This window comes from Paenibacillus sp. Marseille-Q9583 (genome assembly GCF_976954365.1).
The window spans coordinates 1-57671 of sequence record NZ_CDRJTB010000005.1 but is presented as its reverse complement, the minus strand read 5'-3'; the positions used below and the strand labels follow the sequence as shown (position 1 = coordinate 57671).

Annotated in this window: 44 protein-coding genes (1 of these 44 running past the window's edge); 30 read left to right on the top strand and 14 right to left on the bottom strand. The window is 41.8% G+C overall.

Features of this window, described 5'->3' with window-relative positions; translation table 11 throughout:
• On the top strand, positions 1-851 hold the 3' portion of the coding sequence (locus tag ACWNM1_RS04140; protein WP_449600011.1) for an MFS transporter. 463 nt of this gene lie to the left of the window's left edge; 851 of the gene's 1314 nt are visible here — the last part of the coding sequence; its start codon lies beyond the left edge, outside the window; it ends in the stop codon at positions 849-851.
• Between the two features lie 36 nt (positions 852-887).
• The gene (locus ACWNM1_RS04135; protein ID WP_449600010.1) at positions 888-3161 is read left to right on the top strand and encodes a glycoside hydrolase family 3 N-terminal domain-containing protein; all 2274 of its coding nucleotides are present in this window, start codon (positions 888-890) and stop codon (positions 3159-3161) included.
• Positions 3162-3393: 232 nt separating this feature from the next.
• Here the strand turns inward: ACWNM1_RS04135 and ACWNM1_RS04130 are convergent, their stop codons facing one another.
• Positions 3394-4530 (bottom strand): glycosyltransferase family 61 protein, encoded by a 1137-nt coding sequence (locus ACWNM1_RS04130; RefSeq protein ID WP_449600009.1) that lies wholly within the window; start codon positions 4528-4530, stop codon positions 3394-3396.
• Positions 4531-4751: 221 nt separating this feature from the next.
• On the opposite strand from ACWNM1_RS04130, the gene ACWNM1_RS04125 reads away from it, so the two are divergent.
• Both ACWNM1_RS04125 and ACWNM1_RS04120 read left to right on the top strand, forming a co-directional pair.
• Entirely contained in the window at positions 4752-5732 is a 981-nt protein-coding gene (locus ACWNM1_RS04125; RefSeq protein WP_449600008.1) for an aldo/keto reductase, read from the top strand.
• A 27-nt stretch (positions 5733-5759) separates the two neighbouring features.
• On the top strand, positions 5760-6107 hold the full coding sequence (locus tag ACWNM1_RS04120; RefSeq protein ID WP_449600007.1) for a MerR family transcriptional regulator: 348 nt from the start codon (positions 5760-5762) through the stop codon (positions 6105-6107).
• Between the two features lie 41 nt (positions 6108-6148).
• Here the strand turns inward: ACWNM1_RS04120 and ACWNM1_RS04115 are convergent, their stop codons facing one another.
• A complete protein-coding gene (locus ACWNM1_RS04115; protein ID WP_449600006.1) occupies positions 6149-7012 on the bottom strand; it encodes a helix-turn-helix domain-containing protein in 864 nt (287 codons plus the stop codon).
• Between the two features lie 139 nt (positions 7013-7151).
• Here ACWNM1_RS04115 and ACWNM1_RS04110 point away from each other — a divergent pair, with 139 nt between their 5' ends.
• Complete coding sequence (locus ACWNM1_RS04110; protein ID WP_449600005.1) at positions 7152-8648, top strand: glycoside hydrolase family 43 protein; 1497 nt, start codon at positions 7152-7154, stop codon at positions 8646-8648.
• An 82-nt stretch (positions 8649-8730) separates the two neighbouring features.
• Here the strand turns inward: ACWNM1_RS04110 and ACWNM1_RS04105 are convergent, their stop codons facing one another.
• Entirely contained in the window at positions 8731-9273 is a 543-nt protein-coding gene (locus ACWNM1_RS04105) for an RICIN domain-containing protein (RefSeq protein ID WP_449600004.1), read from the bottom strand.
• 473 nt (positions 9274-9746) lie between these two features.
• On the opposite strand from ACWNM1_RS04105, the gene ACWNM1_RS04100 reads away from it, so the two are divergent.
• Positions 9747-10640 (top strand): hypothetical protein, encoded by an 894-nt coding sequence (locus ACWNM1_RS04100; RefSeq protein ID WP_449600003.1) that lies wholly within the window; start codon positions 9747-9749, stop codon positions 10638-10640.
• A gap of 103 nt (positions 10641-10743) precedes the next feature.
• Here ACWNM1_RS04100 and ACWNM1_RS04095 read toward each other — a convergent pair whose 3' ends face one another.
• Entirely contained in the window at positions 10744-10965 is a 222-nt protein-coding gene (locus ACWNM1_RS04095) for a DUF3955 domain-containing protein (protein WP_449600002.1), read from the bottom strand.
• A gap of 389 nt (positions 10966-11354) precedes the next feature.
• Between ACWNM1_RS04095 and ACWNM1_RS04090 the strand changes: the two genes are divergently transcribed.
• The 7 genes from ACWNM1_RS04090 (at position 11355) to ACWNM1_RS04060 (ending at position 28366) form a co-directional block, all read left to right on the top strand.
• Entirely contained in the window at positions 11355-12911 is a 1557-nt protein-coding gene (locus ACWNM1_RS04090) for a response regulator transcription factor (RefSeq protein WP_449600001.1), read from the top strand.
• The gene (locus ACWNM1_RS04085) at positions 12908-14686 is read left to right on the top strand and encodes a sensor histidine kinase (RefSeq protein ID WP_449600000.1); all 1779 of its coding nucleotides are present in this window, start codon (positions 12908-12910) and stop codon (positions 14684-14686) included. Before ACWNM1_RS04090 ends, ACWNM1_RS04085 begins: the two co-directional genes overlap by 4 nt.
• Positions 14687-14871: 185 nt before the next feature.
• Positions 14872-16182, top strand: coding sequence for an ABC transporter substrate-binding protein (locus ACWNM1_RS04080; RefSeq protein ID WP_449599999.1), 1311 nt, complete (start codon positions 14872-14874; stop codon positions 16180-16182).
• Between the two features lie 228 nt (positions 16183-16410).
• Entirely contained in the window at positions 16411-17223 is an 813-nt protein-coding gene (locus tag ACWNM1_RS04075) for a carbohydrate ABC transporter permease (RefSeq protein WP_449600078.1), read from the top strand.
• Positions 17223-18044 carry a carbohydrate ABC transporter permease gene (locus tag ACWNM1_RS04070; RefSeq protein ID WP_449599998.1) on the top strand — a complete coding sequence of 274 codons (822 nt, stop codon included), beginning with the start codon at positions 17223-17225 and terminating at the stop codon, positions 18042-18044. The genes ACWNM1_RS04075 and ACWNM1_RS04070 overlap by 1 nt, the downstream gene beginning before the upstream one ends.
• Positions 18045-18080: 36 nt before the next feature.
• Positions 18081-21149, top strand: coding sequence for a glycoside hydrolase family 2 TIM barrel-domain containing protein (locus ACWNM1_RS04065; RefSeq protein ID WP_449599997.1), 3069 nt, complete (start codon positions 18081-18083; stop codon positions 21147-21149).
• Between the two features lie 209 nt (positions 21150-21358).
• Positions 21359-28366, top strand: a complete 7008-nt coding sequence (locus ACWNM1_RS04060) for a discoidin domain-containing protein (RefSeq protein ID WP_449599996.1) — start codon at positions 21359-21361, stop codon at positions 28364-28366.
• A gap of 75 nt (positions 28367-28441) precedes the next feature.
• On the opposite strand, the gene ACWNM1_RS04055 is transcribed toward ACWNM1_RS04060, so the two are convergent.
• From ACWNM1_RS04055 to ACWNM1_RS04040, 4 genes are all read right to left on the bottom strand, one after another.
• Complete coding sequence (locus ACWNM1_RS04055; protein ID WP_449599995.1) at positions 28442-29695, bottom strand: ATP-binding protein; 1254 nt, start codon at positions 29693-29695, stop codon at positions 28442-28444.
• Between the two features lie 247 nt (positions 29696-29942).
• Positions 29943-31088, bottom strand: a complete 1146-nt coding sequence (locus ACWNM1_RS04050) for a Ger(x)C family spore germination protein (protein ID WP_449599994.1) — start codon at positions 31086-31088, stop codon at positions 29943-29945.
• Positions 31085-32542, bottom strand: a complete 1458-nt coding sequence (locus tag ACWNM1_RS04045; protein ID WP_449599993.1) for a spore germination protein — start codon at positions 32540-32542, stop codon at positions 31085-31087. Before ACWNM1_RS04045 ends, ACWNM1_RS04050 begins: the two co-directional genes overlap by 4 nt.
• Positions 32539-33633, bottom strand: coding sequence for a GerAB/ArcD/ProY family transporter (locus ACWNM1_RS04040; RefSeq protein ID WP_449599992.1), 1095 nt, complete (start codon positions 33631-33633; stop codon positions 32539-32541). The genes ACWNM1_RS04045 and ACWNM1_RS04040 overlap by 4 nt, the downstream gene beginning before the upstream one ends.
• Before the next feature lie 574 nt (positions 33634-34207).
• Between ACWNM1_RS04040 and ACWNM1_RS04035 the strand changes: the two genes are divergently transcribed.
• Together ACWNM1_RS04035 and ACWNM1_RS04030 are read left to right on the top strand one after the other, a co-directional pair.
• Positions 34208-34843, top strand: coding sequence for a glycoside hydrolase family 11 protein (locus ACWNM1_RS04035; protein WP_449599991.1), 636 nt, complete (start codon positions 34208-34210; stop codon positions 34841-34843).
• A gap of 169 nt (positions 34844-35012) precedes the next feature.
• Positions 35013-35846 carry a formylglycine-generating enzyme family protein gene (locus ACWNM1_RS04030; RefSeq protein ID WP_449599990.1) on the top strand — a complete coding sequence of 278 codons (834 nt, stop codon included), beginning with the start codon at positions 35013-35015 and terminating at the stop codon, positions 35844-35846.
• Between the two features lie 239 nt (positions 35847-36085).
• Here the strand turns inward: ACWNM1_RS04030 and ACWNM1_RS04025 are convergent, their stop codons facing one another.
• A complete protein-coding gene (locus ACWNM1_RS04025) occupies positions 36086-37168 on the bottom strand; it encodes a substrate-binding domain-containing protein (RefSeq protein WP_449599989.1) in 1083 nt (360 codons plus the stop codon).
• A 262-nt stretch (positions 37169-37430) separates the two neighbouring features.
• Here ACWNM1_RS04025 and ACWNM1_RS04020 point away from each other — a divergent pair, with 262 nt between their 5' ends.
• The 3 genes from ACWNM1_RS04020 to araA are packed head-to-tail and all read left to right on the top strand — an operon-like array spanning position 37431 to position 41207.
• Positions 37431-39038, top strand: coding sequence for a xylulokinase (locus ACWNM1_RS04020; RefSeq protein WP_449599988.1), 1608 nt, complete (start codon positions 37431-37433; stop codon positions 39036-39038).
• Between the two features lie 16 nt (positions 39039-39054).
• Positions 39055-39750, top strand: a complete 696-nt coding sequence (locus tag ACWNM1_RS04015; protein WP_042188210.1) for an L-ribulose-5-phosphate 4-epimerase — start codon at positions 39055-39057, stop codon at positions 39748-39750.
• Between the two features lie 32 nt (positions 39751-39782).
• The gene (araA, locus tag ACWNM1_RS04010) at positions 39783-41207 is read left to right on the top strand and encodes an L-arabinose isomerase (RefSeq protein ID WP_449599987.1); all 1425 of its coding nucleotides are present in this window, start codon (positions 39783-39785) and stop codon (positions 41205-41207) included.
• Between the two features lie 141 nt (positions 41208-41348).
• On the opposite strand, the gene ACWNM1_RS04005 is transcribed toward araA, so the two are convergent.
• From ACWNM1_RS04005 to ACWNM1_RS03995, 3 genes are all read right to left on the bottom strand, one after another.
• A complete protein-coding gene (locus tag ACWNM1_RS04005; protein WP_449599986.1) occupies positions 41349-42491 on the bottom strand; it encodes a glycosyl hydrolase family 8 in 1143 nt (380 codons plus the stop codon).
• Between the two features lie 49 nt (positions 42492-42540).
• Positions 42541-43515: a glycoside hydrolase family 43 protein gene (locus ACWNM1_RS04000; protein ID WP_449599985.1), complete on the bottom strand. Its 975-nt coding sequence runs from the start codon at positions 43513-43515 to the stop codon at positions 42541-42543.
• A gap of 244 nt (positions 43516-43759) precedes the next feature.
• Positions 43760-43888, bottom strand: coding sequence for a hypothetical protein (locus ACWNM1_RS03995; protein WP_449599984.1), 129 nt, complete (start codon positions 43886-43888; stop codon positions 43760-43762).
• Positions 43889-44039: 151 nt separating this feature from the next.
• Between ACWNM1_RS03995 and ACWNM1_RS03990 the strand changes: the two genes are divergently transcribed.
• From ACWNM1_RS03990 to ACWNM1_RS03970, 5 genes are all read left to right on the top strand, one after another.
• Positions 44040-44489: an OsmC family protein gene (locus ACWNM1_RS03990; RefSeq protein ID WP_449599983.1), complete on the top strand. Its 450-nt coding sequence runs from the start codon at positions 44040-44042 to the stop codon at positions 44487-44489.
• 52 nt (positions 44490-44541) lie between these two features.
• Complete coding sequence (locus ACWNM1_RS03985) at positions 44542-44904, top strand: hypothetical protein (protein WP_449599982.1); 363 nt, start codon at positions 44542-44544, stop codon at positions 44902-44904.
• The gene (locus ACWNM1_RS03980) at positions 44885-45835 is read left to right on the top strand and encodes an LLM class flavin-dependent oxidoreductase (RefSeq protein ID WP_449599981.1); all 951 of its coding nucleotides are present in this window, start codon (positions 44885-44887) and stop codon (positions 45833-45835) included. Before ACWNM1_RS03985 ends, ACWNM1_RS03980 begins: the two co-directional genes overlap by 20 nt.
• 40 nt (positions 45836-45875) lie before the next feature.
• Positions 45876-46904, top strand: a complete 1029-nt coding sequence (locus tag ACWNM1_RS03975) for a helix-turn-helix domain-containing protein (RefSeq protein ID WP_449599980.1) — start codon at positions 45876-45878, stop codon at positions 46902-46904.
• Between the two features lie 92 nt (positions 46905-46996).
• A complete protein-coding gene (locus tag ACWNM1_RS03970; RefSeq protein ID WP_449599979.1) occupies positions 46997-47791 on the top strand; it encodes an SDR family NAD(P)-dependent oxidoreductase in 795 nt (264 codons plus the stop codon).
• A gap of 58 nt (positions 47792-47849) precedes the next feature.
• On the opposite strand, the gene ACWNM1_RS03965 is transcribed toward ACWNM1_RS03970, so the two are convergent.
• Complete coding sequence (locus ACWNM1_RS03965; RefSeq protein WP_449599978.1) at positions 47850-50960, bottom strand: ATP-binding protein; 3111 nt, start codon at positions 50958-50960, stop codon at positions 47850-47852.
• 219 nt (positions 50961-51179) lie between these two features.
• Between ACWNM1_RS03965 and ACWNM1_RS03960 the strand changes: the two genes are divergently transcribed.
• The 7 genes from ACWNM1_RS03960 to ACWNM1_RS03930 all read left to right on the top strand — a co-directional run bounded on the left by ACWNM1_RS03960 (position 51180) and on the right by ACWNM1_RS03930 (position 56541).
• Positions 51180-51980, top strand: a complete 801-nt coding sequence (locus tag ACWNM1_RS03960; protein WP_449599977.1) for a phosphotransferase — start codon at positions 51180-51182, stop codon at positions 51978-51980.
• 76 nt (positions 51981-52056) lie between these two features.
• The gene (locus ACWNM1_RS03955; RefSeq protein WP_449599976.1) at positions 52057-52410 is read left to right on the top strand and encodes a VOC family protein; all 354 of its coding nucleotides are present in this window, start codon (positions 52057-52059) and stop codon (positions 52408-52410) included.
• Positions 52411-52667: 257 nt separating this feature from the next.
• Positions 52668-53249: a TetR/AcrR family transcriptional regulator gene (locus ACWNM1_RS03950; RefSeq protein ID WP_379424296.1), complete on the top strand. Its 582-nt coding sequence runs from the start codon at positions 52668-52670 to the stop codon at positions 53247-53249.
• 23 nt (positions 53250-53272) lie between these two features.
• Positions 53273-53908 carry an HXXEE domain-containing protein gene (locus tag ACWNM1_RS03945; RefSeq protein WP_449599975.1) on the top strand — a complete coding sequence of 212 codons (636 nt, stop codon included), beginning with the start codon at positions 53273-53275 and terminating at the stop codon, positions 53906-53908.
• 226 nt (positions 53909-54134) lie between these two features.
• The gene (locus ACWNM1_RS03940) at positions 54135-54464 is read left to right on the top strand and encodes an HIT domain-containing protein (protein WP_042128707.1); all 330 of its coding nucleotides are present in this window, start codon (positions 54135-54137) and stop codon (positions 54462-54464) included.
• A 236-nt stretch (positions 54465-54700) separates the two neighbouring features.
• Positions 54701-55579, top strand: a complete 879-nt coding sequence (locus ACWNM1_RS03935; protein WP_449599974.1) for a PhzF family phenazine biosynthesis protein — start codon at positions 54701-54703, stop codon at positions 55577-55579.
• Between the two features lie 449 nt (positions 55580-56028).
• On the top strand, positions 56029-56541 hold the full coding sequence (locus ACWNM1_RS03930; protein ID WP_449599973.1) for an SRPBCC family protein: 513 nt from the start codon (positions 56029-56031) through the stop codon (positions 56539-56541).
• A gap of 419 nt (positions 56542-56960) precedes the next feature.
• On the opposite strand, the gene ACWNM1_RS03925 is transcribed toward ACWNM1_RS03930, so the two are convergent.
• Positions 56961-57668, bottom strand: a complete 708-nt coding sequence (locus ACWNM1_RS03925; protein ID WP_449600077.1) for a MerR family DNA-binding transcriptional regulator — start codon at positions 57666-57668, stop codon at positions 56961-56963.
• Between the last annotated feature and the right edge of the window lie 3 nt (positions 57669-57671).

The window sequence follows — 57671 nt, the reverse complement described above, 5'->3', positions numbered from 1 at the left end:
TCACTATTCCAATCGCTATGACGGTAGGGATGATCATGATGACAGTGATGACCTCAGTTTCTTCAGAAATTAAGTGGCTTTTGCTAGGTGTAATCGGTATCATAGGTCCACTTCTCAGTACGTTGATTATTAAAGAAGGTAAAGTAGAACTTGTTCCCAAGACACATAATCAAATATCGCTGGGTAAGAAGCTGAGTACGATTTTTCCTAGTCCACGTAAGTTCCCGGAATTCTCTTGGGCTTTCGTATCCAAGTTCCTGATCATGATGGGATATTGTAGCACTTTATACCTCACAGTCATGCTGGTAAACCGGATGGGACTTACGGAAGAGCTGGCCACCGCAAAGGTTGCTACGATTAATATCGTTATGTTAGTAGGTGTTGCAATTACAAGTATCTTCGGTGGGGTGTTGTCAGATAAATTTGGTAAGCAAAAACCATTCCTGATTGTTTCAGGGTTCATCATTGCTATTGGGGTTCTGTTGTTTGCCTTTGTGCCAAGTTATCCGGCCTACATTGCCGGAGCTGCAGTGATCGGATTGGGCTTTGGCTGCTTCTCAGCCGTAGATATGGCACTCGTTGCACGCATTCTTCCAAGTAAAGAGGATTCAGCCAAAGACTTCGGGATTATGAACGTAGCTAATGCCTTGCCACAGTCCATTGTTCCAGCAATCGCTCCTGTGCTGTTAGGCATCGGCAGCTGGACCTTCTTTTACATCTTCCTTGCCGTCTGCACTATACTCGGTATGCTGGCAGTGAAGCTACTTCCAGAAGTGGGAACAGAGAAAAGAGCTAAAACTGCTGAACTAACAGCTGTCGAAGCGCAATCACAAAAAGCCAATCTGGTCTAAGAAAAAACAAACAAGAAAACAGTGGAGGGAAACCATATGAATCAGAGAGAGACTATCAACACTAAAAGCCTTCATACCATTTCTTACGTAAGCAATAAGGGGGGGCCAACCTTGGGTTATTCCCCTGAATCAGGCGTGCAGATTCTCGAACAGGACGGACTGTTCTTCAAAGATCTGAATCGTAATGGCAAGCTGGATAAATATGAGGACTGGCGATTGACGCCACAAGAGCGGGCTGTAGATCTAGCTTCACAAATGAGTATTGAACAAATTGCTGGACTCATGCTGTATAGTCGTCATCAATCCATCCCAGCACTTAGTAGCAGCTGGTTCTCAGGAACATATAACGGTAAATCCTATGAGGAGAGCGGAGCTAAGCCATGGGAGCTTACCGATGAACAATTAGCATTTCTGGCACAGGACCATCTGAGACATATTCTGGTGACCACCGTGGAGAGTCCAGAAATAGCTGCTCTGTGGAACAATCAGGTGCAGGCATTTGCAGAAGGAACAGGCCTTGGGATTCCAGCCAACAACAGCTCCGACCCACGCCATGGCTCAGATTCTAGTTCAGAGTTTAATGCTGGAGCTGGTGGGCAAATCTCCATGTGGCCGGAGACGCTGGGCCTTGCGGCAACCTTCGATCCGAAGATCACCTATCGTTTTGGGCAAGTTGCCTCATGTGAGTATCGTGCACTTGGTCTAGGGACGGCGCTATCGCCGCAAATCGATATTGCTACAGATCCACGATGGTTTCGTTTTAACGGCACTTTTGGCGAGGATTCGAAGTTATCTGCTGACATGGCAAAGGCTTATGTCGACGGCTTCCAGAGCTCGGAAGATGAGCGGGAGGTTAACGAAGGCTGGGGATATGACAGCGTGAACGCTATGGTAAAACACTGGCCTGGCGGTGGTTCCGGGGAAGGCGGAAGGGATGCACATTATGCTTGCGGCAAATATGCTGTCTATCCGGGCGGTAACTTTGATGAACATCTTATTCCTTTTACAGAAGGAGCTTTTAAGCTGGATGGCCCAACCAAGCAGGCTTCAGCGGTCATGCCATACTACACAATTTCTACAGATCAAGATCAGTTGAACGGGGAGAATGTCGGAAATTCTTATAGTTCCTATCTTATTACCGATCTGCTTCGGGGAAAATACGGTTACGATGGCGTTGTGTGCACAGATTGGCTCATTACAGCAGACGAATCAGATAGTAAGGATTCCTTTCTCAGTGGTAAACCTTGGGGCGTAGAGGGGATGTCCGTCGCAGAACGGCATTACAAGCTCTTGATGGCAGGCGTTGACCAATTTGGCGGCAATAATGAGATGGAGCCCGTCCTTGAAGCATACCGAATGGGAGTAGCTGAGCATGGAGAGGAACGGATGCGGAATCGCTTTGAGCGGTCAGCTGTTCGGCTTCTACTTAATATTTTCCGTCTGGGTCTCTTCGAGAACCCGTATTTGAAGCCTGAGGAGAGCGCTCAGATTGTTGGGAATCCTGAGTTTATGCAATCAGGCTATGAAGCACAGCTGAAGTCGATCGTGCTGCTGAAGAACAAAAATCGGGTATTGCCGCTGGCAGCGAAACAAACCGTATATATTCCGAAGCGTTATACTCCAGCAGGAAAGGATTGGTTTGGCAACCCAACGCCGGAAAAGACAGAATATCCGGTAAACCTGGATGTTGTGTCTAAATATTATCATGTGACAGATCAACCGGAAAAAGCAGACTTCGCTCTTGTCTTCATAAGCAGTCCTAAATCAGGAGTAGGCTTTAGTCAGGTAGATTCTGAGCAAGGCGGTAACGGCTATGTGCCCATTAGCTTGCAATATAGACCGTACACTGCGGAAAATGCTCGGGAGCAGAGCTTAGCTGGAGATGCGCGAGATAACGATGTATTTAACCGTTCTTATAAAGGGAAAACCGTTGTTACGCATAATGAGAGCGATCTGGATCGTGTCCTGGAAGCTCGCAAGCTGATGAAAGACAAACCGGTAATTGTGTCGATGTTACTGTCCAATCCTTCGGTTGTTGCCGAATTTGAGGGAGAGGCTGATGCTATACTTGTTAACTTTGGGTTACAGGATCAAGCACTTATGGAGGTGTTAACGGGTGCCGAGGAGCCTTCGGGATTGCTCCCAGTACAAATACCATCAGGTATGCAAACGGTAGAAGAGCAGCTGGAAGATGTGGCACATGACATGGAATGTCATGCAGATTCAGAAGGGAATGTATATGATTTTGCTTTTGGAATGAATTGGAATGGTGTTATAGAGGATGAAAGAACGAAGAATTACCGGAAATAAGGGGCGTCTTTGCTCGCCAGCATCATTGAGAAAAAAGAATAATGATTATCGAAGTATTCCGTCCACTTCAACATGGCCTCGATGAAATCTAATTCTGCTGCCGATTCGCAAAGTACTCTAAGAACTTCTATACGTTACTAAACTTACATTTGCCTTGTCGGAGAGATCCTGTAACAGCCATCTCAGAAAAAAGCGTGATGCGAAAAATGCATCACGCTTTTTTAACTAAATACTAAGTATTTAATCCTGCCAAATGCAAAATCTGCTTCAGACGATCTATATCCACATAGATATCTTCAAATCCCGGAAAACGAATAGCAGGATCTGGCCAGCCTTGACCATACATCATGTAATAATCAAGAGCGTTATGGTTGCTGATCATCCAATACGTTGGAACGACATGCTGTTCATGAACAATTTCAATAACTTGTGTTCCAGATTGACAAAAAGCCAGATTGGCCAGTCCAGCGCCATGTGCTCCCATGATTACCTTTGCCGAAGCGAATAACTGGATTTGCTGGGCAACTGTCCAATCCTCAAGATAAATAGGTTGAATTCTATATTCTTCAAGGCAGCGTATAACTTCCTCTTCATTGACCAAGCGCCTGGTGCTTGCTTTGTTTCGAGAAATATAAATACGCTCAGGTGTAGCGAGTGTTGATTCCCTGTGAGGCAGTAATAATTTACGTAACGTATCCGTGATCCACGGGGGATAGTGGGAGTTCATCATCAAAGAAGGGACAAGTAGCTGATCAGCTTCAATGTAAGTTTCAGGATTTGTCCGGATTACTGAAGACTCTGATATACCAAGCATAGCCCAGGTTTGTTTCACAAATGGTCCATATGGATTTGGATTCATGATGATAGAGGTATAAGGAATTCCACTCGTTATGAGCATCGCCAATCTAGGGAGCACATCATACAACCAGTGGAAATAGTTATGGCTTCCGCAAAACGTCAACACAGCCACGGTTCCTTCTAAATATTGAAGTTTTGGATCATTCCACCGGTGGAACACAGGGTGTTCCTCTGCTTCTAGCATTCTATTTTGAACGGCGTCATATTCCTGTGACAGATCAAAGATCAGCTTTCCCTCCGGAGATAGAACAGCACCAGATTCTCCCCATACCCTTCCACTCGGGATGGTGGCTACGTATCCGCCAAACGGCTGTAAACAATAAGGCGTCAGTGTAGGATGAATACTCGATTCAATGCTTTTAGGAACGGTGTACTCGGCCACCTGACCGAAATCAAACGGAATAACCTGTCCAGCTTCATGGATAGTTCTTTTTTGTCCCCATTCTGTTTCAAGTTCCAAGATGCTCCGGTAATAACCAGAGGGCGCTTCCACGTTCACAGAAAATCTCATCGTTTCACCTCTTTTGACCAAGTAGAACTCCAGAAACATCATTAAGCTATTCTATGGAACAAAGAACCTAACGACACAATTTCTTCTGAAAAGGGCGAGTGAACAGAGTTTGAAGCAGTCAATTTTATAAATAGCTTGACTTGGAGTGAACTCCAAGTGAAATAATAACAGTTATCAGCAAGTGAACCTTACCATCTATTGAAAGAGAGGAATCATTATAAATGGACTATGTGAAACTTGGCAATACTGGGTTAGATGTATCCAGGTTGTGTCTAGGCTGTATGAGTTTTGGGGTAGCAGAACGTTGGATCCATCAGTGGGTACTTGATGAGGAGCAGAGTCGGCTGATCATAAAAAAAGCTCTAGAGCTCGGAATTAATTTTTTTGATACAGCTAATGTGTATTCTGACGGAACGAGTGAGGAGATTCTTGGACGAGCACTCAAGGATTATGCTAATCGAGATGAAATTGTCCTCGCCACTAAAGTCTATAATCGTATGCATGAAGGACCCAATGGTGCTGGGCTTTCCCGAAAAGCAATTATGAGTGAAATTGATAAAAGTCTTAAAAGATTGGGTACGGATTATGTGGATTTGTACCAGATCCATCGCTGGGATTATCACACACCTATCGAAGAAACTATGGAAGCTCTTCATGATGTGGTTAAGGCGGGTAAAGCAAGATATATTGGTGCTTCTGCTATGTATGCTTGGCAATTTCAGAAAGCTTTATATGTAGCGGAGAAAAATGGCTGGATCCGATTTGTATCCATGCAGAATCACCTCAACCTCATTTACCGTGAAGAAGAGCGTGAGATGTTGCCACTTTGTAAGGAAGAAAAAATCGGTGTTATCCCGTATAGTCCGTTGGCTTCTGGTAGATTAACTCGCGACTGGGCAGTATCAACCCATCGTTCTGAGACTGATCAAATCCAAAAATCCAAATATGATGGAACTTCAGCTGCAGATCAATTAGTTGTGGAAAGGGTAGCAGCGATCGCCGAAAAATATGGTGTTCCGCGGATTCATATCGCCCTTGCATGGCTGCTTCAGAAAGAACCAGTTACTGCTCCAATTATTGGTGCTACGAAAATGTCACATATCGAAGATGCTGTAGGAGCATTATCCATTACGTTAACACCTCAAGAAATTACGTTCTTGGAAGAACCCTATACACCGCACCCAATCATTGGTTTTAATTAATACCGAGCACCGGAGGATAACGAAATTATGACCATTACAGAAGTAAGTGAAAAATTTAATCTTACGCCGGATACGCTCCGCTATTATGAACGCATCGGTATTATTCCACGTGTAAATCGCAATAAAAGCGGTAATCGTGACTATTCGGAAGAAGACTGCAGGTGGATTGAACATATCAAATGTATGCGAGGCATTGGTCTTCCAGTTGAAATCTTGATTAAGTATGTTGAGTTGTACAGGCATGGGGAGGAGGCTAATCATGATAGGGTAGAGCTCCTAATTGACCAGCGGAAGCAACTTGTATCTAGATTGGAAGAGATGAATAGAGTATTGGAACGGATGGATGAAAAAATTGAACGAATGTGTAAACAATAAGTCCTCTTTTGAGGACTTATTGTTGTATTAAGGATGTTTTTTTATGATTTTTTCCGATAAGCCTTAGGAGACATACCGTAGGTTTTGGTGAATTGTCGTGTAAAGTAATTGCTATCACTAAACCCGCTTTCATGTGAGATCTGAGTAATACTGAAGTTAGAATGCTTCAACAAGCTGCAAGCCCCTTCCAGACGCAATCGATGGAGATAGGAGATAGGAGTCGTCTGATAGTAAGAGCGAAAGATCCGGTTTAAGTGTCTAACAGATATCCCTGAGTGTGCGGCGATTTGATCCAGCGACAACGCTTCAAGATAACGGTCTTCCATAAAAGAGAGCGACTTCGACAAATGTATTAGATGATTATCCTGGCTGCCTTTATCCTGTTTTTCATAATGCCTTGATAAATAGACAACCAGTTCCATAAACCGTGAGACGAGCAACGTCTGATATCCTTGAAGCTTGTGGCTATATTCTTCAATCATACCTGCAATGAGTGCAGTTACAAACTCCAACATGGGAATTGGCAAGCTTAGTTTACTTGTGTAGGCATGTTTATGACGATACAACGGTTCCAATACAAACAGCGCCTGAAAGCCGTTCGAAGTTCGCAGATCCGATCCAGCCGTCGACAGCATTTCAGGCTTGTACATAATATTACAGATCTTAAAATCCTGAGGATCTTTAAAAGCATGCGGGGTTGAACCGTTAATCACAAAAACATTCCCCTTCTTGATGAATGATTCTTCGGTATTCACAATATGAGTAGCAGTACCACTCAAGACGATTACGAGCTCTGAAAAGTCCACATGTCTATGAAGGTCAGTATCATTGTCGTGAAAGCCGTATTGAATAAAGAATGGGAATTTCTGATCTGATGTAAACCAATTCAAATAAAATTCGCTCAATTCGTAACCCTCCAAAAGCATGTCTAGATGAATGTCTATATCATGCTATTTTACGACTGGATAATCAAGGTTTATCGTTTAGCTAGTGAAGTATAATCCTTGACATAGATGCAATTGTTCAACAAAAGGAGAATGCTTCATGAAATATAACAATCCTATATTACCAGGTTTTTATCCAGATCCAAGCATTTGCAGAGTAGGCGAGGATTACTTTTTGGTAAACAGTTCATTTGCTTACTCTCCGGGAATACCCATTTGGCATAGTAAAGATTTAGTCCATTGGAAGCAGCTCGGGTATTGCTTAACACGTGATTCCCAGCTTCAATTTGATAACTCGGTCGTGTCTGGAGGGGTATGGGCACCAACCATTCGTCATCATAATGGTCGATTCTACATGGTGACGACAAATCAGGATAGCGGTGGACATTTCTATGTTTGGACGGTGGATCCAGCAGGTGAGTGGTCGGATCCTATTTATGTGGATCAGGAAGGGATTGATCCATCCCTGTTTTTTGACAATGGAAAAGTATATTTTACAAGCACTGGCACCAAGGATGGTATGGGAATCTACCAATGTGAGATTGATATTGAAACGGGCCATAAGCTGTGCGATTCTCGTTTGATATGGACAGGCAGTGGCGGTAAATTTCCTGAAGGACCACATCTTTATAAAATAAATGGCTACTATTATTTAATGTGTGCTGAAGGCGGGACAGAATATGGACACATGGAAACCATAGCAAGAAGTAAATCACCCTATGGACCCTATGAATCCTCACCCCGGAATCCCATCTTGACTCACCGGAGCTCGGATTACCCTATACAAGCTACGGGACATGGCGATCTGGTAGAAGCACAGGATGGCAGCTGGTGGGCGGTATTTCTAGGGATTAGACCAGTAGGTTATCCATATCGACATCATCTTGGCAGAGAGACATTTATTGCTCCGGTCCATTGGAGTGAAGATGGATGGCCGATGATTGGAGATCACGGTGTTGTTGGATTAGAAATGGAAGCTGACACTCTACCACCAGTGCTATGGGAAGACGAGTCTGAGACCGATGATTTTAATCTATCTGATTTAGGAATGAGCTGGAATTTTATTCGCAATGCTAAAAAAGTCGTTTGGTCTTTGCAGGAGCGACCAGGGTGGCTAGCATTACATGGAGCGGATGTGAGATTAAGCGAACCGGGAACGCCTGCATTTATTGGCTGTAGACAGCGCCACTTGGATTGTGAAATTTCCACTAAAATGGAATTCAAACCACTATATGGTGATGAAGCGGGTCTTGTTGTGTTTATGGATCAGATGTATCACTACGCAATCGGACTAACCCAGGTAGAAGGTGGAAATGTGATTACGCTTCGAAGACAAGTGGGTAGCATAAGTGATGTGAAATATTCTTCTCCATTGGAAGACACAGTCGTAGAATTGAAGATTCAAGCATTACCTGAGAAATATTTATTCTCTTATCGAGGTGCGGATCAGTTATGGCATCCACTAGGTGAAGCGGAGACACACTTGATCTCTACAGAAGTTGCAGGCGGATTTACCGGAGTGTTCTTTGGGATGTATAACTACTCTACCAACCGAACAATCGCATATTATGATTGGTTCCGCTACCAAAAGGAATAACAATCCTAAAATATGTTAAATTAAGAAATGGCGATGCTCGGGATGTTTCCCTGCACCGCCATTTCATGTATTCGGCAATAGCTTAATTTTTCCGTATATATTCTATATACCAATGTTGATTGTGACCGCCGTTATCACTCCATTGAATGGCCTTCGCACCGCTGGTTTTATCTTGTCCCGATATATCCAATAACTTGCCACTGGCTCGGTTTTTAATTTTATACATGTTTTGTTCACCGGTTGGAATAAGCTCCCACTGTTGGTTCCATCCGTTATTGCTCGGCCATTGAATAACACTGGCCCCATCGGATGAAGATGCTCCGTTGACATCCAATAAATCTCCGCTAGCTATGTTTCTGAAATTATAATATCCGTTTTCTGCAATTTCGAGATACCATTTTTGATACTCTGCTCCTTGATCGATGTATTGTACGATAAGTGCACCGTCTGCTTGTGAATCCGCTCCGCTGACTGACAGCACGTTATTGCTGTGTTCATTGATAATTTTGAGAGGAATTGGCACTCCAGCGTGCGTCGTTGAAGTTAGTGCGAGTGATGATGCAGATACAACTAATACAAGTGCCAAAAACGTTTTCACCCCGTACCTAATTTGAACTCGTTTCATGAAAATACACTCCTTCTTGAATTTTATTTAATTTCTTAACTTGCGACCTGTTCATTTTAATAACAAGCTTTATGTATACAATTTAATCACCTCCTAAATCAGTAAATGTAATGCATGTCATTTGATAGAATTTGAAAAAGGACTCTATCCTCAAAAGTAAATAGATAAAATATGATTAAATAATGGTTCATTTGCTAAGAATATACTTTAATATCAAATAATGAGTCAATATGATTTTTTTCGCTATTTATATAAAAATAATACTATCAACGGTTTTAAATGAGCACATCAAAAACCAAAAAAATACTCATCAGACCATAAAAAGACACTGATACAAGTCAGTGTCTTTTTGTGGACATTTATGATATTTCACTTCTATGTTCAGTGCTAAAGGAAATATCTTCTTGTCTACTTTTTAAGATATTCTTGGTAAGGTAAGGGGATATCAATGAATAAAGAGGTGATGAGTTGTAATGATTAAGAAATACTGCTTGTTCTGTGATGAGATGGTATCCATTACATCGGAAGGTGATTACGATAGATTTTTAGGCTGTAATTGTTCTCCTGACGGGTTCTATAACTTATTGAGAGACAGCTATGAGCCTATAAATTCTCTCGCGCATCCAAAGAAACGCGATATGTTTCATGTGATATCGGCTTATATACGGGAGCTGACAGATCGTGGAGAAAAGGTCAGTCTATCGGCCGACGATTTAGAATCCATTGTAAATTCCTCGAAAATTCCAGTGACGATTGAAGATAAAGGAAACCGTTTACTGCAATACTTATACAGACATTCTGAAGCCCCTGGGGAATCCGTTGTTATTCAGCCACTCTCCAGTAGCTACAACCTAACGTATTCGCCTAATCTGCAAGAACTGGTATATATCATAGATAAGCTGATTAACGAGCAGTTTATGATCAGGGAAGGCATGACCTTTAAGCTGACGGACAAGGGATGGAATGAAGCTGCCGCAATCGCAGGAGGCAAAAAATTAAAACCCTGTATCGTTCTATTGTCAGATGCGGAGGATTTGCACACGGAGTGGGTGGATAAGCTGCTTCCTAAAATCGAGCAGTTTGGTTATATACCACGGTTACTACGGCATACATCAACGCATAACCGTGAACCGTATTCCTTAGAGCTTATAGAGGAGAGTAAACTGATTATCGCTGATTTAACCGGCCAATCTCCTGAAGTGTATTTTACCGCAGGATATGCGCTAGGGTTGAACATTCCAGTGATTTGGACTGTGAACAGCAGCGATGCTAATGATCTTTTCGTACAAGTGAAAAATATCCGTCCAATCGTTTGGGATACAGCTGAAGAGCTGGCTGTTTTACTCCAGCAGAAGTTGAGTTTATAGAGTTCATGTCAAATTTAAAATGAACATCCAACACAGAAGAAGCCGCGATAGATTGCGGCTTCTTTCTTTTTGCTATGAAAGTTAATGTCCCAACACAACGCTATTACGAAATCTTTTTTCTATTATTAAGGACGGACCCGAGACCTATGAATAGGAATGCTACAATACTGCAGAATAAAAATAGGTAACTAAGCGGAATTAAGAAAAAAGCCGGCTCATGCAAGATTCCATCCGGTCCCACGCTTGAACCCACCATACGTGAGATCATTAAACAGATGATGCTTAATACTAATGGTGAAGCGGCTAATAGATATTTCTTTTTCATATGACATTCTCCTTTGCTTGATAACCAAATGATACACAAAAAACACTCGCGAATCAACATTAATTTATTGTAATTCGATATATCATTATTGTAAATCAAATGAATTAACTTGTGTTTGGAATTGGATTTGAAAATGGGGACTTGACCATAATTGCTGGTGAGGACTATTATTTGGTTTAAACAAATTTAAGTAAGTCTCAAGGCTTTATTTGTATAGAAGGTCGTTCCAAGTCGGAAGGATTGAACTGTAACAGATAAATAGAAAACGGTTACATCCAATGCTTCGATAGTATGGAGGAACGGCGTTCTGATCATTTGTATGACTTTTTAAATTTGTTCAATCAGTGAATGAACATAATAACAGGTTGAACAGCTGCAAGGGGGCAGATATGAAACCAATATTTAAGATTATGATTGTGGATGACGAGATGCTGGTTAGACAGGGAATTAAACATCTTTTGGATTGGGAACAAGAAGGGTATCGAATCGTCGGAGAGGCCTCTAACGGTGTTGAAGCACTGAGTATGATGAATGAGCTGAATCCTCATATTATTATTACGGATATCGTAATGCCAATAATGGGCGGGGAGAAGCTAGTCAAGATTGTTAAGGAAAAATACCCACACATTGAAGTAATCGTCTTAAGCAGCTTCAGTGAATACGATTATGTCCGTTCCACATTTCAGAGTGGGGTAGCAGATTACATCCTTAAGCCGAAGCTGGAAGCTGATTATCTGTTGTCCATCCTAAATAAAACTACAGCCAAGATGGCAGGGATGAAGATAAGCGACTCAGGGGCCGATCCAGAGGAAAAGCAGCTTTTGTTCGCGATCGAGAAGCTCATGACGGGATATGAGTCAGTGCTAGAACCTGCTTTGCTTCATTCCAAGTTTCCACACGTACAATTCGCATTTTTCGGAGCAGATATGAAGCATATTAAAGATTCTGGTGATAAGTTAACGTTCGCAAATGAAATCGAAAGAGGAATTCAAAAGTTAGCATTGGATGATGTTGTGTTTATTCGGTTAAAGTTTGTTAACGACTCGGTCATTTATTTGCTAAACGTTAATCCAGAACATTGGGACGAGCTTGTGATTGAACTCCGTTATCTGATCTCAGAAATAGAACATCGTGTGAGAGAAACACATTTTATTATCAGTCAGAGCTTCGCGCACTTTGAGAGACTTGGTGAGATTTATCGAGATAATTACTTGAAGCTTACACGATACAGTTTCTACTTGCCAGAACGAAGTCTGATTGAGAATGATCATTTGCCGGGTCTTCCGGGAGCACAGGAAATTGATATGGGAGAATTAATGGACCAGTTGAGACGTAAGCAATTCCAGAAGGCATTTACAGAGTTTCTTGAATATGTCCATCTTCGTTCAATGGATTATCGCATGGATATTTTCGAATTTAAATCGCTATTGGGCAACTTTATATTTAACGTAGCGACCACGCTTGGAAAAATGAAGTGTGAGATCGGAGGTCTGGAGGAGACCAAATACGACTACTTCCGAAAAATAGATGAAGCGATGTATGCAAGTGATGCTATTGCTGTTACCGAAGCATTCATTCGAGAAGTTGAGCGCACGATTGGTGAGACGAATTCATCAGTTAACCCCAATATGACAAAGCTACTCGAATATATTCAGAATCATTATGCAGATCCGATTACACTGACAGGGGTAGCTAGACAGTTCCACTTCAATGCTTCTTATTTATCGAGTTATTTTACTGCCCATAATGGAGAAGGCTTTAGTGAGTACCTGAATAAAGTTCGTTTGGAAAAAGCTATGGAATTGCTCGAGACAACGGAAAAATCAATTTCCGATATAAGCGCAAGCGTGGGATATTCAGATCAGAGTTATTTCACCAAGGTATTTAAAAAGCAGACTGGCATTTCTCCAAGCCGGTACCGGAGACGGGACGTAGAGCAGCCATGATTGGAAATTTCATTAACAATATTAGAAAGCAGGGCTTATTCCTCAAGCTGTTTCTCGTGACCCTAATTAGCATCGTAACTGTATCACTCTTGACGCTGGCTATTACAATTAGTATGTCGGAGAAATTATTTTTACAGACCTTTAGTATAACAAACGGTAAACTGCTGAATCAGATGAAGACTAACCTGGAGTCTTATAACAACATTATTGCTACTGGTGCTACGATGATGGCTCAGAATGAGGCTATACGAAATTATTTATCAAGCGGAGAGACGGACGCAGTGAATCTTGCGATAAAAACATATCACATGACAGAAGGCATGCGGGCAATCCGCTCTAACCTCAGCGCCGTTGATGTTGGAATCATGATTGTGGGCGTAAATGGCAGGAGTTATTCAACAGATCCTTGGTACTGGGACATTTCCGCAGATGAACTTATGGCTCACCCGATTACGAAGGAGACTGTGGCCCATCCTGATCAAATCCTGTACCAGCTCGATTTAAGAGATAATAAAGTGAATGTGAAAGAGCCTATGCTGGTGGCTTCCAAAGCTTTGTTTGATCATTCGACCGGTAGAATCTATGGCACCATGTATGTGGCCATTCGTGATCGGGATTTCAAACCCTTTTACGCTAACTTTACGAGTGAAGGTAATGACGTCGTGTTGCTAAACAAGAAGGGATTAATTGTATCCAGCAGCAAGACAGAAATGATTGGGCTTCTCGATAAGAAACTGCTTCAAGAAGTTGATAGTGGAGGTAAAGATGGCGAGTCTACCTATGTGATGGGGAATGAACGAATTATGTTCTCGGAATACTTACCTGAATTTGATTTTTATTTGGTGAACCTAATCGATAAGAACGCCGTGACTGGACAGATGGTGAATGCCAAAGCGGTGACATTGACGATCATGACTATTGTTGCCATTTCGCTCATTATCGTATTTTTAATAACCCGTAAAATGACGAAGTCCCTGCGTGTTCTCGTTAAACAGATGTCGAGTATTCCTACGGGCGAGTTCGATAATCATGTAGAAGTCACCAATAGTAGCTATGAGGTTAAGGAGTTAGGGAATGCCTTCAATTTTATGCTTGATTCACTTCATGATTATGTTGATAAGCTGATGGAGACTCAGAAGCAACAACGTAATGCGGAGCTGGCGGCACTCCAAATGCAGATTAACCCACATTTTTTATATAATACGCTGGCTTCTATCAAATTTCTGGTGCAGCAGGGCAATAAGGAAAAAGCAGCTGGAACGATAAATTCACTAATCTCACTCCTGCAAAATACAGTAAGCGATGTTCATTCTACTATTCCTGTTAGTCAAGAATTGGAGTCGTTGAAGCATTATGTGTATATCAATCACGTGAGATATGGTGAGAAGATCCGTGTGAATTACTTTGTGGAGCCAGAGAGCTTGGATTATCATATGCCGAAGCTAATTCTTCAACCTTTTATCGAAAATGCATTCTTTCATGCATTCAACCTTAAAGATGAGGGAAGAATTCTCATCATGATTTCCGTGCAGGAAGAGCAACTAGTATGTGAAGTTGTAGATAACGGTGATGGAATGGATCTTGACCCGAATTTGCTGGAAGAGGAGCAGCTACCAGCTTCGAAGCACAAACGCCAACTGTTCTCTGGGATCGGTATACGGAATGTGGATGACAGAATCAAATTGTTATACGGTGAGAGATACGGGATTAATATTACAAGCAAACGGAATGAAGGTACACAAATCGTTGTTACGCTTCCATTGTTAAAAAACTAAAAATTTTACATGAATCTAAAAATAGTACCAGAGTCGATATGAGAATCAAAATAGGACCCAATAATATCACCAAAGCTAACAAAGATACTGCCAAAGAAAACGAATACAAAATGATAAGATGGAGGCGTAGCAGAGAAAACGCTTCCATCTTTATTATTTTTCAGACTATCAAGGGGGTTTACGTAGTGAAAAAATTATTATCCGTAATGCTAGCTAGTGTGGTTCTACTGTCGGCATGTTCCACAGGTGGAACGAAAAATGAAACGAGCAACTCTGGTAACTCCGGTGCCGAAGGTAGCAGCAAGCCAAAAGAGATTACAGTTTGGGCTTGGGACCCGGCGTTTAACATTGCCGCTATGAATGTTGCCAAAGATGCTTATGCAAAAGTTAATCCGGACGTAACGGTTAACGTCGTTGAGAACGCGCAAGCTGATATCGTTCAAAAGCTGAATACGGGGCTAAACTCTGGTTCCACGAAGGGTCTGCCTAACATTGTGTTGATCGAAGATTATCGTGCACAGAGCTTCTTACAAGCTTATCCAGATTCTTTTTATGAATTGACGGATGTTGTAAAGGCTGCTGACTTTGCGGATTATAAGATTGGCCCTACCAGTGTTGACGGCAAACAATACGGTGTTCCGTTTGACTCTGGCGTAACTGGAATGTATGTACGGACAGACTATCTCGAGCAAGCAGGCTACAGCCTGGATGCATTACAGGATATCGACTGGAAGCAATATATCGAGATCGGTAAAGCTGTAAAAGAGAAAACCGGCAAAAGCATGCTAACACTTGATCCGAACGATCTAGGACTTATCCGAGTGATGATCCAATCGGCAGGCGCATGGTATACAGATGACAATGGTGAGACTCCGACCATTGAAGGAAACGCTGCATTAAAAGAAGCTCTTGTCATTTTCAAAGAGATGATGGATTCCGGTATCGTAAAAGTAATTTCAGACTGGAGCCAGTTTGTAGGTGCATTCAATGGTGGTGAAGTGGCTAGTGTACCTACAGGTAACTGGATTACACCTTCGATTAAAGCAGAAGCTTCTCAATCTGGTAAATGGGCAGTAGCTCCACTACCTAAGTTAGGAGCTACAGAAGGCTCTGTTCACGCATCCAACCTTGGAGGTAGTTCCTGGTACGTAATGAATGTAGATGGTAAAGAAGCAGCAGCTGAGTTCCTATCTAAGACTTTTGCCTCTGATACTGAACTGTATCAGACGTTGAATACAAAAGTTGGTGTTATCGGTACCTTGAAAGCTGCGGCGAGCGGTGAAGCTTACTCAGCTGCGGATGAATTTTTCAAAGGCCAAAAGGTCGTATCAGACTTTGCAGCATGGACCGAGCAAATTCCTAACGTCAACTATGGCATGAATACTTACGCTATCGAGGACATTATGGTTGTAGCAGTACAATCTTATCTAGGTGGCAAAGATGTAGATACTGTTCTGAAAGATGCGCAGAAGCAAGCGGACACTCAAATTCGATAATCGCACATAGGCTGTACAACCAATGCCCTTGCTCCTTCTTCTCCTGTAAATTGGATTTCTACAGAAGGATAGGTAGCAAGGGCTTTCATCTCTAATATATAAGACAGAAGGGTGCGGAGTGGAGTGGAAACTATAAAGACAGGGCTAAGCCCGCAAAAACATAAGAGCTCAAAAGGGTCACGGCAGATCCATCTGACAGGCTGGTTATTCGTTCTTGTGCCGGTCATTATGATCAGTGTTTTCTATTTTTATCCAATGATTCAAGCTTTAATTCTATCTTTTAAGACGGGTAGAGGAAGCAATCTTCATTTTACAGGGTTTGATAACTATATTCGATTGTTTAGCGATACCACGTTCCTTACAGCCGTCAAAAACACATTTATTTACTTGATTATTCAGGTCCCAGTGATGCTGGTGCTGGCTCTCTTTATTGCCGTCCTGCTAAATGATGAAAGACTGAAATTCAAGGGTTTTTTCAGAACGGCCATATTTCTGCCGACGGTAACCTCACTTGTGGCGTACTCCGTTGTTTTCAAGTACATGTTTGGAGCCGAAGGAATCATCAATAAATCTCTAGCGAATCTGCATCTAATCAGCGAACCGATTCAATGGATTACGGACCCCTTCTGGGCCAAAGTCACGATCATCATTGCCATCACTTGGCGCTTTACTGGCTATAATATGATTTTCTATTTATCATCCCTGCAAAATGTAGATAAATCTATTTATGAAGCAGCTCACATTGATGGCGCCAGTGCATTTACTCAATTTTTCAAAATCACAATTCCTCTATTGAAACCGATTATCTTGTTTACGACGATAACATCGACCATTGGAACACTTCAGTTGTTTGATGAGGTGGTTAACATCACGAAAGGTGGACCCGGCAATGCAACCATGTCGATTTCCCAATATATTTATAACCTTTCTTTTGAATACACACCTGACTTTGGATACGCTGCAACCGTCTCCTACTCGATTGTTGTAATGGTACTCATTCTGACGCTAATTCAGAACAAAGTAGGAGGAGACAAGAGATAATGAAAACTAAACGCATGTTTACTTACCTGTTTCTAATCATCGCTGCGCTGATCTCTATCTTTCCATTTATCTGGATGGTTATTAGTGCCACGAATCAGTCGGTTGATGTAACTAAAGGGACATTACTACCGGGTGCGCATCTCTTTAAAAATATTAACAATGTGTTCAATTCCGTAGATATGTGGCAAGCCCTTTGGAATTCCGCAAAAATCTCAGTGATGACTACTCTGCTTTCATTGCTGGTAGCATCGGCGGCTGGATATGGTTTTGAAATGTACCGTAGCCGGAGTAAAGATATCGTATTTAATATTTTGCTAGCTTCAATGATGATTCCATTTGCAGCGATGATGGTGCCTCTATTTCAAATGTTCGCTAAAGTATCAAGTGTGGTACCGTTTCTTGGTATCGATACAGCAGCGGCAGTCATTTTACCTACATTCACAACAGCATTCCTAATTTTCTTCTTTCGTCAAAGTACAAAAATGTTTCCTAAGGATATGATGGAAGCCGGTCGCATCGATGGTCTTTCGGAATTTGGTTTATTCTTCCGCATATATATGCCAACGATGAAATCAACTTATGCTGCCGCGGCGATTATCACCTTCCTTAACAGCTGGAACAACTATTTATGGCCTTTGATCGTATTACAATCACCAGAAAATATGACCGTGCCATTGCTAATTTCGAATCTTGGATCGGGTTATGCGCCTGACTATGGTCTGATTATGTCCGCGATTGTTATTACGACCCTGCCGACCGCCCTTGTATTCTTCATGATGCAAAAGCAATTTGTGGCTGGGATGACGGGTTCAGTTAAATAAGCTAACGATCATTTTAAGCAGAAGGAGGAAAATTAGATGAAGCAGCAGGTTGAACGGGGCGTCGCTCCAAGTTTGGAATGGTTGTCAGACCCTTCCATTTATGCAGTAGGCAGAATACACGCGCACTCCGATCATCGGTACTACGAGACGAAATTTGAAGCTGAAGGGCTTGGAGATATGCGTTGGCGCCATAGCCTGAACGGAAGCTGGAAATTTAGCTACGCCCACAATGCTATGGAACGACAGGCGCATTTTTATAAGGAGAACGTGTCCTGTAGAGGGTGGGAAGATATTGAGGTTCCTGGACATATCCAGCTTCAGGGTTTTGGGCAGCCTCAGTACGTGAATACGATGTATCCATGGGATGGTCATGAGCATCTTAGACCTCCAATGATATCTGAGGATCATAATCCTGTAGGCAGCTATGTTAAATATTTTGTAGTGCCTGCGGGCTGGGAGCAACGTCCACTGTATATCTCTTTTCAAGGAGTAGAAAGCGCTTTTTATATATGGCTAAATGGGGCGTTTGTTGGTTATAGCGAAGATAGCTTTACTCCGAGTGAATTCGATCTGACACCGTACTTGACGGAAGGTGAGAATAAGCTGGCGGTTGAGGTCTATCAGCGTAGTACGGGGAGTTGGCTGGAGGATCAGGACTTCTGGCGCTTCTCTGGAATCTTTCGCGATGTGTATCTATATACTGTGCCTGAAGTTCACGTGAGGGATCTCCACGTTCAGACCGATCTGGATGAGCAGTTTGAGCAGGGAACACTGAAAGCTGATTTGCAGTTGATGGGTAAGCCAGCTTCGAAAGTGGTCCTAGAGCTTATGGATAAAGCAGGAAATCTTGTAGTTCGTAGTGAGACTGGAGTTTCAGGTGATTCCGTTTCACTGGAGCTTGAGGCATCAAAGGTTCATCTGTGGAGTGCAGAAGATCCTAATTTGTATACCCTTTACGTATCTGTCTTCAACGCATCCGGGGATCTTGTGGAAGTCGTGCCGCAAAAGGTTGGATTTCGAAAATTCGAGATGATCAATAAGATTATGCACTTAAATGGTAAACGTATTGTATTCAAAGGTGTCAACCGGCACGAGTTTAATTCGCGCTTCGGACGCAGTATTACGAAAGAAGATATGCTGTGGGATATAAAGACCTTGAAACAGGCGAATATCAACGCTGTACGGACGTCGCACTATCCGAATGAAACACTCTGGTATGAGCTGTGTGATGAATACGGTGTGTATGTTATTGACGAGATGAATTTAGAGTCGCATGGATCATGGCAAAAAATGGGTGTTGTAGAACCGTCTTGGAACATACCGGGCAGTAAGCCTGAATGGCAGGATATCGTAATGGATCGTGCGATTTCCATGGTGGAGAGAGACAAGAACCATCCATCGATTCTGATTTGGTCCTGTGGCAACGAGTCTTTTGCCGGTGAAGTCATTCGGAACGTAGCGAATTATTTTCGTGAGAAGGATTCTACGCGTCTGGTTCATTATGAAGGGTTGTTCCATAACCGCGAATTTGATGATGCGAGTGATATGGAGAGCCGGATGTATGCGAAGGTAGCAGATATCGAATTGTATTTAAAAGAGAATCCATTAAAGCCATATATTAGCTGCGAATACATGCATGCGATGGGGAATTCCGTTGGAGGATTGCATAAATACACAGAGCTAGAGCAGAAGTATCCAATGTATCAAGGTGGATTTATCTGGGATTTCATGGATCAGGTCATCGTAAAAAATGATCGATATGGCAAACCTTATATGGCTTATGGTGGAGACTTTGATGACCGTTCAACCGATTACAACTTCTCCGGAAACGGAATTGTGTATGCGGATCGGAGATGGTCTCCGAAAATGCAGGAAGTGAAATTTCTATATCAGAACATCAAACTGTCTCCGGATTATCATGGCGTAACCATTAGAAATGAGAATTTATTTGTTAGCTTAGATGCGTATAAATTGAAATATTGTCTGAATTATGAGGGCAGGGAAATCTATCGTGGGGTTGTATTCGCCCAGGTTAAACCGGGAGAAGAAAGATATGTTGAACTTGATTTACCAGAGACTAATCACTCTGGTGAGTATAGTTTAGATGTTTCTCTTGTGCTCAAGGAAGATTCATTATGGGCGAATGCTGGTTATGAAATCGCTTTTGGACAGTATGTTTTTCAAGTGGAGAACAAGTCAGAAGATGAGGCTCCTGCACATTCTAAGGTCATCACTAATGTGAATGATTTTCGCGTAGTTGAAGGGGATGTAAATATTGGCGTTCATGGTCGTGACTTCTCTGTTATGTTTTCGAAGCAGGCTGGTACATTGATCTCCGTCAAATATTCAGGACGGGAAATGATCTCTTCACCGCCGGCACCCCTCTTCTGGAGAGCCACGACAGACAACGACAAGGGGGCGGGAATACATTTTGACTCTTCCTCTTGGTATGCTGCAAGTTTGAGCAGAAGAACGTTAAGCTTCGAGCTCATGGAAGAAGAAGACCGTGCGACCGTGACTTACATGTATAAATTGAGTGTGTCAGAGGAAATACGAGTAAGTGTAACTTATACGGTGTTCTCTGATGGAAGCATAAAAGTAAAATCAAGGTACAATGGTGAACCGGGTTTACCGAAGCTTCCCATCTTCGCTCTAACCTTCAAGGTACCAGCGGATTACTACCAGCTGAATTGGTATGCGAATGGACCGGAAGAGAATTATATCGACCGTGCATTTGGTGCAAGATTGTGTCGCTTTCAGAATCAAGCGGTGGACAATGTATCGTCCTATTTGGTACCGCAGGAATCAGGTAATCGCACAGGTGTACGTGAAGTATCCATAACCAACAACCTTGGCCAAGGCATTATAATATCCGCACCAGCCTCAGCTCCTGTGGAAGCCAATATATCACCCTATTCGGCAATGGAGCTGGAGAATGCGACGCATCATTATGAGCTGCCGAAGATTCATCATACCGTTGTTACGATTGCCGGACGTCAAATGGGCGTTGGTGGTGATGACAGCTGGGGAGCGCCAGTTCTTGATGAATATCAGATTGATCCTTCTGTAGATATGGATTTTGAGTTTACGATTCGTAGAGCATGATTAGAGACGGATAGCAGTTGCCTCAATGGATAAGGTTGGGGCAACCAAATCCTATTTGTGAATGATCGAATAGTTGGTTTATACATATTTGTAATCGTTTACATTTTATGGAGGAGGTGTTTGTAATCTAAAAATAGTTTGCAATGTTGATCGGAAGATAGTAAAGAAGTGGTTTCTATGATTAATTTTATGAGAAGGGGGTAATCTAGATGATTACTACTGTAAGACGAAGGTTGTCCATGTCTTTTCTTTCTGTTTCGTTGATTGTACCTATGTTTATGGGTCTGACAGGTGAGAAAGTAAGTGCCGCAGTTACTTCAATTAAGCTAGATCCTAACCACATGCAAAAGCCTTGGGAGGGATGGGGAACATCGCTTGCCTGGTTCGGTAATGTAACTGGCGGTTGGAACGAGAAAGTCAAAGATGCTTTGGCGGATGCACTTTACTCACCTGAAGGATTAGACTTTAATATTGCCAGATATAATATAGGCGGCGGTGAGAATCCTGCTTACAATACGATGCGCCAAGGGGGAGAAATACCAGGATTCTCGCCATCTCCTGGAGTATTCGATTGGACGCAAGATGCTAATCAGCGTTGGTGGTTGCAGGCAGCTAAAGAAAAAGGCGCCAATATTCTGGAAGCGTTCTCGAACTCTGCTCCGTATTATATGACGGAAAGCGGAAGTACGACTGGTCACTGGGATTCGGGAAAAGACAACTTGAAGCCGGATGAGTACGAGAACTTTGCTAATTATTTGACAGAAGTGGTTAAGCATTTCAAAGATGACTGGAATATTGATTTCAATTATCTATCACCAGTGAATGAACCTAGTACGAGTTACTGGGGATTCGGTGGGGGACAAGAGGGTTCCCACTGGGATGTTGGTTCTCAAATGAAGATCATAAATACGACACGTGCTAAATTGGATGCAGCAAATCTACAATCTGTACAAATAGCTGCCATGGATGAATCTATTCTGGACACCTTTGTAAGTAACTGGAACTCTTATGATGAGACAACTAAAGCTAATGTTGGTAAAATGAATACCCATTCCTACGGTGGTTCAAAGCGAGCAGAGATCAGAGATGCCGCCAAAGCTGCAGACAAAACGTTATGGATGTCTGAAGTGGATTTAGGTCCTTCCGGGATTGCCCACGACCATGATGATTTCGAACCAGCACTAGCATTGGCAGAAAGAATTATGACGGACATTACTTGGCTAGAACCTACGGCGTGGATCACTTGGCAAGCGATTGAAAGTGAGAAGAACATGCAGAAGGATAAGGAGAACATGAACTGGGGTCTCCTTCATGCCGATTTCGACACGCAAGAATGGTGGTACACAAAGAAGTATTACGCCATGCAGCAATTCAGTAAATTTATTCCGCAGGGTGCAAGCTTCATAGGAGATACTGACGATAACACGTTGGCCGCTTATGATCCTTCAACTAACAAAATTCATATTGTATATAGAAACCCTAGCGTGACTAGTAAAAATATCTCATATGACTTGTCACAGTTTGATGCTGTCGCCGGGGATGCAACACCGTATGTTTCTTCCGCGACAGAGAACGTCGTACAGAAAGCGAAAGTCCCTGTTCTGGATAAAATGTTGCAAGCTTCAGTTGGAGCAAAGTCCATTACAACCTTCGTAATAGATGGCGCTTCCTTTACAAACAACTTACTTATTCCTCAGAGCGATATGACAGTAACTGCAAGTAGTGCTCAATCTGGTGAAGAAGCAGAGAGATCATTGGATGGTGATCAATGGACGAATTGGCATACTTCATGGGACCCTAAAGCTGCGGGTCCACATTCGATTACCTATGATCTTGGTGAAGATTATAATGATGTCAACAAGCTGAGTTATTTGCCAAGACAGGATAAAGATTGGAACGGAATCATTACGAAATTTACGATTGAAGTCAGCTCGGATGGCACCGTGTTCATACCGGTTGCGCAAGGAACCTGGAACAACGATAAATCTGAAAAAACCGCAACGTTCTCTTCACATGCTGCGAGATATGTAAGACTAAAGGTAAATGAAACGAATGGGTCGGGAACTCAGTATGCATCGGCTGCAGAAATAAATATCATGAGAAAGTCTAATTTCACAGTTGATACGACTTCACTCACTAATGCAATTTCTAGAGCAGAAGACTATATCTCAGCTAATAACGCAAATGTAAATGTATCGGCTTTGCAAAATTTGGTAGTTGAAGCCAAAGTTGTTCAAAAGAACACTTTAGCAACACAGGAAGAGATCACACAAATCCTTTACAAGCTGAACGTCGAATATAGCGTTCTAGGCCAAGGACTTATCCCACATAGCCAGATGACGGCAACGTCTGACAATTCCGCATCTGAGGATGGACCGGAGAAGACTATTGATGGAGATATTTGGACCAAATGGCACACTGCATATAACAACGAATATTCAACACTACCTCATCACATTACTTATAATCTCGGTAAAGCATATAACGGTATCTATATGCTCAAATATTTGCCGCGACAAGATGTGGATTGGAATGGTGTAATCACCAAGTTCGAGGTTTCCGTCAGTAACAACGGTACAGACTTTACCAAAGTTGCAGAAGGAACGTGGGCTGCTGACAAGACGGAAAAAACAGCAACCTTTAATGCAAAGGGCGCTGAATATGTAAGATTTACTGCACTTGAATCGAGAAGCGATGCAGGAAAACAATATGCATCTGCTGCAGAGATCAATATTTTTAACAAGCAGGGATATAAAGTAGATTTCTCCAGCTTAGACAGCGCAATTCAAGCTGCAGAGAAATTCAAAACAGATTCTGGGAAAGATGAGTCTTACTTCAAGAATCTGGACGCGATCCTTATTCAAGCAGAAACCTTGCTGAAGAGCGAATCAGCGACTCAAGAAGAGATCGTGAAATTTGCCAGCCTTATCTTAACTGAAATATCCAATATTCAAAACAGTAATCCAAATATTAAGGGAATGAGCCTTTTTTATACACCAGAAGCCTATCACGCGAATCCAGCTAATCTAATGGTGGATAACGATATTTCTACCTTCTACGAATCTAACTGGGACAAGAACGGACGGAAATACAAATCTGGCGATTATATTGTTATAGATCTGGGAGAGAGCGTTCCTGACGTTGGGAAGGTGCTTGTTACACCAAGACTAGACAAGGCGAATGGCCGCATCAAACAGTTCAAAATCTATTATAGCGATGCGAACCTGAAGGATTTACCTGCTGATGCTGTCGGTACGCAAGCTTATTTGGACGAGAATTTCAAATTTGCAGCAAATGGCTCTTTTGATGACTATAGCACGAGTGTTCAATCCGCAACGTTCAAATCCGTTGAAGCTCGGTATATCGCCATTCAGGCTATAACTACTGGCGGTGACGGTAACACACTCAGCGCTGCAGAAATTGCAGTTAGTCAGAAACAAACAGCGACCTTTGATACTAGTAAACTACAAGCAGCAATCGATCAATTGCGTACGTTGTCAGACATTAGTCCAAAAGTGAAAGCTGCGATAGAAAAGCAAATTACAACGATCGGTGATCTTAGTGATTTAACCGAAGAAAGCATTTCGCAATACACCAGACAGATAAAAGACTTATACAATCTATATTTGACTGTAAATAACAGAAGCTCCATTAAGAGTGGTGAAGTATGGTTAGATACGGAAGGCGTGCCGATTCAAGCACATGGCGGAGGCATTCTGTACAACGAGAAGAATAAGACATATTACTGGTACGGTGAAGACAAGACGGAAGGTTATCTTCCTACTGGAGTACACGCCTATTCGTCTAAAGATCTGTACAAATGGCAAAATGAAGGTATCGTATTGCCTGTGTTCAATAACCCTCAACTTGGCGAAGATGTAGTACCTGCTGGAAATGACCTACCATTATATCTAGATGAAAATTCTGAAACATACAAGAATAGCGGGGTACCATACGATCCAGATAGGAAAGTAGATATTAAAAGTAAAGATGAAGATTACACCGGTAACATGAAAGCGCCGAACAATACGCTCAGTAAACATAATTCACCTGCTCGAATCGCTGAGCTAAATGCGCTGTATGCAAATTATTCGAATGAAGAGAAGCAAAAGATGTATAAGGATTTCAACTGGGATAAAGTTGTCGAGCGTCCTAAGGTCGTCTACAACAAGAAGAACAACAACTATGTGATGTGGTGGCATCAAGACGGACCAATTGCTGGCGAATATTGGACTGCAGAAGGTGGTGTTGCCGTCAGCGATTCGCCGACTGGACCATTCAAATATCTCGGCACATCCCGATTGCCAAATAAAGGTACAGATAATGAAGGAATGCTTCGAGATATGACCTTATATGTCGATGACGATGGTAATGAAGCAACGGATGACAAAGCCTACTTGGTTTATTCTTCCGAAGAAAATGTAACGACCGTGATCATGATGTTGAATGATGACTACACAGGTCCAGCTCAGAATGAGAAGGGTGAAACCTTAGAAGGAACTCACTATGTGAGAGCATTTAGCTACAAGAGAGAAGCGCCAGCAATTTTCAAGCAAGACGGTGCCTATTATATGATTTCGTCCGGCTTGACCGGTTGGAACCCTAACCGGGCCGAATACCATGTCTCCACTCAAGGAATGTTTGGACCGTGGGAATTTAAAGGCGATCCTATGGTTAACGACTATGAAGGAACCACCTTCAGAAGTCAAAGTACATTTGTACTGCCTTATCGGGATGGTAATGGCGATCTCGTGCCGAACAAATTTATCTTTATGGCCGATCGTTGGTACCCGAATAATTTGAGTGATTCCAGATATGTTTGGCTTCCGCTTGATCTCGATAACGAGAATCGCAGAGTTGCGATAAGTTGGTATGATGAGTGGGAAATTTCCCAACTCAATACCGGTACGACTATTAACTTCAACAGTAATGGAGGAAGTTCGATTTCTACCTTGTATGGAGTTGAAGTCGGAACGAAAATTACTGCGCCGACAGAACCGACTCGGGAAGGGTTTAAGTTTGTAAATTGGTATAAAGACGAAGCACTCAGTACAGTATGGGATTTCACTGTTGATAGGGTCCCAACAAATGATATTACTCTCTATGCGAAATGGGAACCTATTGCTGTGCCAGTAATAACGAACATCATACCTGTTAATGTGGCTACAGTGACCGGAACTCCACCAGTACTGCCATCGGTTGTAACAGCTGTATACAGCGATGGAACAATCCAAAATAAAGCAGTTGTATGGGACGTGATTGATCCTTCACAGTATGCTGAAGCAGGTACCTTTAGTGTGAGTGGAGTGGTAGATGGCACGTTGATACCAGCCGTAGCGAATGTAATCGTAAGCGATGATGTTTATAGAGCACAACTTGCCGCACGAATCGCAGATGCACGAGCCATTCATGATTTAGTCGTGGAAGGAACGGCTGTTGGTCAGTATGCAATAGGTTCGAAACAGAAACTGATGGATTCGATCATGGAGGCACAGCAAGTGCTTGACAATGATTCAGCTACACAGTCTGAGTTAGAACAAGCAACAAATGATTTGAATTCAGCAATTCAAGTATTAGAGGCTTCAAAGAATCAACATGTTAAAGTACAGTCTATCTCAATCACGAGCGTTTCGTCGTCCATTGAAGTGAAGAAAGGAACTCTGCAGTTACAAGCGGAAGTCCAACCGGCTAATGCTACGAACAAAACCGTTACGTGGGCGGTCTATGAAGCAGATGGAAAAACTATAGCGGATAAAGCAATCATCAATACAAATGGGTTGTTAACTGCTGCGAAGAACGGCGTTGTGAAAGTCGTTGCAACATCCGTTGATAACACCACAGTTTACGGAATAAAAGAGATTATGGTAAGCGGTCAAAATGACAGCCCAGAGCCTACTCCAAGCCCAGGAACAAATACAGGCAACCCAACGACATCAACGAATCCTACACCTACACCAACGACCCCTCCTACAAAAGAAGATCCACATCGTTATGTGCCAACTGGTAAAGAACTACAAAATGAAACTGCACAGAACGGAACAACAAGCCTGACCATTAACATTGATAAGGAAGCTTTAGCGAAAAAGTTAGAAGCACTTAAGCAAGCAACAGGAAGTCCTAATCTTGACATCGAGATTCCGGGAATGAACTCATGGAATGCAGTCAATCTGCCATTAGATGTCTTGTACAACAGTATGAAAGCGAATAAGGACACAATCATAACAATAAGTAGCCATTTAGGCAGTTATGAACTTCCGCTTGCCAATCTTAATCGTGAAGAATTTGAGAAAGCAGCTAAAGTTGCGGGTGCAACCTTAATCATTCGAATGGATAATGTGACTTCACAGCATGAGCAGAAGTTTGAACAATCCATAGTAGAAAAAGGAATGAAGCGAGTAAGTGACATCATCGCGTACAAAGTCATTCTTAAATCAAATGATAAAGAAGAAGAGCTTCAACGTTTCGGAAATCCGTTTATGACACGTGTCATAAATATGGACGTCTTTATTCAAGATCCATCGACTGCGACCGCTGTTATATTCGATCCGGTATCAGGACATATGCGTTTCGTACCATCGGTGTTTAATGTGAAGAACGGCAAGACTGAAGTTTCGATCTTCGGACATGCAAATGGTCTATACACCATCGTTCAGAACAAGAAAACATTCGATGATATGATTGGACTTTGGGCACAAAAGGATGTTGAAACCCTAGCCTCTAAACTGATCATTAACGGAATGACGGATCAGACGTTTGCACCAGCAGGCCAAGTTACACGTGCTCAATTTTCAGCATTACTGGTAAGAGGACTGGGATTATCAACGGAGTCATTATCGAATGTATTTGCAGATGTTAGTGCCACGGCGTGGTATGCGGGAGACGTGAATATAGCTGCGAAACTCGGGTTGGTTCAAGGCATAGGCGAAGGTAAATTCAGCCCGGATACAATCATTACAAGAGAGCAAATGGTCGTGATGATCATGAACGCTGTTCAGCTCGTTCAAGGAGATCATAGAGCAGAAGCTCAATTGCGCACTCCATTTGCCGATCAAGCAAGTATCTCTGATTATGCTACCCAAGCCGTAACAGAAGCAGCAAGCCAAGGATTAATCAAAGGCAAAACAGAAACAGCTTTTGCTCCGCAAGATGCAGCCACACGTGCTGAGGCAGCGGTGATGATCAAACAATTTTTGCAATACTTGAAGTTTATGAATTAAGTGAAAATATTAAACAGGCTCGGTTCAAACGATATGTTTGAGCCGAGTTTTTGTTTCGTTAGAGCATTTAAGTACTCAGTAAGTTAATGGAATCGAGAGTATGAATTCAGTTCCTTCTCCTGATTTACTTCGTACATTTACATCACCGTTCATCGAACGGATCAGTTGATAAGAAAGTGTAAGTCCCAATCCGGTACCTTTGCTTTTAGTTGAAAAATATATGCTTCCCAGCCGATCCATCTGTTCGCTGCTCATTCCAACCCCATTATCAATTATTATTATTTTTGCGAATTGGGATTGACGCTCGATACGGATGCTCACAATACCTGTTGAATGAACAGTGCAAGCTTCTATCGCGTTTTTAATGAAATTTATAAATAGTTGTTTGATTTCAGTAGGATTTGCAGATACATACAGTTTATCCTCCAAGTGTTGCATCTCCAAAGTAACGTTATTCATATTGGCGTACGGCGTTATGATATCTACAATTGAGTTGATTTGCTGCACAAGTTCAATTTTCTCTACCATTAAATGATTGGGTTTAGCTATCGATAGATATTCAGAAAGAATAACTTCTGTCCGCTTAATCTCTTCCAGGCAAATTTCAATATATTTCTGACTCTTTTCTCTTGTGAGCGAATCATCCTTCAGTAATTTTAAAAATCCCATAACGGCTGTAAGTGGATTACGGACTTCATGGGCTAAAGAGGCTGCGACATGAGCAATCGTTTCCGATTTTTCACTTTGAAGATACCTGAGATATAATTCCTTATCAGAAACTGCTTTATTAAAAAGGGAAATCAATATCCAAATTCCGAGGAAATTTTGTACGGGCATAACGAGGATATTGAACTTTAAATGCTGTATCGTGTATTGGTATTCTGTTGCAAACATAGTGCTTATTGGAATAATGGAAAAGCATATCCCTGCAATGAATGTAATAAGCTTTCGGTACTCGGAACGACGACGGTATAGATTGGATAACAATGCAGATAAGGAGAAAGTGATGGAGAGAATAATTATCGCTGAAAATATTCCCTGTCCACCTATAAGGAGGCGGTATAGTAGAAACTCAACGATTAGAAAAACTCCAGTAGTTATGCCGCCATACACCATTCCGAAAAACATGATCACGTATCGAATGTCGAAAATAATTCCATCTTGTACACTGGCAGGAAAAGTCATCGACAAAAAAAGACATATCATACAGGTGATCGTAATGAATTGTTTGGAATAGTTTACGGCTCTGTCACGATAGTAAATCGTATAAAGGACAAAAGGAGTTAGGGCAAACAATAATTGCAGCAAAATATCCTTTATGTACAGCATAGAAGCCCTCCCACCAGTTTTAAAAGATTTTGATATACTGTTATTCGTTATAACTATTAATTCCTCCTTCTGAGGGAGCGGTCTAAAGGTACTAAACATAACTATTGAGAAAAAAGTTACATATACAGGAAGAACTATACTGTGTGTGCGAAATCTGTCGTATAATAATATCAAGTAAAAAGGCTGATGAACAACCTTTGATAATCAAAAGTTGTTCGTCAGCCTCTAGTGCCTAAAACTTATAAGTTTATTCATTTTCAATTTTAGATATCCCACCACTGGTCAGATTCACTCTGATATCAATCTTTTCGATGCTGCTTGAATCGAGCGGTAAGATTCCCTTATCATTCAGTTTGTTCCACTCCTTTGGAAGGTTACGATAGAATATGCCTGAGAGTCCATATACATCGGCATTTATTTCTAAACCTTTCAAGTAAGTTCCCCTAATCTGATCATCAATTACTTTTATCGCTTTCAGTTCAAGACCTTTTCGATTAAGGTTTGTGCTCAGCTCCGGAAGAGTGCCCTGCATAGACACTTTAATATCGAAGACAGGTTTGCCGTGCTTCATCTTGGGACGAATAGAGAATTTAACTTTGTTCATGACGATCACAGCAAGTACCTTTTTGTCATCTTTGATTACCAGAGGCGTTCTTTTCATCTTTTTTTCCAGCCATCGAACCCCTAATATCTCTTTAGACTTCAGGCAACCATGAAATTGCTCATTTTGCAGAAAGCAGATCCCAGACATGCTAATGTTAGGGGAAGGCTCATTATTACTGGTCCAGTCTGGCGCAATTTCAAGAAATGGTAATAGAACCGTTTCGGCTTTCTCTCTCCATTTCCATATAAACTTGTACAGATATAGCGGAGCGATAATCGAGCTCTGTTCATAGGTTCGCATGGGACTGTTAAGCTGGGAGTAGATCACTGACAGATCGGCGATCGAAGGGGTATTTAGCACTTTTTCCATGGGTTCGTTGGTCGCCATAGTCCAAACGGTGTAACGAAATTCATAATATCGATCCCATACATCTAATACTTGATTGATGACGCTAGCTTTCTTTAGCGCTGCTTCACTAAATACGATCGTTTTCACATTGCTCCAGACAATTCTTTGTGGACTAGTAGCATATAAATTGAATATCGCATTATCAAACGAATCTCCATCGGCTTTACCGATGAAAGTTTTTTGTTCTTGGCTCTGACCCGCCTCTTTCTTTGCAATACCACTAAAGTTAACCATTTGGATATAAACAACGACTTTGTTATCTACATAATCGACGCCTAATGTATTCACATAGATCATATGCTCAATTTCCTTTGATCCCCAACAACCTGTAAGCAGCATAGAGAGCAGAGCGGTAACAAGTATGCATCGGATCCATTTCATGATCGTTTTCGTCCTTTAGTTTCCGTATTGTCTGTAAATTCCCCTTTTCCCCATGGCATTCTGAAAATAACTTTATAAAAATCCTTCAAGTGAGGCGGGGATAAAGGGGAAAGATAGTAGGTGCCGAAAGAACGTAAATTGACCATAAAGAGCACCAGTGCAAGCAGACATGTCATCGTACCAAACAACCCCAGAAACCCACTGACAAAGAGTATAATAATTCGAAGCAAGCTAACGACGCTAACTAATGACTGGTTCACCAATGTAAAGGTAGCTAATACTGAAATGGCTATAACCACAATCGTACCTGGGCCTGCAATGCCGGCACTAATGGCTGCCTGACCGATAATTAAACCTCCAACTACCGATAAGGTCTGGCCATAAGCAGTAGGTAATCTCATCCCGGCTTCTCGAAAAATCTCAAATAAAATGAGCATCACAATTGCTTCCAGAGGAGCCGGAAGAGGTACGCCTTGTCTCGAATTTACTAACGTTGCAAGCAGCGTAAAGGGGATTTGATCTTGATGAAACGTAGTAAGCGCGATCCAAAAGCCCGGCAAAAACAAGGAAAGCATAACCCCTAGGACTCTTAATAACCTAGTAAAAGCAACAAAGATATTTACCATATGTGCATCTTCCGAAGTATTCAATAAGAAGCTGAAGCTCACTGGCGCTATAATTACAGTAGGTGAACCATTCGTTAACAGCACAAATTTTCCATGAAGAATTGAATTCGCTGCATAGTCAGGTCTGCCCGTATATGAGAATAATGGAAAGAATGAAAATCTAGTCAGACTTTCTTCAAGCTGGGTACTACTCACCAATCCGTTGATCTGAATGCCAGTTAGTTTTGACTTGATCTCATGTAGAACATGAGGTTTAATCGTTTCCTTGAGATATAAAAGATGTACTTCGGTCGCCGTTTGGGTTCCAATCGTAAATTCTTCAACCGCTAATAATTCGGTCTTGAGCCTTTTTCGAATAAGGGCAATATTGGTAAATGATTCTTCCGTAAAGCCATCCTTAGGCCCCCGTGTTGACACTTCCGTATTCGGTTCCTCAGGTTGCCGTTTAGGAGGATCAGCTAATTTCACGACATAACTTTGATTCGATGGCGTAAATAGAAGGAAAAGATCACCACTCAGCACAGTGTCAATCATTGAATTTTCAATCTCACTTTCACTTGATGGAAGAGTGGTCATGTGAAACGGAACCTTTTGCATGAGATCGAGTTCATGGGATGTGAGGATAGATTCAGGAATCTTTTTTAATTCGGGTATGATGTATTCTTCCACTTTGATTTCATCGCACAACCCCTGGCAATACACCAGTTGAACGGCATTGTCAGAGTTAGATAAAGAGACAGTTAGTCTCTTAATGTCTGAACTTGAACCAAATACTCGTGTGAACACATCCTCAAACGTGTTGGATTCCTTTTGCTCAGGCTCTTTCATGATGTTGCTTTCCCCTTTCGTTGAGCCAAGCTAATCAGCCCTGCAATAATTACAGAAAAAGCGAGTACCCCCCATAAAGAAAAGGGAAGTACATAATGAGCTAACATACTCAGAAAAAATTGGTCACTAAATGGAATGGCTGTGAACACTACAATAGCAAAAGAAATGCTTCCAAGAACCAACATTTTCACTTTTTTGCTTTGAATTTGGAGTATATCGAGAATTAGAAACATAGTTAGAGAAATCCTCAGAAAAGCACCACTGAACCATTGATAAACGCTAAAAAAATCTAGATGCTCAATGTATCTTCCAATCGTCAGCAGTCTCCATTCTTCATACGCGGGAAATCTGAGTTTATCAGCCTCATCCGGACCAAATTCAACGATTGCACCAATAATGGGTCCCATGGTTAGCCCTAAGATAAGCAGGATCATGATCATAAAAGATAGATAGGACAATCGTGATTTGATGTGGTGTTGCATAAAGAAAAGCATGATGACCTCAACAAAACCTGCTCCTACGTACATGGTCCCTTTCCAAACGGGCTGCATGCCGTGCTCAAGCATCGGTCTTAATAAGGAATAATCTTTATGAGTTGAGTTAGAGATCATTATAAAAAAACCCAATATCACAACAAAAGGCAACAAAATAGCAGCGGTGTTAGCGAGAGAATGAATACCTAAATAAGCATTTATTACGGAAATTAAAAGTAATATGAGAGTAAGGACCAGTATAGGTGTCTCTGGAGAGAAGGTTAGATGCACCCAGTAGACAGTGTCCCTAGTTGTAAGCATGCATAAGATAAACAAATATATACAAGCGAATATCGAAAGAATACGGCTCACGATAGGAGGGTAAGCTTTTGCCAGCCAAGCGAAAAGATGCTGTTTTTTGATTTTGGTAGTACTAATGTGCAGGATAAAGATCCAAACTAGCGCACAGGCCCCAGCAAGCAGCACTGAGATCCATGCGTCACGTTTTGCCGCGTCCAATAGTATGGGGATGATAATGACATGATTTAGAAGGCCTGTACTCAACATAATAATCATGATGGATTGAATAAACGTAATATTTGTTTTGATTTTCCTCATCCTCCTAAATAAACCGGACCCACCGTCTACCTTATAATGCCATTCTTGGCGTTGATTTATTCTCCTATTACGGCAGCTTAATGAACTGACAGGTAAGAGGTGCGATTTGGAGGGACTATAAATTGGAAAATAAGGTAGGGGAAATAGAGCCGTGAGGTTGTCCGCAAGTTTCTTTACCCGGTCCAATTGGCGGTAACTGCTCGAGCGCATTAGCCATTGCCATTCTCCGTAGTTCATTTGTGAGGAACAGCCCTACAATTAAGACCGGGATTAGAACAATACAGCCAAAGTTAGCTTTTACATAATGATAAATCATTAAATGAACTTGCGTTTCATATCCGTTTAACACCATAGTCAATCAGAAAAGAACAATACTTTTTGGGGTAAAACCTTTAATTTGAGCAGATTAAATTGTAAGCAAGCTATGATAAACTTCTATTTGAAATCGCTTACAATTATATAAAAGGAAGGAAGTGGTAAATAAAAGTCACATCAAACAACAAGAGAAAAACAGACGAAAATACTAGAGGTCAGTCAAGTAGTACGTAGTCAAAAAAATCTTAGGAGGTAAATTATGTTTAAGATGAATAAGAAAATTTTGACTGTGTTCTTCGCAGCTACTATGAGCTTTAGTTTGTTTGCAGCATCCACAAATGCAGCGACAGATTATTGGCAAAATTGGACCGATGGTGGAGGAACAGTAAATGCTACCAATGGATCAGGCGGGAATTACAGTGTTACATGGTCAAATACAGGGAATTTTGTTGTCGGTAAAGGCTGGAATACCGGATCACCCACAAGGACAATCAACTACAATGCCGGCGTCTGGGCGCCGTCCGGAAATGGATATTTGACGCTCTACGGGTGGACAAGAAACTCACTCATAGAATATTACGTCGTTGACAGTTGGGGTACTTATAGACCAACTGGAACATTTAAAGGCACCGTGACCAGTGATGGGGGCACATATGATATCTATACGACTACGAGAACCAACGCCCCTTCAATTGATGGAACTGCAACATTCACCCAGTTCTGGAGTGTAAGACAGTCGAAGAGAGCGACAGGAAGCAATGTCGCTATTACTTTTAACAACCATGTTAATGCATGGAAGAAATACGGAATGAATCTGGGGAGCAGTTGGGCTTACCAAGTGTTAGCGACTGAGGGATATCAAAGTAGTGGAAGCTCTAACGTTACGGTGTGGTAATAGCTCAATTGGAGTAAGACTACTGAAGCCTCTTAATTATTAATATTGTTAAGGTCTGCCGGTTGAAGAACCGGCGGCCTTAATATTCTAAGAGAATAATTTCTTACATACTACTAGGATCGCCGTAACGACTTATTACTCTTCGTATCAGTTTAAAGGAGATAAATCAATGAGAAAACTATTGATTTTCCTATTAATAGCTACAATTGTTGTTATCAGTGCTTGCTCACAAGAAATGCCTGACAAGACTTATAACGAAATATTTGTAAAGGGCGGCACTTTTATAAACACAAAGTCTAACTACAATGGTGCAACCATATCGAACTTTTATATAGGCAAATATGAGGTAACACAAAAAGAGTGGATTGAGGTAATGGGAAGCAATCCTTCAGAATTCAAAGGCGACGATTTACCGGTAGAAATGGTAAGCTGGTATGACGTTGTAGAGTACTGTAATAAGCGTAGTATAAAAGAAGGTTTAAAACCTTATTACAGTATAGACAAGACTAAAAAAGACACAAATAATAAGAGCGATAACGATAATATAAAATGGACCGTAACAATCAATGAAGGAGCTAATGGTTATCGATTACCGACGGAAGCAGAGTGGGAATATGCCGCAGGTGGAGGCCAGCTGAGTAAGAGTTACACATATAGTGGAAGCAACTATGCAGATGAGGTAGCCTGGTATTGGAAAAACGCAGGAGATAAATACCTATCGGGTGAATGGAACTGGCCTATCATAGAAAACAACAACAATAGAACAAAATCTATCGGTGTCAAGAAACCCAACGAGTTAGGAATTTATGATATGTCAGGGAATGTAAGGGAATGGTGCTGGGACTGGTATGGCGTTACGGGAAGCGATATGGGTTCTTTCCGGCTAGTAAAGGGCGGTGGTTGGATCGGCAACATCACCAACAACGAGATATCTTTTCAAGGCAAGTTCGAGGCGAATGGTATGGGCCCTGATCAAGGTTTTCGTGTAAGTCGCGGGGAGTGAACGGGAAGGGATTGAGTTCTTATCTTTTAAACTAAGGTACATTTCGTAGACTTAACCAATAAGCTGCTTCCGGCATTCTACCGGAAGCAGCTTATTTCTGTTTAAGGTATAAGCTTTAGTTTATGCATAGTCATGGAACCGGAAATCAAGAGATCCAGCTCGTGGTAACCGCCGAAAACGGGACATGGTATGCTTGCCTTGTACAAACGATAAATTTATTTATCTATTCAAATTACTACCTATCTCTCAACTACAGTCTCACCTTCAATTAACACAGGCTGATAATATGTGTTGTTTGGAAGGTCTTTTTTTCCTTGTAATTTCTTAATGACCCAATCCGCTGCATCTCGTCCCATGGCTTCTTGTGGGTGTGTCAAGGTGGTTAGTTTGATGTTCGCGTTTTTGGCGATATAGGAATTGTCTTGTCCGATAATTGATAATTCCTCCGGAATAGTGATGTCCAGCTGTCTGCAGGCATGAACCACTTCCAACCCAACCTCGTCGTTATAACAAACAATAGCAGTGAGCGTATCTCTATTTTTATTCAGAAAATCCTTCAAGTCTGTAGATAACGTCTGTTTTGTCTCCGTGTTGAATGAAAAAATCTGCTCAGGATAAAATCGTAATTTGGATTCTCCGAGTGCTTTAATATACCCTTTCATCCGATACTTTCCCTGTAAATCATCCATTTTTGCAATGAGCCCTATTTGGGAGTGCCCTTTGGTTATCAACTCTTTTGTTGCCAAATAGCTGGACTGCACATCATCAAGACAAAGGTACGGCAGTTCTATTTCTTCATAAAAGGCATTAATCATTATAATCGGAATATCCTGTTCCTTAAAAGAAAGGTAGTAAGCAATATTAGGGTTATATAGATTGCTTTTCGTCGGTTCAATAATTAAACCATCTACACCGTAGGACAGCATCATTTCCAGGGCCTTTTTTTCTTGAGCAACATCGTTATTTGTACTAGCTAATAGTAGAGAATAATTATCCTCATTTAGCCGGCTTTCGATCCCGCGGATAATGGAAGGAAAGATATAGTCGGAAATATAGGTCGTGATTACACCGATCGTCTTCTTATGGGAACTCCCGCCGGTCTTCGAACGATATTGGTTGCTGACATAAGTACCAGACCCTTTTTCGCTTCGCAGAAAGCCTTCGTTGGAAAGTTCTAAAATTGCTTTTCGAACAGTCTGCCGGCTAACTTCGTACATGGACTGCAAGGCAGATTCAGTAGGGATTTGTTCACCAACATTGTAATCTCCCGAAAGGATTTTGCTTTTTATGTCATCCAATATCACTTGATACTTTGGTTTCATGTAATTCCTCTTTCCATTCTTGTTCGCTAAGTTATTCGTATATTCGGTAAATTTGTATGTACAAATTATAGCATGACAACGAAAAAAATAGAAAGGGGCTCTTTTTTTATACAGTTAAATCATTATTATCTCCATATTTGTATGTATATATAACTATCCAATTGACAAATGTACGTACAAAAAATTATACTATAGCTGTCAATTAAGAAAGCAAATTCTTATCATGACCTTTTAAAAAAGCGCTCTCAGAGAGGTGACAAACGTGATATCGAATCGATTAAGCATCGAACAAGCGATTCATAAGGGAGAAACTTCGCTTGGTATTGAATTTGGGTCCACGCGCATTAAAGTTGTACTTATCGATCATGGCTTTCAAACGATCGCTTCTGGAAGTTACGAATGGGAAAATCAGTTGAAGGACGGTTTTTGGACGTACAACTTGGAAGATATTATCAAAGGTCTGCAAGACGCCTATCGCGAGATGAAGGAAGAAGTTGCACAAAAATACGGAGTCACCCTTCAAACGGTTGGTTCAATCGGTTTTTCTGCAATGATGCATGGATACATGGCTTTCGACGAGCACAATGAAATGCTTGTTCCATTCCGGACTTGGCGTAATGCAACTACAGGTGCGGCTGCCAAAGCATTGACCGATCTGTTTGGGTTTAATATCCCAGAACGCTGGAGCATTGCTCATCTTTATCAGGCGATTTTGAATGACGAAGAACATGTGCCACATATACGTTTTGTTACGACACTAGCAGGATATATTCATTGGCTATTGACTGGAAATAAAGCACTTGGTGTGGGTGATGCATCAGGTATGTTCCCAATTGATGAAACTACAGGGAATTTTAACGCTTCCATGATACAGCAGTTTGATGAACTTGTTGCAAGCAAGGCTTATCCGTGGAAGACCAGTGATTTACTTCCTAAGGTGTATGTTGCAGGAGAGCAAGCAGGTATTTTAAGCGAAGCGGGAGCTAAAATTCTGGATCCATCGCTGCATTTACAATCAGGTATTCCGCTTAGTCCTCCAGAAGGGGATGCTGGAACCGGGATGGTTGCAACGAATAGCGTAAGAAAACGCACCGGGAATGTATCTGTAGGAACCTCTGTTTTTGCCATGATTGTATTAGAAAAAGAACTTTCCAAGGTTTATCCGGAAATCGATATGGTTACTACTCCGAACGGAAGCCCAGTGGGCATGGTTCATGCGAATAACTGTTCAAGTGACCTCAACGCCTGGCTTGGGTTATTCCGCGAATTCTATGAAGCCATGGGACACAAAGTGGATGCCAATAATTTGTACAGCGTGCTATTAAATAAAGCTTTGGAAGCAGATCCTGATGCCGGTGGATTACTAAGCTATGGTTATCTCTCAGGAGAGAATATTACTGGGTTAGAACAAGGCCGTCCGCTATTTGTCCGCTCGCCGGAGAGTAAATTCAATCTGTCCAACTTTATGCGTACGCATCTATTCAGCGCCTTTGGTGCTTTGAAAATTGGAATGGACATTTTGACGAAGGAAGAGAATGTAGCCATTGATAGTATTTTAGGCCACGGCGGCTTATTTAAGACTCCGGTAGTGGGTCAAAAAATGATGGCAGCTTCAATGAATGTTCCTGTTTCCGTAATGTCGACTGCGGGTGAAGGCGGTGCATGGGGAATGGCTATTCTTGCCGCTTACATGATGAATAAAAATCAGGAAGAAAGTTTAGAAGACTTCCTCGATCAAAAAGTGTTCAAAGATGTTAAGGGTGAAGAAATTCATCCAGAGGCAACCGACATTAAAGGATTTGAAACCTTTATCGAACGTTATAAAAAGGGTCTGGCGATTGAGCAGTCCGCTGTTGACAATTTAGTGTGAAAATGGAGGTAGCAAGATGTTAGAACAACTTAAAGAAGAGGTTTTTCAAGCCAATCTGGAATTGCCGAAACAAGGACTAATTAAATATACATGGGGAAATGTGAGTGCAATTGATCGTGAAAGTGGATTATTCGTAATCAAACCTAGTGGTGTAGATTATGAAACAATGAAAGCCAGCGATATGGTAGTTGTTGATCTGGATGGCAATGTGGTTGAAGGAGATATGAGACCTTCCTCCGATACACCTACTCACGCCGTGCTTTATAAGCATTACTCCGAGATCGGGGGAATCGTGCACACGCATTCCACTTGGGCGACCATTTGGGCTCAAGCAGGACTAGATGTTCCTGTCATGGGAACGACCCATGCTGATACCTTCTATGGTTCCATTCCTTGTGCGCGTTTCTTGACGCAAGAAGAAGTCGATCGTGGTTACGAAGCGGAAACGGGTAATGTAATCATCGAGACCTTTGAACAACGTGGGATAGATATTATGGCGGTTCCTGGCGTTTTACTTAAAGGACACGGACCCTTTACTTGGGGGAAAAATGCGAAATCGGCGGTAATAAACAGCGTAGTTTTGGATGAAGTATCCAAAATGAATTTGTTTGCAAGAGAGCTGAATCATTTTGCTGAGGAGTTGCCACAACGTATTTTAGATAAACATTACTTGCGAAAACATGGAAAAGACGCTTATTACGGACAGAAATAATCAAACTAGAAAATTACGAAAAGAGGATGAATATGTCAACAGCAGTAGCAAAAGAATTTTGGTTTGTCGTAGGTTCACAACATCTTTATGGGGAAGAAGCATTGGCTGAAGTTAAAGCACACGCACAAACGATGACAGATGCTTTGAATAAAAGCGGAGTGTTGCCTTACCCACTAGTACTGCAGGATTTGGCTGTCAGCGCAGATAAAATCACAAACATCATGAAAGAAGTCAATTACCGCGATGAAGTTGCCGGTGTTATCACTTGGATGCATACGTTCTCACCTGCAAAAATGTGGATTCGCGGAACAAAGATGCTACAAAAACCTTTGCTACATCTAGCTACGCAATATAATGAAAGTATTCCATGGGCAACCATCGATATGGATTTCATGAATCTAAACCAAGCCGCTCATGGTGACCGTGAATATGGTTTCATTAACGCACGTTTGAACAAACAAAACAAAGTGGTAGTAGGCTACTGGGAACGCCCTGAAGTCCAAAAGCAAATTGCAGAATGGATGGACGTAGCCGTTGCTTACAACGAAAGCTTCAACATCAAGGTCGCTCGCTTTGGTGACAACATGCGTAATGTCGGCGTAACCGAAGGCGACAAAGTTGAAGCTCAAATTCAATTTGGTTGGACTGTGGACTACTTTGGTATTGGCGATCTTGTACAAATCATTAATGAAGTTAAAGAAGAAGAAATCGACGCCTTGTTCGCTGAATATGCAGAGCTGTATGAATTTGATTATGGGATTAACAGCAAAGAAGCTTGGGAAGCTAGCGTAAGAGTTCAAGCAAGCTATGAAATTGCTATAAAACGTTTCCTTGATCAAGGCGGTTACAATGCCTTCACGTCGAACTTCGAAGATTTGCATGGTATGAAACAGCTTCCAGGACTTGCTGTTCAACGTCTGATGGCACAAGGCTATGGTTTTGCTGGTGAAGGCGATTGGAAGACTGCAGCACTTGATCGCTTGCTTAAAGTGATGAGCCATAACCAATCCACTGGCTTTATGGAAGATTACACTTATGAATTGACGGTTGGCCAAGAATCCATTCTACAATCCCATATGCTTGAAGTAGATCCTACTTTGGCAAGCAACAAACCCAAAATTATCGTTTCTCCGCTAGGTATTGGTGGTAAAGACGATCCAGCACGTTTAGTATTTGACGGCAAAGCAGGAGACGGTGTAGTGGTTTCCATGGCTGACTTTGGGACTCATTATAAGCTATTGATCAATGAGGTTACTGCCTTTGAACCAACGGTTCCAGCTCCAAACCTTCCAGTAGCTCGTGTACTTTGGAATGTTAAACCTAACTTCCAAGATGGGGTTAAAGCTTGGATCGAAAATGGTGGCGGTCACCACACTGTAGTTTCATTAACGCTTACAACAGACCAAATTATTGCTTATGCAAAACTTGTAAACTTGGAATATGTAGTTATTAAGTAATAGCAAAGATTCCTCTGATATTTTTTAAGTTCGAGTTATACAAGCGTCTGTTGGGGTTCATGAAAACTTTATTACGATTAATAGGACTCCATTCCTCAAAAGGCTCGAGGAATGGAGTCCTATTTTTTTGTTCGATTTCCTTCAATAGATGCGATAATTTCCACTCAAAGCCAATAAAGTAAAAAAGTACAGACAGTTGTCATAATAACGGCGGAGTCCAGTGCGCAATGGTGTATCCCAAAATAAACGGACAAAATGCTCTGCCTCCGGGCCATTAGAAGCAAGGGAAGCCATGGCATTGGTCGCCAATAGACCTGTCGGGTGCAGCGCCAGTTCGTCGAAGGGCTGTCCCTCGATGGTATACCGCCGGTAATTGGAAACTTCGATATTCCTAAAAAAAGCCTGAATTCGGTTACATTGATCGACCTGCCAGATGTCCTTTTGGAACCAAGCCCAGTCCAGACCGATATTAGCCGCTACCCGGTAAGCATCACTGAAAAAATGGCTGAAATCACCATGAGGCTGGGGTTCTGCCGGGGACCCGTTAAAATTAGCATATTCGGGAGCAAGGCCAGTTATCGGATGGCATGCAGTATGCAGATATGTGCGGCTGGCTTCCGCGGCTTCTCGCCAAAACATGTGGTCACGTTCATCAGCCCACAAAGCGAACAAATCATAGAAATGGGGGAGATGGTAAGACGGATCACTGAAGGTGGATTCCGGTACGAATTTGATCAATTTCGTTTCCGCGTCCCACATTGAATGGCCATCGCCTGTTTCAGTTTTATGTACACAAGCATGCAATATCGTTCGGGCCTGTTCGGAATAATTATAAGGTTTCGGACCGTTCCCCCAACGTTTTGAGGCAAAAAACAGAGCCATGGCGAAAAACTCTTCGCCGTCCGGTGCGGGTCCCTGAGAAATCCTTGTACCGTCAGGCTTGCAGTGCCAAGCAAAGTAATTGGCATAGCGACCTTCTTTGTGCTGCATAAACGTCTTTGAGAAGTTCCATAGACGATCAAACTCTTCTTTTTTATTCATTTGAACGGCCATCATCATCCCGTAGGACATTCCTTCCGACCGAACGTCTAGATTACCTGTATCCAGGATATAGCTTTTATCCTCGTCCTGCGGATAGTATATTCGTACGTTCGGATCTCCGTAAAACAAATCATTCCAAGTTTCATTGAGTTTAGCATTGATATCATCTTCAGAAAAACCGAGCTCCTTAAATATATTGCGATATTCCCCCGTATAAAAAGCACCTTGTTGTTTCATTGTCATCAAAAACGCCCTCCTGTGAACTACAACATGCAGTCCATTTTAATAAAAACTAAGGATGGATGGTTTGAATGGTGCCGTCATCGTTGTATTTCAGCTCTGTATATTTTACAGAACGCTTGTTGTCAGCTCCACCAGACAAAGAACTGTCATGATAAAATAAATACCATTTCTCTTTAAACTGAACAATAGAATGATGCGTTGTCCAGCCTAACACTGGAGAAAGGATTTTTCCTTGATATTCATAAGGTCCAAGCGGATCTTTACTGATAGCGTATACAATATTGTGGGTAGTACCCGTGGAATAAGAAAGATAATAATACCCGTTGTATTTATGTACCCATGGACCTTCAAAATATCTTCTCTCTTCATCTCCAGCAAGAATCGGATTTCCGTTCGTATCGATGATGGATATTTCTCTAGGTTCACCTTCAAAGCTCAGCATATCCTCGCTCAACTCCGCTACGATAGGTCCAAGAGCTGGTGCCGTTTCAGACGGCCCCTCGGCATCCGGAACAAATGAGCCGGTTTGCCATTTTTCAAGTTGACCTCCCCAAAGACCACCAAAGTATATATACGATTTACCAACATCATCAACGAAAACAGCGGGATCAATGCTATAACTACCGGGAATGTAGCTTGGTTCAGGTGTAAATGGTCCGGAAGGTGAAGCTGAGGTGGCGACCCCGATACGGAAAATATCGTCATGGTCTCTGGCTGGGAAAAACAAATAGTAGGTATTGTTTTTGTATGCTGCATCCGGAGCCCACATTTGCTGTTTAGCCCATGGAACATCCTTCACATGAAGCACTTCACCGTGGTCAACACAAGGGGAGCCATCTCCATCAATAGAAAGAACATGGTAATCCTCCATATTATATTGGTCACCGTTGTCATTAGAGATCATTTCGTGATCCAGATCATGTGAGGGATAAATATAAATTTTACCTTCAAATACATGAGCGGAAGGATCCGCAGTATAAATATGAGTTACGAGAGGTTCATTGGGTTGCACAGGCTTTGTCAAGTCATTTCCTCCAATTAAGTTAATCGCTTACAAAGTTAATGGTATAAGAACTTTAGGACTCTGTATATATAGCAACTATAGTTTATACCCCACAAAGTTTAGAACATAAAAAAGAACCTTTATTCAAAGGTTCTTTTTTACTATTGTCTTTGTCCGTGGAATTGTCGATGAAGTTCCCGCACTTGTTCTGCAAGCTCCGGTACAGGGCCATCTACGACCGCATTATGGATAACTTCCTGAATGGTCAATCGGCCAAGACCTCTCCATTTGCTGAAACCAGGATGGAGCCGAAAGGTTCGTCCCCAACCTTGAGTGCAATTCGAGCAAGTTCAATACAATGCTGAAGATGTTTGATATCCGTATCGTTTATCATGATGATAGAGCCTCCTGAAATTTAATTTATAGATAAATCTCACGAACAGTAGGCCTAAGACTGTTTGTTCACCGCATTCTTCTATGTTAGCATGTAAAGTATTCGATTAAAAATACGTCATGCAATTTCAAGATAGGGAGGACATCTAGAAATGAAACACCCATTTATATTAAATGCTGTATGGAACGGCGGTCGTAATAGTGATGGTACGATTGAAGCTGGACAACTCAAGACTCAAATCTCCATTCCGAAAGAAATGGGCGGGCCAGGAGTTGGAACGAATCCGGATGAGATGCTACTGGGTGCCGCGGCAACCTGCTATCTCATTACACTAGCAGCTATGCTGGAGCGATCAGGGCTTACGACTTCAAGCCTGACGTTAACATCAGAGGCGACAGTGGATGTAACAAATAACATTTTTACATATGAAGCGATCAAACATTCACCCATGATCACACTTACTGAAGATGCGTCACAGGACGATATTGATAAAGCAATTCGTATTGCCCATAAAGCAGAAGGTTCTTGTATGATTTCCAGAGCTGTAGCAGGAAACGTACAAATTACCACAGAACCAACAGTGCTAACATTAAGTATGTAAGGTTAAGTTCTAAAGGAGTTATCCCTTAGGAATCAGAGAGGAGAAATTAACTTTGAACGTTGAGTTGTATAAGGATTTGATCAAGGATGAACGTGGGAATTATTACGTAGCGGTGCAAAAAGAGGGCAATGAACTGACCTTGGTAAATGCAATGCTTGAGCGTTCTTATCAGGACCTGTTGGAATTTAATGAAGAGTTTAAAAAGAAATATGCGGAATACGAGTACCAGTTCATCGGCAAAGTGATTATGGATAAGCTGCGGCACGATGTTGTGTTCGCGTCCAAAGAAGACGGCCATGGACGAATGTTTAATCTGGCAGCGATTGCTGGCGATTACAAGATTACTTTTATTGATATGATTGAATTTTACCGAAACCCTCGAGTAGGACGTAGCCATGACAACGACATCCATTAAGCTTAGCGTTTTGGACCTTGTACCTGTATTTGATAATGTGGATGCAAGCTTTGCTTTAGGACAAGCGGTGGAACTGGCTCAAACAGCTGAAAGACTGGGATATACTCGTTATTGGGTTGCCGAACATCATGATATGCCGGGCTTAGCGTGTACCTCCACAGAGGTGTTTTTATCGCATATCGGAGCGAGAACACAGCATATCCGCATCGGATCGGGAGCTTTATTGCTGCCGCACTATAAGCCGTTAAAAGTAGTGGAATCTTTTCATTTGCTGGCAAGTTTATATCCGGGACGCATCGACCTTGGGTTAGGTAGGGCTCCTGGCGGTGCTGCTGAAGTAAGCTTAGCGCTAAGCGGAAATTTTCTCGAAAATGTTTGGAAAATGCCGGAACTGCTTAAGGGAGTCACCGAATTGTTGCAGGGGAACTATTCATACGAAGGACGTCAGATAACCGCCCGTCCGACTCCACCCGAATCGCCAGAGCTGTGGATGCTAGGCACAAACAAGAAAAGTGCGGCATATGCTGCCGAGTTTGGAGCAGGCTATGTGTTTGGTCAATTCATGAGCGATGTAGCTGGGGAAGAGATTTTGCAAGCTTACCGTGAAGCTTTTATCCCTTCATCAGTTAATGCTAGCCCTCGGGCCATCGTAGCTGTTGGCGTTATTTGCGCCGAGACTGAGGAAGAAGCAGAGCGGCTAGCCTCTTCCGGTATGACATTATTTCAACAAGAAGGCTCGGCCGAAGAGAAATCCAAGCTTTTGGAACGTAAACTGCTGATAGGCACACCCAAAAGCATTAAAGAAAAGCTGGAACAGTTATCTCACTTGTATGGAGTTGATGAATTCATTATCGTTACTATGATTCCAGACTATGAGAAACGGCTGCATTCGTTTGAGTTGCTTGCCCGTGCTTGCTTGAATTCCAACTAGCCCTTTCTTCAAGCAATGATGCTAAAGGAGGTCCACATAGATGCAGACTCATACCTCTGACTCCATTAAAATCCCTCCCGGATTTTGGGCTGGATTAATTCAATTAGGGATAACCGCTCAAGATATAGCCAGTAAAGCAAGTCTTCCCCTGAGTCTTATCACGGAGTCATCAGTCACCACAGCCCAATATTACGCTATCTGGCAGGCATATTCGTATCTCGTTGGAGACACTGCTGAGGGAATCATCAAGCTAGCAACCGTTTTTGAAACCACACAATATCCGCCGACCGTCTTAGCCACTTATCATGCTAAAGATTATCGCGACGCTCTAAACCGAATGGTGCGCTATAAACGAATGTGCCCTCCAGAAAGCTTGCATATCATCGAGGAGGGAGAGTTGTGTACAATCGAATTGAATTGGCAGCCTCCCGAGTATTCCGGTCCACCGCTGCTGCTTGGCCTTACACTGGCGTTTTTACTGGAGCTTGGGCGGCGGGGAACAGGTATACCTCTGACAGCACAGTTGGTAGAATTTTCACAACCCATAGGGAATTTACAGGTTCTTGAAGCTTATTTCGGCTGTCGAATTCAGATCGGTGCAGAGACTAACTGCTTAACACTACGACGAAGTGACTTGGATCGGCCCTTTATCTCGTATAACGAAGAGTTGCTAGAGATTCTGACTCCCGTTTTGGATCGGACACTTGCTGAACAGCAGGGCAGTCACTCCATTACTGAAAGGGTCAAATGGATTATGAAGCGCAGCTTTAGCGGAGGCCGACCCGAGATTCAAACCGTTGCTAAAGAGCTAAGGATGAGTGCTCGTACTTTACAGCGGAGGCTTATTGAAGAAAATACGAGCTTCAAGCATTTGCTGACACAAGCCAGACATGAGCAGGCGCGAGCGTATTTAGCAGATCCCTCCCTCGATGTTAAAGAGGTGGCTTTCTTGATCGGATATGAAGATCAGAACTCGTTCTATCGTGCCTTCCGACTTTGGGAAGGAGATACTCCTTCAAATTGGCGTGTTAAACAAGAAGTTTGGCGCAAGACACTAGTTACTGAATAATCCCGGTAAGATAGTATAAATACTAGCCGATACTCAGTACAGTTCTTGAGAAACTGCTAATTAACTCGCCATGATTAAAGGAGAAATGAAATATGGATATGGGATTAAACAATAAGACAGCTTTAATTACAGGATCTACAAAAGGTATTGGTAAAGCTATCGCCTTTGAACTTGCCAACGAAGGCGTTAATGTACTAATAAATGGACGTAATTATGAAAAGGTAGAACGAACAGTAAATGAAATTAAAGCAAAATTTCCGGAAACTTTTCCACAGAATGCTACAGCCGATATTGTAGATATGGAGCAAAGAGAAGCTTTATTTGAAAAATACCCCCATATCGATATTTTAGTTAATAATATGGGGATTTATGAACTGATGAGCTATGACGACGTTGACGATGAAATATTTGAAAAATACATCCGTACGAATGTTCTTGCTGCAAATGGATTAACAAAATTTTATTTACCAAAAATGTTAGAAAACAATTTTGGTCGCGTGATCTTCATTGCTAGTGAAGAAGCAATAATGCCGTCAGCTCAAATGCCACAGTATGCAATGACCAAATCAATGCTATTATCATTGGCAAAAAGCTTATCTAAATTAACAATCGGAACAGAAGTTACCGTCAATACTATCATGCCAGGACCAACACTCTCTGAAAACGTGCACCAAATTATTGATGGAATGTACCCAAATGAAACGTTGACTTTTTCAGAAAAAGAGAAAAGATTCATGGCTAAAAACTTACCGCAATCTGAAATACAGCGATTTATCAAACCTAATGAAATCGGTAGACTAGCAGCATTTATGAGCAGTCCCTATGCCTCTGCATTTAAAGGTTCTCCGATCCGTATGGATGGGGGCATGGTACCTACTATTTTCTAAATGTAGTATCGATACACAAAAAGCCACTCCTTACGGAGTGGCTTTTTTATTTGATATATTATTCACTGTCCTCCGGTATGACAAAGGATACCAAAGTACCTTCACCTTGTTTACTTTGAATAAAAAGACCCTGACTATACAATTGCATCAGTCTTCGATGGGTGTTAGCCAGTCCGATGCCACTTTTAGCTTTCATGGTCGGTTCCAGCAACAACGCGAGCGTTCTATGATCCATACCTTGCCCATTATCCTCCACTTCGATCTTTACAGCATTATTCAGACGTGTGATCCGAATATAAACGGTACCCCCCTGTTGACACTTGAGCAGACCATGCTTGATAGCATTTTCTACCAAGGGTTGGATGGATAGAGGGGGTAACAGGATATTAATGTCTGGATCTACCACCCAAACAACGGAAATTCGTTCTGCAAATCGTGTTTGTTCAATATACAAATAAGATTCTACCAGCTCTAGTTCATGAGAAAGGTTCACGAGTTCTCCGATATTTAAAAAGTCAAAGCTGATTCGCAAAAAGGAAGTAAATGCAGTGATGAGCTCTTGCATCTTTTTAGTATCCATATCACTGAGTGCCGCAATAGAGTTCAATGTATTGAACAAGAAATGGGGTTGTATCTGTGCCTGTAGATAAGCCGCTTCAATACGCACCCGTTCATTAAAAGAAATTTTCATCGCTGTTAAGGCTCGAATGCGATATTTGAGTTCAACTGCATCCACCGGTTTGGTAACATAATCATTTGCGCCGGAGTAGAATCCAGTGTAAATATCCTCAGGTTGACTGCGGGCAGTCAGCAATAGCACTGGAAGCTCATATAGGGAATAACGAGCGCGAACCTTTTGCGTTAATTCATATCCTGACATATGCGGCATCATTACATCACTAATCAGTAAGTCCCAACTCTTTTTATCTAGCCAATCCAGTGCCTCTTGTGCAGAGTTCACTGTCGTAATGAGATAAGGTTCGTTTTCGAGAATGCCCTTTAGCACATTCAGATTAACAGGGTCATCATCTACCACCAAGAGATTCACCTTCGCATCTGTAAAGAGTGGCGGGATTTTGTCAGTGTGTTGATTAGTTTGTTCGGAAATCCCCCATTCAGCCATCTGCTTATAAATCTCATCTGGTGTATACGTTGTTAAAGGTGCAACCTCTCTTACTATCTGTTCGCTATAGGAATCAGCAAGGGGTAGTGCAAAACTGAAAGTTGAACCTTTGCCAAGTTCAGAATGTATGCTCAAGCTGCCACCATGTAGTTCTACCAACTGCCTACTAATGCTTAGACCCAGTCCAATTCCACGCCCGTCATTTATTCCGTGAGGGCCTTGCTCATAGGGGAGGAATACCCGCGCCATGGTCTCTTCGGTCATGCCTACTCCGGTATCTGTTACATATATAAAGACATGAGCGTCTTTTTCCTCAGCTGAAACAGAAACAAGTCCTTGCTCGGTGTATTTGAGCGCGTTGTGCACTAGATTTAATAATACTTGTACTAGTCGTTTCTCATCCGCAAGAATAGGAGGCATAGATTCTGGTATGTTCATGGATAGCCGTACCGGTTTGCCTTCAATCAAATATTGAAGCATATTGATGACTCCGGGAACCACCGATTGAACCGAAATAGGCTCCTGATGCAAAATAACGCGATGCTCTTGAAGACGTACTACATCCAGTAGATCACCAAGCATATGGGACATACGGCGGCTGATAGTAATCAATAACTCCATATCTTGCCGGCTACTCTCGTAGAGTCTATCCTTTTCCTTCGTTATTATATTTTGCGCGATATTCATAATGCCATGAACTGGTGTTCGCAGCTCGTGAGAAGTATTGGCGAGAAACTGATCCTTGAGTTTGTCCGCTTTTTTCAGCTGTTCATTTAGCTCCATGTTCTCTTTGGCATTCTGAAAATACTTTTTAAACCAATAAGCTGAGAAGCCAACGATGGCGGCAATAATATCCACAGGATAGTAGACAATTGAATAATGGCCGTTATTATCCCACAAATTCCATAACAAATTAGAGATGATGGCCGCACCAGATATCAGTAGAAAAACAACATCTTTTTCATCTTGCCTTTTGAACAATAAGCGCCCCAAGCTATATATTAACCAGATGAAGGGGATATACTGAAACACTTGAATGATTCCCCAGTGAATCGATGTACTGACCAAAGAAGCAGGAACGATAAATATAAATAAGGTATAAAGGAAAAGACACCAAGTGTAAGCACGTAACCACTTGTTGACTTCGACACCTGAGGTAAATTTCCTGAAAACAAGCAGAATAAAAAGGTTCTGCCATAAGAAGGCGATTAAACGGATTTTTAATGACCAAGTGTAATTAATCGGCAGTAATGCTAAAACTAAATTGTCATTTCGGGCTAAAAGGATTACGGCTACAGATAATGTCATTAGCCCTACAAGAAACAGGGCACGTTCTTTAGGATTAAATAAATACAGAATACAGGCATACAGCCCATGTAGTAGCAGAATGATTGCAGTAAGTATTTGAAATCCAACGGTATAAAAATTTGTCCGGTTAACCACTTCCTGAGAGCCAAAGAAAATAGGCCCACTAATACCGCCTTTATAGGGGTGATCAAAGTTTGCAACCTGAATAAGTACATCTACTTCTGTCATATTTTTCGAAAAATATGATGCTGTAAATGAGGTAGTTTTTGGTGCATATGTATTGGCATCGAGAGAAACTGTCCCATTATTGAGAATAGGGGTACCGTTAATTTCCACACTGGAGGCGGAATAAATTTGTTTGATCCAGAACGAGACAGGCTCCTGAAGCGGTTCTACCAAAATACGCAGACGGTAAGTCCCGTATCCATATGAAGTTGTCTGATCAGTTCCGATAGCGTGGCTCCAATTCCCAGGAACTTGAAGCGCTTGGGATTGCTTTGGGATAGTGGAAATCTTGGATGAAACAAATTGCGAAGGATAGAAGCTCCATTCACCATCTAGCCTGAATAAGTTAGCTTTCTCCAGATCCTGGCCACGTAAATCCAGTACACCGTTGCTAATCATAGGTACATTGTTGGAAATCTTAAATATGCTGAACCAAATGCAGCGTAGGCCAAAGAGAATGCTGATAAAAAGTAGAATAATTGCTAATTTGTTTAGGATCGTATTATTTTTCATGAGAACATTATAGCAAATAATTCTAATCTAGATTCTAAAATGGATTTATTTATATAAAATGAGCAAATGCCAGCAAAGATCTTAAAGGACAGTATAGTTATAATTGTTCTTTATGAACAATAACTTGTAAATATTGTTATTATTAGAGAGGGAGTTTTCATCGCTAACAGGTCAAAATCTGCAACATGTAATGCACTGAAAAGAAAAGGAATGAACCTAATGCCTAAGGAAGAAGTGTTAAAAGGCGGTAATGTAAATCATATAGTCCGTATGGCGAACACTGTTCGCCGCCCTATAGGTTATTGGAGTCCGAATGTTCATGAACTACTCAAACATTTGGAACAAGAGGGCTATGAGGGAGCACCAAAATTCCTCGGAATCGATGATTCTGGTCGTGAAATATTGACATTTATTTCTGGGGAAGTTCCAGGGAATAATTATCCAAACCTTGAACCGTATATGTGGACGGACGAAACGCTTGTGGGTCTGGCACACCTTATACGTCGTTTCCATGATGCGACTACAGTGTTCAAGTCCAATATGGAGGACAGATGGCAGATTAGCTATGCCGATGATGCCGAACATGAAGTGATCTGTCATAATGACGCAGCGTTATATAATGTTGTCTTTCAAAAGGAGGCTCCTGTGGCGCTCATTGATTTTGACATGGCAGGTCCAGGTCCGCGTATATGGGACATTGCGTACACCCTTTACACATCTGTTCCACTTGCGAGTTTTGCATCTGACCATACTTCTGGAACCATAGTAGCATACCAATATGAAATACATGCCGTAGAGCGACGTCGGCGAATTCATTTGTTTTTTGAAGCTTATGGAATTCCCGTCCCAAATAATCTGCGACAGTGGATTATAGAACGTTTGACAGTACTGTGTGATACGTTGAGAAATGGTGCTGTTGATGGGAATCCTGCCTTTCAGAAAATGGTTGACGAGGGTCACTTGGCTCACTACGAGAGTGAGATTCGGTTTGTAACAGATCATTTCGAAGATTGGATATAAAAATCGGATATTCCACTCACGGACAGGATCATTGAATAAAATTTAAAAAGTATAACAATAGAATTGAGGTCTGAGAATGAGAGTAAAACGAATTGTCACAAATATTAAAACTCAGAATGTTTCGGCAGCAAAAAGCTTTTACCAGGACGTACTCGAGCTTGATTTATTGATGGATCATGGTTGGATTGAAACATACGGCTTACTCGGGAAGGAGAACATTCAAATAAGCTTCGCATCACAGGGCGGCTCCAATACGCCTACTCCTGATCTATCGATTGAAGTTGATGATGTCGATGCTGTGTTTGAACGTATGAAGAGTGCTGGATATACGATAGAATATGGACCTGTTGATGAGCCTTGGGGTGTTCGGCGATTCTATGTCCGCGACCCATTTGGAAAACTTATCAACATCCTTGCTCATGTACATTAGATAAACGTTCACGCCGTGCAGAAATCTAGATTGTTAAACAATCATGAAACGATAGTGGAGGAGCTTCCTATAGGGTAGCTCCTTTTAATATTAAACTAACGGGCAGGATAGTCATAATGAGACTTTGATACTTGGCTTGATTCCGGATAAATAAAAGTTGCAAAAAGGAAAAATATTGCTATACTAAGTTTAAACAACATTTTAAACGTCATTTAAAATGTTGTTTAAATCAGGGAAAATATACTTGGAGGTTGCGTATGGAGACAGACAAAAAGTTGGAAACAAAAGAGAAGATTATGCGTGCCACACTGGAGTTGACCAAACAAGAAGGCTTTGAAAGGATCACTATAAAAAAAATTGCAGAAGCCTCAAGCACGAATGTCGCTCTAGTTAACTATTACTTTGGGTCTAAAGAAAACTTGTTTAGCGAGTCCATCAAATTGATATTGAACAGCTTTCAGCATACCTTTGCCATACTTGACGATTTCTCTATATCCTCACGGGATAGATTGAGGCGATTTTTACTAGATTATTTACAAGTGATCCGTCAATATCCCGAATTGCTCTCCAGAATCATCCTGATGGGCAATACTGTTTTCTCCTCCCAGCATGAATATGGATCATTTTTGAATCTATTGGGGTTTCCTAAGATACAAAATACTTTAAGAGAGTTAACCGATGAACAGCAGCCAGAGCACCTGATGACCATGACGATGCAGATTTTTGGAGCGCTTTTTCTACCGGCACTTATGAGTCCTATTCTAGAAACAGGAGCTTCCGTGAAGATTGCACCTATAGAGGAACAGATTGACTTGCTCTTTGCAAGATACTTTCATTAATAAACTCAGATTGAGGTGATTAAATGAATTTTTTGAGAAAATATTGGCAGGATATAGGACTATTCATTGGCATTGTTATATGCATTTATCTTCTAATGAACTGGGAAACAATGCCGCGGATAAACAGCATATTATGGTTAAGCTTTGTGGCGATCCTTCTTCATCAGTTTGAGGAATACCGCTGGCCAGGGTACTTTCCAGGCATATTTAATATAGCCCTGTTTAAAAGTGAATCCCCTGACAACTATCCGTTAAATAAACAGTCGGCAATGATTATTAATGTGGTTATCGCCTATGTGTTCTACTTGCTCCCTGTATTCTTCCCGTCAGTAGTATGGCTGGGGATGGCACCTGTTTTAATGGGCTTTTTCCAAATCATTTTTCATGGAGTCGTCGTTAATAAAAGAGCAAAAAGCATGTATAATCCAGGATTAGTCTCGGCAATTATTGTACATTTGCCTATAGGGATCTGGTACATTAACTACGTATATGAGCATCATTTAATAACCCTAGCAGACTGGATTTGGAGCGCGATTTATTTTGCCATAGCTGTGTATATTTTAATTGTGAAAGGAAATACATGGATGAAAAACAAAAACTCCATTTACAAATTTTCGCAAAAACAGTTAAAGTCTTTTTATAAGTATAATAAAGGTTAAATATGATACTTATACAGGTCTCATAACCCACCAGAATGTCCAGTTGTTATAACTCTTGATGTAAAATTAGAGGGGTTAATGTAACTAACGGGAAACGTTAGCTCAATAACACACAATGATGAGTAGGTGCTTCGTATCCTGCTCTTTTTTATTAAGCTAACGGGCAGGATACTGATAAAATATACCGAATGTTAAAATAAGAAAAACAAGACGTGGAGGGGTAAGTTTGACTGAGGATTTTTATTGCGATGAGGTATTAAGTGGTCGTACTTCTGTACAAAAAGTATTTGAAACTGATAACGTTCTTGCATATCATCACACTCGCCCTTTTTATCCCGTTCACATTGTTACGATTCCGAAGAAGCATATCTCATCTCTTCTGACACTGGAACAAAGCGACAATGAGCTCTTAATTGAGTTGATGGACGTTGTTAAAAAGGTTGCATCGCAAGTGCAGTCTGAGTATGGAGCTTGCAGGGTGTCGACTAATTTGGGGAAGTACCAAGACTCAAAACATCTTCATTTTCATGTAATCTTCGGCGAACCATTACGCTAATCGTATTTGTCTTGCTCGCTAAAATAACGGAGACGGAGAACGTTGGTGGAATAGCGGTTGCTTCTGCAGCCGTTTTTTATTTGTTCAAATAACGGGCAGGTTAACGCAACAATTCATTCAATCGCTCCTGTCGTCTTTACCTAGTAATAAATAGATAAGAGGAAGATCCTGGAGGCGAGTGGGACGTGCGGTTGCGCACATCGGTTGTTCTAAGATAAAGAGAGGAAGAGCGGAACATGAATGTGGAAGTGTATACGTTAAATGCGTTTGCGAAAGGGCAGCGTGGTGGTAATCCAGCAGGCGTTGTCTTGGAGGATGGCCTTTCTCTGGATGCTGCCGAAATGCAGCTCATAGCGAAGGAATTGGGCCTTTCGGAGACGGCCTTTATGGAAAAATCCCTGCTTGCGGATTACAAAATCCGCTATTTCACCCCCGCCAGCGAAGTTGATCTGTGCGGACACGCCACGATTGCTGCATTTGGACTAATGCATTCGCTGGGTTTGTCAAAGGAAGGGACCTCCTATTCGATAGAAACCAAGGCAGGGATTCTGGATGTCGATATTAGCTCCGAGGGTCTTGTTTATTTGTCACAGGCTTTACCTCAATTTCTTGAAAGGATATCCTGCGAGGAAATCGCCCCATCTTTGGGAATGGATGCCGAGGGTCTGGAAACCGGGTTGCCGATCCAGATTGTTTCGACGGGCCTTCGGGACATTATGATCCCGATCCGCAGCAGGAAGCTCTTGAATGAGGTTCAGCCAAATTTTGATGCCATAACCGCCATCAGCGAAAAATATGAAGTGGTTGGATATCATCTGTTCACGCTGGATACTCCAGACGATGCTGCTGCGGAATGCCGGAATTTTGCGCCGCTGTACGATATTCCCGAGGAGAGCGCGACAGGAACATCCAACGGTGCCCTGCTCAGCTATTTGTACCAACATGGCCAACGAACTTTGCGGGAAGTAGAGAATGTCATGTTCAGGCAAGGGTATTCGATGGATTGTCCTTCTGAAATCAAGGCAGGATTGCGCCTGAGCGAGAGCGGTGAAATCAATCAGGTTCGGGTCGGCGGTGCAGTGGCTGGCATTGAACGAAGACATATCATGATATAAGCGGAATTAAAAAGCCTGTTTGCAGCCACCGTACCATAGGGGGCAATAGGCTTATTTTGCTACTGCGAGGCTAGATAGCAGAGGATGCTTGCGTAAACAGACGGATTAACAGTTCTTCATCCAACCTGTCGTTTTCCTTGATTTTGATCGTTTTGCGTTCCTCGAGGCCATCGAACAAGCCCCTCCCGCAATGGAGGCCGTTTGCGTTGAAGATCGTGAACGAAACGTAATTGCATTGAACTAACGGGGAACGATAGCTCAAGACAATACGACGGCAGCTGGCATGATGCTCAGCTGCCGTTTTTATTAAAGTAACGGGCAGGTTTACTTCCAATACATGGTATCATAGTTATGTGAAATAAAGCATTAGACTGAAAACAAAGTTTTAGACTGAAAAAATAAAATTGAAGACTAGGAAAAGTTCCCTTTAAAACACAAGGAGGATTTTCATGGATAATAATCTGAATCAAAAGTTCGAAATTTCAATTACGCGTGTATTCGATGCCCCTCGCGAACTGGTATTTAAAGCATGGACAGAGCTCGGTCATTTCGCGATATGGTGGGGACCAAAGGGGGGCACCTTCGAAGTCGTTAAAATGGACGCTCGATCAGGTGGCGAGTTTTTAGGTATTCAAACGTCTCCTGACGGAAATCAGGTTATGTGGACAAAATTTGCATACCAAGAGGTTGTCGAACCTGAGAAAGTGGCTTATATCCGATCCTTTTCCGATGAACAAGGCAATACGGTCCGAGCGCCTTTTAGCGTGAGCTGGCCACTTGAAATTATGAATAACATAATGTTAGAAGATGACGAAGGTAAAACTGTATTAAAACTGAAAGGTTTCCCTGTGAACGCTTCAGCTGAGGAACAGGAAGCCTACAGAGGTATGGCGCCAAAGCTTCAACAAGATCTTGAGGGTGCTTTCGATAAACTTGCCGATTATCTTGCCTTCCTGAATTAAAATGCGAAATAAAAAGTTAATCGGCCCAAAAAGACTTAATCACTTTGAACATTACATGCATTGCGCTAACGGGGAACGTTAGTTCAATAAACTAGCGGCTGTCTGGGATTCTGCCGTTACTAGGAAGTATCGTCATTAGACGATAACAGAGAGGGTGTATTCATGAATACACCCATCAGGGTGGTAACGCGAAATCAACTCCGTCCCTTAAGGGAGGAGTTTTTTTCGTTCTTATAAATGATTTTAAGAAGGATTAATTATGTTCCGAAAAATCTATGCATTCGATCGAATTCTGAGCCAGAATATGTTTATTGCTGTAAGGACTTCTTGCCGAAAGAAGGGGTATGCAGGTGCACTGGTATTTGAGTTAAGTTTTCTTCTTTTTGGGAAGATTGCTTGTTGATATCAAGTTATCAAGTTTAATAGTATTTCACATATTTCATAAGCTCAGCGATCCCTAAAAACTGCTTCATTAATTTACTGTTTAATTTTTGTAACGCAAGCTCGAATGACAATTCTACTTTTTTATAGTTTTGTGTCTCTATTTCATTCAGGAGTTGTTTCATGTTCTCGATATAATACACGGTTTTCCTTAAACTGCTGATCAGTATAATCTTTCTTAATTCCGTTATAGTATAGACCCTATAGCCGTTGTCTTTGTTTCTGTTAGAAGTAATAAGGCCTTCTTGTTCCCAATGTCGAATGGCTGAAGGCTTAACGCCTGCCATTTGTGCAACTTCACCAATAGTCATTGCATTTGTGACCTCTAAATCGTTGTATTTTGATAAATCTGCGTTCCGGAACATGCGTAACACATCCTCTAACCTATGCTTTTCCGTTTGTGTATTATGCTGTTCTTGATTGATTGACCAAAGTGCATCCTCAATTTGCCGTGCTTTAATCTTTCTCATCACATCGTACACAACTGGAATCTCATATCCTTGTAAAAGTGCCCGAATCGTAATAAAAGCTTGGACATGAATGTCTGTATAACACCGGCGATTGCTAGGAGTCCTTGGGACTTCGGGAACTAAGCCTTGATCTTCATATCTTCTTAATGTAGTGGTACTTACATTTAATTTCTTAGCTATCATTGTTGGTGTATAATAATCTCCCATAATCGTCATCGC

Bases quoted from the DNA above. Each gene is read 5' to 3' on its own strand.
- ACWNM1_RS04135 (WP_449600010.1), top strand. From the start codon at position 888: ATGAATCAGAGAGAGACTATCAACACTAAAAGCCTTCATACCATTTCT.
- ACWNM1_RS04130 (WP_449600009.1), bottom strand. From the start codon at position 4,530: ATGAGATTTTCTGTGAACGTGGAAGCGCCCTCTGGTTATTACCGGAGC.
- ACWNM1_RS04125 (WP_449600008.1), top strand. From the start codon at position 4,752: ATGGACTATGTGAAACTTGGCAATACTGGGTTAGATGTATCCAGGTTG.
- ACWNM1_RS04120 (WP_449600007.1), top strand. From the start codon at position 5,760: ATGACCATTACAGAAGTAAGTGAAAAATTTAATCTTACGCCGGATACG.
- ACWNM1_RS04110 (WP_449600005.1), top strand. From the start codon at position 7,152: ATGAAATATAACAATCCTATATTACCAGGTTTTTATCCAGATCCAAGC.
- ACWNM1_RS04105 (WP_449600004.1), bottom strand. From the start codon at position 9,273: ATGAAACGAGTTCAAATTAGGTACGGGGTGAAAACGTTTTTGGCACTT.
- ACWNM1_RS04100 (WP_449600003.1), top strand. From the start codon at position 9,747: ATGATTAAGAAATACTGCTTGTTCTGTGATGAGATGGTATCCATTACA.
- ACWNM1_RS04095 (WP_449600002.1), bottom strand. From the start codon at position 10,965: ATGAAAAAGAAATATCTATTAGCCGCTTCACCATTAGTATTAAGCATC.
- ACWNM1_RS04090 (WP_449600001.1), top strand. From the start codon at position 11,355: ATGAAACCAATATTTAAGATTATGATTGTGGATGACGAGATGCTGGTT.
- ACWNM1_RS04085 (WP_449600000.1), top strand. From the start codon at position 12,908: ATGATTGGAAATTTCATTAACAATATTAGAAAGCAGGGCTTATTCCTC.
- ACWNM1_RS04075 (WP_449600078.1), top strand. From the start codon at position 16,411: ATGATCAGTGTTTTCTATTTTTATCCAATGATTCAAGCTTTAATTCTA.
- ACWNM1_RS04070 (WP_449599998.1), top strand. From the start codon at position 17,223: ATGAAAACTAAACGCATGTTTACTTACCTGTTTCTAATCATCGCTGCG.
- ACWNM1_RS04065 (WP_449599997.1), top strand. From the start codon at position 18,081: ATGAAGCAGCAGGTTGAACGGGGCGTCGCTCCAAGTTTGGAATGGTTG.
- ACWNM1_RS04060 (WP_449599996.1), top strand. From the start codon at position 21,359: ATGATTACTACTGTAAGACGAAGGTTGTCCATGTCTTTTCTTTCTGTT.
- ACWNM1_RS04055 (WP_449599995.1), bottom strand. From the start codon at position 29,695: ATGCTGTACATAAAGGATATTTTGCTGCAATTATTGTTTGCCCTAACT.
- ACWNM1_RS04050 (WP_449599994.1), bottom strand. From the start codon at position 31,088: ATGAAATGGATCCGATGCATACTTGTTACCGCTCTGCTCTCTATGCTG.
- ACWNM1_RS04045 (WP_449599993.1), bottom strand. From the start codon at position 32,542: ATGAAAGAGCCTGAGCAAAAGGAATCCAACACGTTTGAGGATGTGTTC.
- ACWNM1_RS04040 (WP_449599992.1), bottom strand. From the start codon at position 33,633: ATGAGGAAAATCAAAACAAATATTACGTTTATTCAATCCATCATGATT.
- ACWNM1_RS04035 (WP_449599991.1), top strand. From the start codon at position 34,208: ATGTTTAAGATGAATAAGAAAATTTTGACTGTGTTCTTCGCAGCTACT.
- ACWNM1_RS04030 (WP_449599990.1), top strand. From the start codon at position 35,013: ATGAGAAAACTATTGATTTTCCTATTAATAGCTACAATTGTTGTTATC.
- ACWNM1_RS04025 (WP_449599989.1), bottom strand. From the start codon at position 37,168: ATGAAACCAAAGTATCAAGTGATATTGGATGACATAAAAAGCAAAATC.
- ACWNM1_RS04015 (WP_042188210.1), top strand. From the start codon at position 39,055: ATGTTAGAACAACTTAAAGAAGAGGTTTTTCAAGCCAATCTGGAATTG.
- araA (WP_449599987.1), top strand. From the start codon at position 39,783: ATGTCAACAGCAGTAGCAAAAGAATTTTGGTTTGTCGTAGGTTCACAA.
- ACWNM1_RS04005 (WP_449599986.1), bottom strand. From the start codon at position 42,491: ATGACAATGAAACAACAAGGTGCTTTTTATACGGGGGAATATCGCAAT.
- ACWNM1_RS03995 (WP_449599984.1), bottom strand. From the start codon at position 43,888: ATGATAAACGATACGGATATCAAACATCTTCAGCATTGTATTGAACTT.
- ACWNM1_RS03990 (WP_449599983.1), top strand. From the start codon at position 44,040: ATGAAACACCCATTTATATTAAATGCTGTATGGAACGGCGGTCGTAAT.
- ACWNM1_RS03980 (WP_449599981.1), top strand. From the start codon at position 44,885: ATGACAACGACATCCATTAAGCTTAGCGTTTTGGACCTTGTACCTGTA.
- ACWNM1_RS03975 (WP_449599980.1), top strand. From the start codon at position 45,876: ATGCAGACTCATACCTCTGACTCCATTAAAATCCCTCCCGGATTTTGG.
- ACWNM1_RS03970 (WP_449599979.1), top strand. From the start codon at position 46,997: ATGGATATGGGATTAAACAATAAGACAGCTTTAATTACAGGATCTACA.
- ACWNM1_RS03965 (WP_449599978.1), bottom strand. From the start codon at position 50,960: ATGAAAAATAATACGATCCTAAACAAATTAGCAATTATTCTACTTTTT.
- ACWNM1_RS03960 (WP_449599977.1), top strand. From the start codon at position 51,180: ATGCCTAAGGAAGAAGTGTTAAAAGGCGGTAATGTAAATCATATAGTC.
- ACWNM1_RS03955 (WP_449599976.1), top strand. From the start codon at position 52,057: ATGAGAGTAAAACGAATTGTCACAAATATTAAAACTCAGAATGTTTCG.
- ACWNM1_RS03950 (WP_379424296.1), top strand. From the start codon at position 52,668: ATGGAGACAGACAAAAAGTTGGAAACAAAAGAGAAGATTATGCGTGCC.
- ACWNM1_RS03945 (WP_449599975.1), top strand. From the start codon at position 53,273: ATGAATTTTTTGAGAAAATATTGGCAGGATATAGGACTATTCATTGGC.
- ACWNM1_RS03935 (WP_449599974.1), top strand. From the start codon at position 54,701: ATGAATGTGGAAGTGTATACGTTAAATGCGTTTGCGAAAGGGCAGCGT.
- ACWNM1_RS03930 (WP_449599973.1), top strand. From the start codon at position 56,029: ATGGATAATAATCTGAATCAAAAGTTCGAAATTTCAATTACGCGTGTA.
- ACWNM1_RS03925 (WP_449600077.1), bottom strand. From the start codon at position 57,668: ATGACGATTATGGGAGATTATTATACACCAACAATGATAGCTAAGAAA.